Annotated in this window: 70 protein-coding genes, 2 pseudogenes and 1 other annotated feature (1 of these 73 cut by a window edge); of the genes and pseudogenes, 12 read left to right on the top strand and 60 right to left on the bottom strand. The window is 42.6% G+C overall.

Annotated elements, in window-relative coordinates; all coding sequences use genetic code 11:
• The 4 genes from HZY94_RS05245 to HZY94_RS10355 all read left to right on the top strand — a co-directional run.
• Nucleotides 1–695 (top strand): IS256 family transposase (locus HZY94_RS05245; RefSeq protein ID WP_179925306.1); only part of this gene is annotated, 695 nt, incomplete at its 5' end.
• 273 nt (nucleotides 696–968) lie between these two features.
• Nucleotides 969–1406, top strand: coding sequence for a MarR family winged helix-turn-helix transcriptional regulator (locus HZY94_RS05250; RefSeq protein WP_179923304.1), 438 nt, complete (start codon nucleotides 969–971; stop codon nucleotides 1404–1406).
• 62 nt (nucleotides 1407–1468) lie between these two features.
• Nucleotides 1469–2014 (top strand): NADPH-dependent FMN reductase, encoded by a 546-nt coding sequence (locus HZY94_RS05255; RefSeq protein WP_179925307.1) that lies wholly within the window; start codon nucleotides 1469–1471, stop codon nucleotides 2012–2014.
• A gap of 642 nt (nucleotides 2015–2656) precedes the next feature.
• A complete protein-coding gene (locus HZY94_RS10355) occupies nucleotides 2657–2815 on the top strand; it encodes a transposase (RefSeq protein WP_373683181.1) in 159 nt (52 codons plus the stop codon).
• A 372-nt stretch (nucleotides 2816–3187) separates the two neighbouring features.
• On the opposite strand, the gene HZY94_RS05265 is transcribed toward HZY94_RS10355, so the two are convergent.
• The 3 genes from HZY94_RS05265 to HZY94_RS05275 are packed head-to-tail and all read right to left on the bottom strand — an operon-like array spanning nucleotide 3188 to nucleotide 5963.
• Complete coding sequence (locus HZY94_RS05265; protein WP_179925308.1) at nucleotides 3188–3940, bottom strand: NADPH-dependent oxidoreductase; 753 nt, start codon at nucleotides 3938–3940, stop codon at nucleotides 3188–3190.
• A gap of 8 nt (nucleotides 3941–3948) precedes the next feature.
• Nucleotides 3949–5343, bottom strand: a complete 1395-nt coding sequence (yaaA, locus tag HZY94_RS05270) for a peroxide stress protein YaaA (RefSeq protein WP_179925309.1) — start codon at nucleotides 5341–5343, stop codon at nucleotides 3949–3951.
• A complete protein-coding gene (locus HZY94_RS05275) occupies nucleotides 5343–5963 on the bottom strand; it encodes a copper homeostasis protein CutC (RefSeq protein WP_179925310.1) in 621 nt (206 codons plus the stop codon). The genes yaaA and HZY94_RS05275 overlap by 1 nt, the downstream gene beginning before the upstream one ends.
• Nucleotides 5964–6129: 166 nt before the next feature.
• Between HZY94_RS05275 and HZY94_RS05280 the strand changes: the two genes are divergently transcribed.
• Nucleotides 6130–6981: an excalibur calcium-binding domain-containing protein gene (locus HZY94_RS05280; protein WP_179925311.1), complete on the top strand. Its 852-nt coding sequence runs from the start codon at nucleotides 6130–6132 to the stop codon at nucleotides 6979–6981.
• Between the two features lie 44 nt (nucleotides 6982–7025).
• Here HZY94_RS05280 and HZY94_RS05285 read toward each other — a convergent pair whose 3' ends face one another.
• The 52 genes and pseudogenes from HZY94_RS05285 to HZY94_RS05540 all read right to left on the bottom strand — a co-directional run bounded on the left by HZY94_RS05285 (nucleotide 7026) and on the right by HZY94_RS05540 (nucleotide 45268).
• A complete protein-coding gene (locus HZY94_RS05285) occupies nucleotides 7026–8477 on the bottom strand; it encodes an alanine/glycine:cation symporter family protein (protein ID WP_179925312.1) in 1452 nt (483 codons plus the stop codon).
• Nucleotides 8478–8480: 3 nt separating this feature from the next.
• Complete coding sequence (locus HZY94_RS05290; protein ID WP_179925313.1) at nucleotides 8481–9374, bottom strand: RluA family pseudouridine synthase; 894 nt, start codon at nucleotides 9372–9374, stop codon at nucleotides 8481–8483.
• The gene (lspA, locus tag HZY94_RS05295; protein WP_179925314.1) at nucleotides 9364–9825 is read right to left on the bottom strand and encodes a signal peptidase II; all 462 of its coding nucleotides are present in this window, start codon (nucleotides 9823–9825) and stop codon (nucleotides 9364–9366) included. Before lspA ends, HZY94_RS05290 begins: the two co-directional genes overlap by 11 nt.
• Nucleotides 9818–10723 carry a LysR family transcriptional regulator gene (locus HZY94_RS05300; protein ID WP_179925315.1) on the bottom strand — a complete coding sequence of 302 codons (906 nt, stop codon included), beginning with the start codon at nucleotides 10721–10723 and terminating at the stop codon, nucleotides 9818–9820. The genes lspA and HZY94_RS05300 overlap by 8 nt, the downstream gene beginning before the upstream one ends.
• Before the next feature lie 568 nt (nucleotides 10724–11291).
• Nucleotides 11292–11618, bottom strand: coding sequence for a MazG-like protein (locus HZY94_RS05305; protein ID WP_179924359.1), 327 nt, complete (start codon nucleotides 11616–11618; stop codon nucleotides 11292–11294).
• A 345-nt stretch (nucleotides 11619–11963) separates the two neighbouring features.
• Nucleotides 11964–13223, bottom strand: a complete 1260-nt coding sequence (locus HZY94_RS10520) for an N-acetylmuramoyl-L-alanine amidase (protein ID WP_228064560.1) — start codon at nucleotides 13221–13223, stop codon at nucleotides 11964–11966.
• Nucleotides 13198–13428: a phage holin gene (locus tag HZY94_RS05320; protein ID WP_179925316.1), complete on the bottom strand. Its 231-nt coding sequence runs from the start codon at nucleotides 13426–13428 to the stop codon at nucleotides 13198–13200. Before HZY94_RS05320 ends, HZY94_RS10520 begins: the two co-directional genes overlap by 26 nt.
• Nucleotides 13415–13798 (bottom strand): hypothetical protein, encoded by a 384-nt coding sequence (locus tag HZY94_RS05325; protein ID WP_179925317.1) that lies wholly within the window; start codon nucleotides 13796–13798, stop codon nucleotides 13415–13417. The genes HZY94_RS05320 and HZY94_RS05325 overlap by 14 nt, the downstream gene beginning before the upstream one ends.
• A gap of 12 nt (nucleotides 13799–13810) precedes the next feature.
• Nucleotides 13811–16345 carry a hypothetical protein gene (locus HZY94_RS05330; protein ID WP_179925318.1) on the bottom strand — a complete coding sequence of 845 codons (2535 nt, stop codon included), beginning with the start codon at nucleotides 16343–16345 and terminating at the stop codon, nucleotides 13811–13813.
• The gene (locus tag HZY94_RS05335; RefSeq protein ID WP_179925319.1) at nucleotides 16335–17825 is read right to left on the bottom strand and encodes a phage tail protein; all 1491 of its coding nucleotides are present in this window, start codon (nucleotides 17823–17825) and stop codon (nucleotides 16335–16337) included. The genes HZY94_RS05330 and HZY94_RS05335 overlap by 11 nt, the downstream gene beginning before the upstream one ends.
• Nucleotides 17822–18544: a hypothetical protein gene (locus HZY94_RS05340; protein WP_179925320.1), complete on the bottom strand. Its 723-nt coding sequence runs from the start codon at nucleotides 18542–18544 to the stop codon at nucleotides 17822–17824. Before HZY94_RS05340 ends, HZY94_RS05335 begins: the two co-directional genes overlap by 4 nt.
• A complete protein-coding gene (locus tag HZY94_RS05345) occupies nucleotides 18532–22248 on the bottom strand; it encodes a hypothetical protein (RefSeq protein ID WP_179925321.1) in 3717 nt (1238 codons plus the stop codon). The genes HZY94_RS05340 and HZY94_RS05345 overlap by 13 nt, the downstream gene beginning before the upstream one ends.
• Nucleotides 22229–22453: a hypothetical protein gene (locus HZY94_RS05350; protein WP_179925322.1), complete on the bottom strand. Its 225-nt coding sequence runs from the start codon at nucleotides 22451–22453 to the stop codon at nucleotides 22229–22231. The genes HZY94_RS05345 and HZY94_RS05350 overlap by 20 nt, the downstream gene beginning before the upstream one ends.
• Before the next feature lie 107 nt (nucleotides 22454–22560).
• Nucleotides 22561–23007 carry a tail assembly chaperone gene (locus tag HZY94_RS05355; protein WP_179925323.1) on the bottom strand — a complete coding sequence of 149 codons (447 nt, stop codon included), beginning with the start codon at nucleotides 23005–23007 and terminating at the stop codon, nucleotides 22561–22563.
• A 48-nt stretch (nucleotides 23008–23055) separates the two neighbouring features.
• The gene (locus tag HZY94_RS05360; RefSeq protein ID WP_179925324.1) at nucleotides 23056–23601 is read right to left on the bottom strand and encodes a phage major tail protein, TP901-1 family; all 546 of its coding nucleotides are present in this window, start codon (nucleotides 23599–23601) and stop codon (nucleotides 23056–23058) included.
• A 382-nt stretch (nucleotides 23602–23983) separates the two neighbouring features.
• Nucleotides 23984–24346 carry an HK97-gp10 family putative phage morphogenesis protein gene (locus HZY94_RS05365; protein WP_228064561.1) on the bottom strand — a complete coding sequence of 121 codons (363 nt, stop codon included), beginning with the start codon at nucleotides 24344–24346 and terminating at the stop codon, nucleotides 23984–23986.
• Between the two features lies 1 nt (nucleotide 24347).
• The gene (locus tag HZY94_RS05370) at nucleotides 24348–24653 is read right to left on the bottom strand and encodes a hypothetical protein (RefSeq protein ID WP_179925325.1); all 306 of its coding nucleotides are present in this window, start codon (nucleotides 24651–24653) and stop codon (nucleotides 24348–24350) included.
• Nucleotides 24650–25000 carry a phage head-tail connector protein gene (locus HZY94_RS05375; RefSeq protein WP_179925326.1) on the bottom strand — a complete coding sequence of 117 codons (351 nt, stop codon included), beginning with the start codon at nucleotides 24998–25000 and terminating at the stop codon, nucleotides 24650–24652. The genes HZY94_RS05370 and HZY94_RS05375 overlap by 4 nt, the downstream gene beginning before the upstream one ends.
• Nucleotides 25001–25002: 2 nt before the next feature.
• A complete protein-coding gene (locus HZY94_RS05380; protein ID WP_179925327.1) occupies nucleotides 25003–25314 on the bottom strand; it encodes a HeH/LEM domain-containing protein in 312 nt (103 codons plus the stop codon).
• 11 nt (nucleotides 25315–25325) lie between these two features.
• Nucleotides 25326–26255, bottom strand: coding sequence for a phage major capsid protein (locus HZY94_RS05385; protein WP_179925328.1), 930 nt, complete (start codon nucleotides 26253–26255; stop codon nucleotides 25326–25328).
• 19 nt (nucleotides 26256–26274) lie between these two features.
• Entirely contained in the window at nucleotides 26275–26844 is a 570-nt protein-coding gene (locus HZY94_RS05390) for a capsid assembly scaffolding protein Gp46 family protein (RefSeq protein ID WP_179925329.1), read from the bottom strand.
• A gap of 106 nt (nucleotides 26845–26950) precedes the next feature.
• Nucleotides 26951–27262: a hypothetical protein gene (locus HZY94_RS05395; protein ID WP_179925330.1), complete on the bottom strand. Its 312-nt coding sequence runs from the start codon at nucleotides 27260–27262 to the stop codon at nucleotides 26951–26953.
• Nucleotides 27263–27297: 35 nt separating this feature from the next.
• Nucleotides 27298–28263, bottom strand: coding sequence for a minor capsid protein (locus HZY94_RS05400; protein WP_179925331.1), 966 nt, complete (start codon nucleotides 28261–28263; stop codon nucleotides 27298–27300).
• Nucleotides 28238–29752: a phage portal protein gene (locus HZY94_RS05405; RefSeq protein WP_179925332.1), complete on the bottom strand. Its 1515-nt coding sequence runs from the start codon at nucleotides 29750–29752 to the stop codon at nucleotides 28238–28240. The genes HZY94_RS05400 and HZY94_RS05405 overlap by 26 nt, the downstream gene beginning before the upstream one ends.
• A 1-nt stretch (nucleotide 29753) precedes the next feature.
• Nucleotides 29754–31040 carry a PBSX family phage terminase large subunit gene (locus tag HZY94_RS05410; RefSeq protein ID WP_179925333.1) on the bottom strand — a complete coding sequence of 429 codons (1287 nt, stop codon included), beginning with the start codon at nucleotides 31038–31040 and terminating at the stop codon, nucleotides 29754–29756.
• Nucleotides 31024–31470, bottom strand: a complete 447-nt coding sequence (locus tag HZY94_RS05415) for a terminase small subunit (protein WP_228064562.1) — start codon at nucleotides 31468–31470, stop codon at nucleotides 31024–31026. Before HZY94_RS05415 ends, HZY94_RS05410 begins: the two co-directional genes overlap by 17 nt.
• 91 nt (nucleotides 31471–31561) lie before the next feature.
• Nucleotides 31562–31978, bottom strand: coding sequence for a DUF1492 domain-containing protein (locus HZY94_RS05420; protein ID WP_179925334.1), 417 nt, complete (start codon nucleotides 31976–31978; stop codon nucleotides 31562–31564).
• A gap of 109 nt (nucleotides 31979–32087) precedes the next feature.
• The gene (locus tag HZY94_RS05425) at nucleotides 32088–32390 is read right to left on the bottom strand and encodes a hypothetical protein (protein WP_179925335.1); all 303 of its coding nucleotides are present in this window, start codon (nucleotides 32388–32390) and stop codon (nucleotides 32088–32090) included.
• Between the two features lie 180 nt (nucleotides 32391–32570).
• Nucleotides 32571–32915, bottom strand: a complete 345-nt coding sequence (locus HZY94_RS05430) for a hypothetical protein (protein ID WP_179925336.1) — start codon at nucleotides 32913–32915, stop codon at nucleotides 32571–32573.
• A complete protein-coding gene (locus HZY94_RS05435) occupies nucleotides 32915–33277 on the bottom strand; it encodes a YopX family protein (protein ID WP_228064563.1) in 363 nt (120 codons plus the stop codon). The genes HZY94_RS05430 and HZY94_RS05435 overlap by 1 nt, the downstream gene beginning before the upstream one ends.
• Nucleotides 33274–33450 carry a hypothetical protein gene (locus HZY94_RS05440; RefSeq protein WP_179925337.1) on the bottom strand — a complete coding sequence of 59 codons (177 nt, stop codon included), beginning with the start codon at nucleotides 33448–33450 and terminating at the stop codon, nucleotides 33274–33276. The genes HZY94_RS05435 and HZY94_RS05440 overlap by 4 nt, the downstream gene beginning before the upstream one ends.
• A gap of 77 nt (nucleotides 33451–33527) precedes the next feature.
• A complete protein-coding gene (locus HZY94_RS05445; protein WP_179925338.1) occupies nucleotides 33528–33779 on the bottom strand; it encodes a hypothetical protein in 252 nt (83 codons plus the stop codon).
• A 3-nt stretch (nucleotides 33780–33782) separates the two neighbouring features.
• Entirely contained in the window at nucleotides 33783–33953 is a 171-nt protein-coding gene (locus HZY94_RS05450) for a hypothetical protein (protein WP_179925339.1), read from the bottom strand.
• Between the two features lies 1 nt (nucleotide 33954).
• The gene (locus HZY94_RS05455; protein WP_179925340.1) at nucleotides 33955–34302 is read right to left on the bottom strand and encodes a DUF1372 family protein; all 348 of its coding nucleotides are present in this window, start codon (nucleotides 34300–34302) and stop codon (nucleotides 33955–33957) included.
• Between the two features lie 12 nt (nucleotides 34303–34314).
• Entirely contained in the window at nucleotides 34315–34698 is a 384-nt protein-coding gene (locus HZY94_RS05460; protein WP_179925341.1) for a beta-sandwich lipoprotein, read from the bottom strand.
• Between the two features lie 149 nt (nucleotides 34699–34847).
• Complete coding sequence (locus HZY94_RS05465; protein WP_179925342.1) at nucleotides 34848–35000, bottom strand: hypothetical protein; 153 nt, start codon at nucleotides 34998–35000, stop codon at nucleotides 34848–34850.
• Complete coding sequence (locus HZY94_RS05470; RefSeq protein WP_179925343.1) at nucleotides 34990–35172, bottom strand: hypothetical protein; 183 nt, start codon at nucleotides 35170–35172, stop codon at nucleotides 34990–34992. Before HZY94_RS05470 ends, HZY94_RS05465 begins: the two co-directional genes overlap by 11 nt.
• A gap of 152 nt (nucleotides 35173–35324) precedes the next feature.
• Nucleotides 35325–35522: pseudogene (locus HZY94_RS10525) on the bottom strand (helix-turn-helix transcriptional regulator); the annotation flags it as partial.
• A 145-nt stretch (nucleotides 35523–35667) separates the two neighbouring features.
• A complete protein-coding gene (locus tag HZY94_RS10530) occupies nucleotides 35668–35802 on the bottom strand; it encodes a hypothetical protein (RefSeq protein ID WP_257151901.1) in 135 nt (44 codons plus the stop codon).
• 10 nt (nucleotides 35803–35812) lie between these two features.
• Nucleotides 35813–36031 carry a hypothetical protein gene (locus tag HZY94_RS05480; protein WP_179925345.1) on the bottom strand — a complete coding sequence of 73 codons (219 nt, stop codon included), beginning with the start codon at nucleotides 36029–36031 and terminating at the stop codon, nucleotides 35813–35815.
• Nucleotides 36028–36429: a RusA family crossover junction endodeoxyribonuclease gene (locus HZY94_RS05485; protein ID WP_179925346.1), complete on the bottom strand. Its 402-nt coding sequence runs from the start codon at nucleotides 36427–36429 to the stop codon at nucleotides 36028–36030. Before HZY94_RS05485 ends, HZY94_RS05480 begins: the two co-directional genes overlap by 4 nt.
• A 19-nt stretch (nucleotides 36430–36448) precedes the next feature.
• A complete protein-coding gene (locus HZY94_RS05490; protein WP_179925347.1) occupies nucleotides 36449–36634 on the bottom strand; it encodes a hypothetical protein in 186 nt (61 codons plus the stop codon).
• 146 nt (nucleotides 36635–36780) lie between these two features.
• The gene (locus HZY94_RS05495; protein ID WP_179925348.1) at nucleotides 36781–39045 is read right to left on the bottom strand and encodes an AAA family ATPase; all 2265 of its coding nucleotides are present in this window, start codon (nucleotides 39043–39045) and stop codon (nucleotides 36781–36783) included.
• 12 nt (nucleotides 39046–39057) lie between these two features.
• Nucleotides 39058–40641: a DEAD/DEAH box helicase gene (locus tag HZY94_RS05500; protein WP_179925349.1), complete on the bottom strand. Its 1584-nt coding sequence runs from the start codon at nucleotides 40639–40641 to the stop codon at nucleotides 39058–39060.
• Complete coding sequence (locus HZY94_RS05505; RefSeq protein WP_228064564.1) at nucleotides 40641–41315, bottom strand: hypothetical protein; 675 nt, start codon at nucleotides 41313–41315, stop codon at nucleotides 40641–40643. The genes HZY94_RS05500 and HZY94_RS05505 overlap by 1 nt, the downstream gene beginning before the upstream one ends.
• 1 nt (nucleotide 41316) lies before the next feature.
• A complete protein-coding gene (locus HZY94_RS05510) occupies nucleotides 41317–42438 on the bottom strand; it encodes an ATP-binding protein (protein ID WP_179925350.1) in 1122 nt (373 codons plus the stop codon).
• Nucleotides 42439–42450: 12 nt separating this feature from the next.
• Nucleotides 42451–43752, bottom strand: coding sequence for an AAA family ATPase (locus tag HZY94_RS05515; RefSeq protein ID WP_179925351.1), 1302 nt, complete (start codon nucleotides 43750–43752; stop codon nucleotides 42451–42453).
• Nucleotides 43752–43973 (bottom strand): hypothetical protein, encoded by a 222-nt coding sequence (locus tag HZY94_RS05520; protein WP_179925352.1) that lies wholly within the window; start codon nucleotides 43971–43973, stop codon nucleotides 43752–43754. The genes HZY94_RS05515 and HZY94_RS05520 overlap by 1 nt, the downstream gene beginning before the upstream one ends.
• Before the next feature lie 11 nt (nucleotides 43974–43984).
• On the bottom strand, nucleotides 43985–44173 hold the full coding sequence (locus tag HZY94_RS05525) for a hypothetical protein (protein WP_179925353.1): 189 nt from the start codon (nucleotides 44171–44173) through the stop codon (nucleotides 43985–43987).
• 13 nt (nucleotides 44174–44186) lie between these two features.
• Nucleotides 44187–44498, bottom strand: coding sequence for an excisionase (locus HZY94_RS05530; protein ID WP_179925354.1), 312 nt, complete (start codon nucleotides 44496–44498; stop codon nucleotides 44187–44189).
• Nucleotides 44499–44887: 389 nt separating this feature from the next.
• A complete protein-coding gene (locus tag HZY94_RS05535) occupies nucleotides 44888–45064 on the bottom strand; it encodes a hypothetical protein (RefSeq protein WP_179925355.1) in 177 nt (58 codons plus the stop codon).
• Nucleotides 45065–45076: 12 nt separating this feature from the next.
• Nucleotides 45077–45268 (bottom strand): DNA-binding protein, encoded by a 192-nt coding sequence (locus tag HZY94_RS05540; RefSeq protein ID WP_179925356.1) that lies wholly within the window; start codon nucleotides 45266–45268, stop codon nucleotides 45077–45079.
• A 299-nt stretch (nucleotides 45269–45567) separates the two neighbouring features.
• On the opposite strand from HZY94_RS05540, the gene HZY94_RS05545 reads away from it, so the two are divergent.
• The 4 genes from HZY94_RS05545 (at nucleotide 45568) to HZY94_RS05560 (ending at nucleotide 48510) form a co-directional block, all read left to right on the top strand.
• Nucleotides 45568–45930, top strand: a complete 363-nt coding sequence (locus HZY94_RS05545; protein ID WP_179925357.1) for a helix-turn-helix domain-containing protein — start codon at nucleotides 45568–45570, stop codon at nucleotides 45928–45930.
• A gap of 23 nt (nucleotides 45931–45953) precedes the next feature.
• Nucleotides 45954–46334: an ImmA/IrrE family metallo-endopeptidase gene (locus tag HZY94_RS05550; protein ID WP_228064565.1), complete on the top strand. Its 381-nt coding sequence runs from the start codon at nucleotides 45954–45956 to the stop codon at nucleotides 46332–46334.
• Nucleotides 46335–46491: 157 nt separating this feature from the next.
• A complete protein-coding gene (locus HZY94_RS05555; protein ID WP_228064566.1) occupies nucleotides 46492–47280 on the top strand; it encodes a TM2 domain-containing protein in 789 nt (262 codons plus the stop codon).
• Nucleotides 47281–47319: 39 nt separating this feature from the next.
• Entirely contained in the window at nucleotides 47320–48510 is a 1191-nt protein-coding gene (locus HZY94_RS05560) for a tyrosine-type recombinase/integrase (RefSeq protein WP_322783467.1), read from the top strand.
• Between the two features lie 84 nt (nucleotides 48511–48594).
• Here the strand turns inward: HZY94_RS05560 and rpmA are convergent, their stop codons facing one another.
• The 5 genes from rpmA to HZY94_RS05585 all read right to left on the bottom strand — a co-directional run bounded on the left by rpmA (nucleotide 48595) and on the right by HZY94_RS05585 (nucleotide 52117).
• Complete coding sequence (gene rpmA, locus HZY94_RS05565) at nucleotides 48595–48888, bottom strand: 50S ribosomal protein L27 (RefSeq protein WP_003032879.1); 294 nt, start codon at nucleotides 48886–48888, stop codon at nucleotides 48595–48597.
• Nucleotides 48889–48905: 17 nt separating this feature from the next.
• The gene (locus tag HZY94_RS05570; protein ID WP_135037916.1) at nucleotides 48906–49250 is read right to left on the bottom strand and encodes a ribosomal-processing cysteine protease Prp; all 345 of its coding nucleotides are present in this window, start codon (nucleotides 49248–49250) and stop codon (nucleotides 48906–48908) included.
• A gap of 14 nt (nucleotides 49251–49264) precedes the next feature.
• Complete coding sequence (gene rplU, locus HZY94_RS05575) at nucleotides 49265–49579, bottom strand: 50S ribosomal protein L21 (RefSeq protein WP_135037918.1); 315 nt, start codon at nucleotides 49577–49579, stop codon at nucleotides 49265–49267.
• Nucleotides 49580–49610: 31 nt separating this feature from the next.
• Nucleotides 49611–49682: a sequence feature (ribosomal protein L21 leader region), on the bottom strand.
• A gap of 75 nt (nucleotides 49683–49757) precedes the next feature.
• On the bottom strand, nucleotides 49758–50972 hold the full coding sequence (gene thiI, locus HZY94_RS05580) for a tRNA uracil 4-sulfurtransferase ThiI (protein WP_179924256.1): 1215 nt from the start codon (nucleotides 50970–50972) through the stop codon (nucleotides 49758–49760).
• Between the two features lie 2 nt (nucleotides 50973–50974).
• On the bottom strand, nucleotides 50975–52117 hold the full coding sequence (locus HZY94_RS05585; protein ID WP_179925358.1) for a cysteine desulfurase family protein: 1143 nt from the start codon (nucleotides 52115–52117) through the stop codon (nucleotides 50975–50977).
• Between the two features lie 922 nt (nucleotides 52118–53039).
• Here HZY94_RS05585 and HZY94_RS05590 point away from each other — a divergent pair.
• The 3 genes and pseudogenes from HZY94_RS05590 to mnmE all read left to right on the top strand — a co-directional run.
• On the top strand, nucleotides 53040–53465 hold the full coding sequence (locus tag HZY94_RS05590; protein WP_179925305.1) for a DUF6556 family protein: 426 nt from the start codon (nucleotides 53040–53042) through the stop codon (nucleotides 53463–53465).
• Nucleotides 53466–53567: 102 nt separating this feature from the next.
• Nucleotides 53568–53705, top strand: a pseudogene (locus tag HZY94_RS10665) (DUF3644 domain-containing protein); the annotation flags it as partial.
• A 637-nt stretch (nucleotides 53706–54342) separates the two neighbouring features.
• Nucleotides 54343–55120: the 5' portion of a tRNA uridine-5-carboxymethylaminomethyl(34) synthesis GTPase MnmE gene (gene mnmE, locus HZY94_RS05600; protein WP_179925359.1), read on the top strand. It continues 596 nt past the right edge of the window; only the first 778 of its 1374 coding nucleotides appear in the window; it begins with the start codon at nucleotides 54343–54345; its stop codon lies off the right edge, out of view.

Genomic DNA, 55120 nt, shown 5'->3' on the forward strand with positions numbered 1-55120 from the left:
ATTTGGATGGCACTTATCTCCCATTACGTCGGACTTCTGTAAGTAAAGAGTGTATTCATATTGCCCTTGGAATTACACATCAAGGTTATAAAGAAATCCTTGGATATGAAATATCACCAAATGAAAACAATACAGCCTGGTCTGATTTGCTTGAAAAAATAAAGGCTAACGGTGTTAAACAGGTATCCTTATTTGTGACAGATGGTTTCAAAGGCTTAGATCAAATTATTTATCAAAATTTCCCACTGGCTAAGCAACAGCGCTGTTTAGTGCATATCTCCAGAAACATCGTAAACCGAGTAAAACTAGTCGATCGAAAAGATATCTTAGATGATTTTAAGATGCTTCATAAGTGCGAGAATCGTTCTCATGCACAAGAAATTCTGACAATCTTCATGGAAAAATGGGGTAAACAGTATCCGAAACTGATTCAGAAAATAGCTGATATAGACAATCTTTTAACCTCTTATGATTTTCCTCCTAGCATTCGATCCAGTATCTATTCCACGAATTTGATTGAATCCATGAATAAGCAGATTAAGAGACAAACCAAGAAGCGAGTTGTTTTTCCAAATGAAGAATCTTTAGAACGTTGTCTAGTCGCCTATTTTGAAGAGTACAATTTGAAAAATGAAGACCGCTCACACAGAGGTTTCAGTGCCTGTTGTGACACCTTAGAATCGTTTTATGAATAGTTACTAAGAGCAGTTTCCTTTTTGAGCCTCATTTAGTTTAAGAGAAATTTGGATATGGCGTAAAGGCACGCTTCGCTTAAAGCCTTGACACCAATCCCTATTTCTCTTGTTATCCAACTAGGCTCAAAAAGGAAATCCTTACAATTCCTTGCCCGATTAATACACACTTTCAAACTCTGCTTTGGAGTTTACACAAAATTCTTGACACACCCCTATAGATTCGCCAATGGCTTTTAATTGTACTAATTAGTTATTTTTTGCTACAATGAATTCATGAAAGAATTATTTGAAAAAGAAGCTTTAGATTTAAAAACCATGATTGTGTTTCGAAAGGCTGATCGCTCCATCCGTTGTTTGGAGCAAAAAGCTGCGCGGGACCACAATCTCACTCCTAGCCAGTTCTCGGTCCTTGATACCCTCTATGCCAAGGGGAAAATGCGGATCCAAGATTTAACCGATCGCATGTTAGCGACCTCGGGGAATATGACAGTGATTATTCGGAATATGGAACGAGATGGCCTCATTACCCGCGTTTGCGATCCTTCGGATCGCCGGGCCTTCCTGATTGAATTGACTGCTCTAGGCAGGGAAACGATTGAAGCCATTTATCCAGAGCATGTCGCCTATGTCAAGGAAGCTCTTTCGGTTTTGGACCAACAGGATAAAGAGGATTTAATCCGGATTTTGAAAAAATTTAAAAATTTGAGCTAAATTGTTGCTAATTAGTAATAAATGTTCTATACTAGCACTTGTAAAGAAAAGGAGAACAAGAAATGAAAAATATTCTATTTATCGTCGGATCTCTACGCGAAGGATCGTTTAACAAACAAATGGCTACCGCTGCTGAGCAAGCATTGGCTGGTAAAGCAACTGTTAACTACCTGGACTGGAAAGATGTTCCGGTCTTCTCACAAGATTTAGAAGTTCCAACACCTGCTCCTGTTGCGGCTGTCCGTGAAGCTATCCAAGCTGCAGATGCGATCTGGATCTTCTCACCAGTCTACAACTTCTCAATTCCAGGTTCTGTTAAAAACCTGTTAGACTGGGCTAGCCGTGCCTTGGATCTATCTGATACAACTGGAGCTTCTGCCTTGCAAGACAAGGTTTCAACAGTCTCCCTCGTTGCCAATGGTGGACACGAGCAAGCTGCTGAAGTCTACCGCAACTTGATGCCATTTATCCGTACAAAATTTGTGGACCAAATCACAACTTCACGCGTCAACGACTCAGCTTGGGTCGACGGTGCCTTCGTCCCATCTGAAGAAGTCTTGGCTGACTTGAACAAACAAGCTGAAGCCCTCTTGGAAGCTTTAAACTAAGCGATTACCAATAGCCAAAAAACCTTTGCAGATAATTGCAAAGGTTTTTTGGCTCTATAATAAGTTGTGTGGAAAGTTTGTACTCCACGCAACTTTTTTGTAATTTAGAATGCAAAAAAAGCAATTCCTAGTAAACGGATAAGTGGAAAAACATCAGAATAGGAATTGCTTCCTATGGGCTATAATACTCAAAAGTTGCTCGGAATTCAGGACCTAGGTATCACTTTTAGGGAAGATTGGCTTACTTTATAGTAAAGATAAACGAAATCGCCTTGCCAAAATTATTGGAGGTTCTTTAGATAAACGACCAAGCTATTGCCCCTCTTGTGGACTTACTTGGGAATCCACTAAGGATGTTTATGCCCACGGTACTATTCCTAAAAAGCGGCAGATTCAGCTAACAGAGGTTGATAATCAGCCAGTAGTTATCCGTCGTTTCAAGTGCCGTCCTTGCTTTGTTGTATCTTTTAACTCCATCTCAAAATTTTGGTGGGGTTAAAAGATACGACCAGTATGAGAAAGATTGCTTCAATCTGTAAAACAGGCTATCAAATTGTGTAGGGAGCGTCATTAGAATTAACGAAATATGTAAACAATCTGGCACCGAGGACTCTCCCTCGAGTATTAGCGAAGGAAGAGAGTATAGGCTTGGCCTTATCCGTACCTTATCATAATGGTCTCATTGAGGGGACTAACAATAAAATTAAGCTTCTGAAACGCTCTGCTTTTGGCTATCGGAAACATGAACATCTCTTTGCCAGAACTTACTGGATGCAGACTGCAGCTGTCCACTCTATCTAAAGAGCCCTCCCCTCTAAGGAGGAAAGGGACAGAAGGTTTGAACTAGCTATCAGTGTTTTAGATTTTCACAGTGGAGCTGTTAATGTGACCCTGGCTTCTAGAAATGAAAGAGATGCAAGACCCAGTGGTGTAAAGAATCCAAGCCAGCTGGCTTGGATTCGGGGGGAGTCGGAAAACTTCGGTTTCCGACTAAGGCACGGAACTCGTTAGAGGTCGCTGCCGTCCCCCACCAGAGGTCAAACTACTTCATTACAGTTATTAAAAACTAAAAATTATCAAAATCTATGATTATCAGTTTTCAGGGATTCCACACAAGAGTAAAAGAACCGGTTTTTTGAGTTGTTCTGGGCTCAGGTTCCAAGATCCACTATCCTATCTCGATTCTTTAAAGAAGCCTTGTTCCTGCAGAGCAGCCAGGGTTTCAGCGCGTTTGGCAGGGGAGGTTGCCATTTCCCGACTGACTTTTGTGGTAAAGGCTTCAAGGCGGTTGTTAGAGGAGCGTAGGTCATAGTATTGCTCAATGGCCTGATCATACTCTTTTAGAGCTGCCACCGGATGTTCCAGTTCCTGATAAACATTTTCCATATGGACAATTTCCTTGGGCAGGCGTGGTTTCTTTTCTGGATCTTGGTCTGGCCAGCCTAGGGCCAAGCCGACTGCCGGATAGACATAATCCGGTAGGGCCAGTAACTGGCAGAGGCGTTTGGGGTCATTCAGAATACTGCCTAGATAGACCGTTCCTAAGCCCATACTTTCGGCTGCTACAACCATGTTTTGGGCTGCAATCAGAGCATCTGAAAAGGCGGCTAAAAAGCGTTCTGGACTTCCTTGGACCAGAGTTGGAGCTCCCTGTTCTTGTGCCAGCTTGGTGTTCCGAGCCTGGTCAACCAAGAATACAAAAAGGTGCGGAGCACTCTCAAGGTAGTCCTGCTGGCCAATCTCAGCCAGCTCCTGTTTTAATTGTGGAGCTGTAATCCTCAAAATCGAGTAGGATTGCCGAAAATTACTGGTCGGTGCCTGTTGCGCAACTTCCACTAAAAGATCGACTTCCTCTTTGGTCAGCTCCTGCTTTTTAAATTTGCGAATACTGCGATGGTTTAATTGGGTTTGAATTGTCTCGTTCATAAATCCTCCTAGCTTTCTCGAACAAAAATCCACTCTTTAGTAGCCGATAGCTCAGCCTGATAGGCAAAACCGGCAATCGTCCGCGTCTTCAATTCCTCCAAATCATGAACAGGTTTTTCCGCTAAACTTTGGATAAGCAATCCCCGGCCCTTTTTGGAGATGGTGGAGTGTGTTTTGAGGACGCCACCCTTGTTTTCTTTAAATTGAATACGGATAAAATTCTCTCTGACTTCCTTGGAGAATACCTGCTCAAATTCTGACGAGAGCAGTGAAAGAACGGGATCGCTGCCAATCGCAGCATCAAAATGGGGGCGCCAGAATTGAGTCAGGCTTTGTCCCTCCACTTGAAGAGGGACTTGAAAATCCAGGCGGTGAGGAGCCATGGGGGTTAAAATGGGCACGCAACCATACAAGCTGGAGGTAATCCAAACTTGATTCCAAAAAGGATTGTCGACCTGAGTTCGGTCGATTTGCCGATACATCAGACCATTAAAAAGTTGGAGGGCCGGTTTAGTCTGAGCTTGACCGACTCTCAAAGCTTGAAAATGCTCCTCTTCTTCCCTAGCTTTATCTTCCTTCAATTTGAAAAAAGTCGACCAATTTTCAACTTCTTCCAGGGCCTGGAGCACTGTCTGACCAGCAGGCGACAGAGGTTCTCCTGAAACAAAGGTCCCCTTTAAGTCCAGCTCCTTGGCGGTAGGCAGTAAAATTTTCATCATCTTCCTTTCCAAAGTCAAATCTCCTCCGATGAGTTGGTAGGATTTGACTAGATGCTTCAAGATTTCCTCTAAGGAATGACTCCCATCCAGAGGAAAACTAATCCAATACTTCTTATTCATATGGTAACCCGGGTAGGCAGAACCAGCATCAACCAGGGCCGCAACCTGCTCAGATTTAAGACTTAGAAGCGTCACCGGTCCCTGTTTACGGGCATCGATTTTCTGCCAGTCAACTTCCTGCAACACCCCAAACCAGGTTTGTTTGCTGCCATAGCGAAAAACCGCAGCCTTGGGGAGCTTTTTCCAAAGAAAGGCCAGCTCCCAGCCCCAACGAGCTTTAACTAAATCTAATAAAGACTCAGCCTGAGCCGAAAATAAGCGCTGGGGCTGACTAATTTGACCCTCTATCTGGCTTAGTTTTTCCCAGAGGAGCTTCCGAACCTGGCCCACATAGGCCCCTTTGGCTGAAGGAAGAAAGGCCAGCTGGTAGTCGGCTTCAGCGACCGGATCCCACAAGCGAATACCCATCTCTTGCTGCTCAGAATTCCATTGGAGCTGAAGTTCGAGGTCTAGTTCATCTAAACCTTCTTGATACTGGTAGACCTTTCCTTGCTGGATAAAGCCCGCAGCCTCGAGTCGCTCTGTAACTATCGGATTTTGAAAAAAGTTTCTCCGCCAATCCATTAGCCAACAATCCTCGTTCCATGAAGTTGTGTCACACCAAAACGGTGGGCGATTTGGTCACGGTTATCCAGGGTTATCCCACCCCCTAGAATGATGTCAATTTTACCCGCTGCGCGTGCGATGATTTGGTCCAGGTACTCCGCATAGGCATATAGCTCCTGCTCCAGCGGACCACCGTGGGTCAGGATTCGCTGAAAACCAGCTTGGGCTAACCAATCCAGAGCTTCCAAACGCTGCTCCCAAGGAATCTGGTCAAAGGCCATATGAAAAACAGCCTCCCCATCCCCAACTGCTGCCAGCAGTCTTTGCAGACTGTCTTGGTCCAAACTCCCATCTTTCAGTAAGGCTCCAAAAACAAAGGAAGAAACACCCATTTCCTTGGCTTCTTGAATCTGGGCCACCATCAGCTCCACCTCCGCCACACTATAAACAAAGTTTCCAGCTCTGGGACGAATCATTAGAACCACCGGTAGTCCCGAGGTCACAACCTCTTGAATTACGGTCAGACTTGGTGTCAGACCACCAACAGACAGGTCACGACAAAGTTCCACACGTTCCGCACCAGCTGCTAGAGCCAGAGGTAGAGCCTCTAGATTTTCTGTACAAAATTCGTATAACATCCCTTCCTCCCCAGATTTTCTTCTCGTCTTATTATACAAGTTCTCCAATCACTTGTGTAGTCTCTTTCTCGGATTGACGGCGACTGGTTCTTTTCCTAAAAAATCATTGACTTTCAAGCTCTCAGGATTTATAATGTAAGCGGATACAAATTGAAAGGGAATTCTTATGAATCAAAAATCGAAAAAATGGATCGCTATTCTTCTTATTTTTGCAGCCAGTGCTGCCCTCCCTGATATACGAACCTTCTTAATCCTCGCCGGATTAATAGGCGGACTTTATTTTGCTTTTTGGAAAAAAACACCCCAACTTCGCAATCGCGCACTCGGACTTGCAAGCATCGGTATCCTGGCTGGATTGGTGGCTCCAAGCGAACAGACCTCTCAAACCAACCAGGTCCAGCAGGAACTAACCGCAACTCAGACACAACTAAACGAAACCAAACAAGAACTCCAAAAGGCTAAGGCTGAAGCTGACAAGGCCAAGGCTGAGCTCAAAAAAGAAACGGACAAAAATCAGAAAAAGGAACAGGCTGAGAAAAAGAAAAGCGAACAGGAAAAAGCTGAACAAGAAAAGGCCAAAAAAGAACAAGCTGAAAAACAGAAGGCTGAAGAAGAACAAAAACGAAAAGCCGAGGAAGAACAAAGAGCCCAGGAAGCTGAACAAGTTCGGAGCCAAGCCGATCAAGCTGTCCAAGTCCTAGAACAAAATCAGGTTCCCGAAAACATTGGTCAAGCCCAAGCTGCCGTCGATGCTGTTGGCGATCCCCAGCAAAAGGCCGATTTCCAACATCGGATCGAACTAGTCCGAGGAGCCATCCAGGCCCGTCAGGAAGAAGCCAACCGACTCGCCCAAGAACAACAGCAGGCTCAGCAACAAGCCCAAGCCGCCCAAACAGCACAATACTTCCCTAACTGTAGTGCCGCCAGAGCAGCTGGTGCCGCTCCAGTTTACCGTGGAAACCCAGGTTACGGTTCACACCTGGACCGTGATGGTGACGGAATCGGTTGTGAGCGCTAAGCGCAAACTAAGAAACCCAGATCATTAGACCTGGGTTTCTGTGCTTATTTTTCTTTGTTTCGGATACGATTTTCCCAATAAGGGACCTCTTCAATCCCCAATTCAAATGGATTGAAGTCAGGATTTTTCCCTTCCTTCTTTTGTTGTTCGTAATCTTTCAAGAGTTTAAAGGCTAACGGAGAGAGGAAGAGGATGGCTGTTACATTGAGCCACACTGTGATTCCACTCGCAATTTCCCCCATGGTCCAAGCCATTTGGCTAGAAGCCACACCGGAGTAAATCAGCATACCAACCATCAAGACTTGCATCACTCGTAAAGCCAGGGTCAATTTATCTCCCTTCAACAAGTAACGTAAATTGGTTTCAGCAATGTAGTAGTAACTCATCAGCGTTGTAAAGGCAAAGAAGACCAAGGCAAAGGCCACGAAGATTGGACCAAAAGAACCTAGAACAGTCGACAGTGCAGTCTGTGTATACAAGGCACCCGCACTATCCGCATTCGTATTGGCCAAATGGGCTACAACCGGAGTTTGATTGGCATCAAAAACATTGTAAGAATTGGTTAGTAAGATAACCAAGGCAGTCCCTGTACAGACAAAAAGAGTATCAATGTAAACCGAGAAGGCCTGAACCAAACCTTGTTTCACTGGATGTGAGATTTGGGCAGAGGCGGCAGCCGCTACTTGGGAACCTTGCCCAGCTTCATTCGAATAGACTCCCCGTTTGACACCATAAGAAATGGCTGCACCGACAAGACCACCAAAAACTGCTTCCATCCCAAAGGCTGATTTAAAAATCAATTGGAAAACAGGGATTACCTGGTTCCAATTGGCAATCACGATGACAAACACCATCAGCAGGTAAACTCCCGCCATAAAAGGAACAATAATCTCGGCAATTTTGGCAATCCGTTGAATCCCTCCTAAGACAATCAATAAGAGCGCTCCAACTACGAGCAGGGTTGACACAAGAGGCGGTACACTCAAGGCATTGTGCATGGCGACACTAATTCCATTCACCTGAATCCCAGACATCAAGAATGCAAATGAAAAGGCTAAAATGAGAGCCATTCCCAGTGCCAGTTTTTTCAACTTGAGTCCTTTTTCAATATAATAGGCTGGCCCCCCATAAAACTGACCATTCACTTCTTCTTTATAGACCTGACCAAGAGTCGTCTCTACAAAGGCCGAGCCAGCTCCAACAAAGGCAATCACCCACATCCAGAACACGGCTCCTGGACCACCAAAGGCAATAGCTGAGGCAACCCCTGTAATATTTCCGGTTCCGACACGGCCAGAAAGGGCTACCGACAAGGCTTGGAAGGACGAAATTCCTTGGCTCTCCTCAGGTTTCTCAAACATCACTCGCAACATTTCTGGTATCATACGAATCTGAACAAACTTTGTTCGAATCGTAAAATATAAGCCTGCTCCGATTAAGAAGGCCAAGAGGACCGGACTCCAAATCCAATCCGAGAGGGTTTTAACAATATACATCTATCAATAATCCTTTCTAAGCTGCTCCAAGGTCTCCTCAAAAATTTCCGGAAGCGGAGCTTTAAATACCATGGTCTCATCTGTGCTGGGGTGGGTAAAACCAAGTTGAGCCGCATGGAGAAATTGACCCCGACCCTTCAAGGTCTTTTTGGGACCATAAAGTGGGTCCCCTGCCAGCGGATGGCCGATGTAGGCCATATGAACGCGAATCTGATGCGTCCGACCAGTTTCTAGCTGCAATTCCACCAGACTATAATCCCCAAAACGCTCCAAGACGGTAAAACGGGTGAGGGCAGGCTTTCCATTTGCCTGAACAGCCTGTTTCTTGCGATCCTTGTCACTCCGACCGATTGGTGCTTCAATCACCCCTTTATCACTTGGTAAATTGCCATGCACTAAAGCCAGGTATTTCCGCAATGATTTTTTTTCTTTTAACTCTTGAGCTAATTTTTCATGGGCCTGATCATTTTTGGCAATCATCAATAAACCGGAGGTATCCTTATCAATCCGATGGACAATCCCCGGACGCAGAACACCGTTGATCCCCGACAAATCCTTGACATGAAACAATAGAGCATTGACTAGAGTTCCACTCGGATGACCAGGGCTAGGATGGACTACCATCCCCTGGGCCTTATTGACTACGGCCACATCTTGGTCTTGGTAGACCAGCTCCAGCGGCAAATCCTCAGCCTGAATATCCAAAACTTCCGGTTCCGGAAGCTGGTAGGAAATGATATCCCCTTCCACGACCGTATACCGCGGCTTTTTAGCCAGACCATTGACTCGAACGAGGCCCGCCTTGATTTGCTCATTGGCTAGGCTTCTAGAAAGTTCCGTGTTGTCAGCCAACACCTTGTCCAAGCGCTCTCCGCCTGTTTTTACCTTAAACTCCATCCTCATCCTCCCTTAAGAGATCCAAAATTAAAATAACAACTCCAACTGTTAAATAAGAATCGGCCAAGTTAAAAACGGCGAAGTCAATAAAGGTGAGCTGGAACATGTCCACCACAAAGCCCTGACTGGCACGGTCAATGAAGTTTCCAATGCCCCCAGCCATAATCAAGGCCAGGCCGACCTGACGTTCCCATTGACTGGACTTGGCCTTAATAAAGTAATAACCAGCTACTACCATGGCTAGGAAGGTTGTTAGAAAGAAAAACCAAACCTGTCCCTGGAGGATTGAGAAGGCAGCCCCCCTGTTTTGGAGATAGGTCAAATCCATAATGCCCGGCCAAAAGGTCAGCTGCTCGCCTAGCGCAATGTGGTCCACCACCCAAGACTTAAGAAGTTGATCTCCCAAAATCAAGGCTAAACCAAGTACCAACAGTATCATTTTTCTAGACATAACCAATCTCCTCTGCTGCTTCGACAAGCAATTCCAAAAAATCTTGGGCAATCGCTGAAAGCTCACTACCAGCTCGAAAGGCACAAACCATCGTATTCTTACGCCCCTCCTTGACCGGTAAGGCTACAATCCCTGGACTAACCTCCTGATCTAAAAAGCCCGATCCCGTCGCATAGCCATGCGTCCGCTTTAAAAGACCATTCAAGGTTGCCCGATCCGTCACCTCATACAGAACAGGACTAATCGAGGTATCGAAAAAGTTCTCCGAATAATAGAGGTACTCATCCTTCTCCTGGGTAAAACGAACGGTCGGGTAAATCTCCAAGTCGGACATGGAAATTTCTCCCTTCTCCACCAAGGGATGAGTCTCTGCTAGATAAATGTGGGTTGGAAATGAAAATAAGGTTTGTATTTCCAAATCCATTTGCTGCAACTTTTGCTGAATCCCCTTTTCATTCTGACTATTTAAATAAAACAGGCCAATCTCACTGTGCCCCTTATAGACCTCATCCAAAATCTGCAAGGTCGTTGATTCAAACAGCCGAAAATCCTTGTGCTCTGGCCACAGCTTAGCCAACTTGGTTAAAATATCTGGCAAAAAATCATAGTGCTGACCAGCAACAGAAAATTCACTAGACTCCTCCGTCGACTGGTACTGATTTTCTAAAACATCAAACTCCTGAACCAGACTCTTAGCCTTCTCATAAAAAGGCATTCCCCTCTGGGTTACGAAGGTTCCTGAATTGGTCCGGTTGAAAATCTTAAAGCCCAGCTCCTGCTCCAAATCCCTGATCGACATGGACAAACTCGGCTGACTGATGTAGAGCTTCTCCGCCGCCTCTCGAAAAGTACCACTATTGGCTAAAGCCACTACATTCCGCAATTGTTGAATATTCATCTATCTACCCATTTCAAAAAACTTCATTCTATTGTATCCTAATTAGACTGAAATTTCTAGCTCTACTGACGAAAAGGAGAATGGAATTCCTCGTTAAAACCAAAATGCTCACACCATTTCAGCAGGAATTCTATCTCTAAATGAATATTGCCTCCAAAAACCTCCCTTAAAGGCTTACAAGAGCACTTCTAAAAACAGATTAAATTTTGTATCTTCAAAAAATAAAGGGAAGATTCGGCAAATTTTCAGACAATCTTTCTCTCATTAAGCGACTTATTTGAGATTTTCTCCCTTTTACCAGAAAAAATCTGATTTTGATTTTCTTTGAGTAGAAATTCGAACACTTGAGCTTTATTTGTCCAAAAAGATAATTTTTCTCATAAAAAGAAGAAAAGCATTGGATGATTGGAATCCCCTTTCCTCTAGTTTGTTAAGAGCAAAAATCAAATACTCTTTCTATTTTGAATTCACAGGTTATTAGTTTGGCCTTGCCTAAGCTTTTCTTATACCTGCGTCTCACTATCTGATTTGTATTCAAAATTGTTTTACTATCAGATTGGACGTAATGTCATTGGTCTTCTCTTTTGATAGATAACAATTCTTCTTTACTGGTTAAAAACGCTTCTAGCTCTTTTTGAAGGTCTACATCTAGCCGTAGAGAGAGCTCTAACAACCACCATACATTCTCAGCCAATTTTGCTTCCAGTTGATAAGGCGTTTCATCGTAATAACGTCCTATCCGTGTCATAATCAGACGATTCAAATTCCCTATATCGTTGGATAATGCTAGCAGATCTTCCTCAACTGACCATTCAGAGCCATGATGTTCTCTTTCCAATACATGATAGGCTTGCCGAATAGCATGGCTACGCTGTATAATTTCTTCTAATGACATTTAAATCTCCTATTCCTATACATTGTTCTTTATGGGTAGTTAAACAAATAAGGCTCTCCGAAAACCTCGGAAAGCCTTATTTTCTGGGTGTTTAGAATACCTCTTTGTTAGGTCACAAAGAGGTGATAAAAAGGTTCCCCGAACCTTTTTATTTAGCGATTGGGTAAACAGAAACTTGTTTTAAATAACTATAGAAATCTATTCTGAAATAGCACTTATCTTCCTATTAAATAGGCAATCTGAGATACAAAAATATCAATAAAATCTCAATAGTTGATAAATATGGGTACCAAAGTGGGTACCAAAAAAGGCCCCCGGATCACTCCGAGGGCTACTTTCATATCACTATTTCTTAAGACCAGCGATGAGCTTATTCACTGTCTCATCGTCTAACTTATCCACATTTGACTTAGTTTGGAAATTATCAAAGGTTTTCTGTGACACCTGGATATGCGGAACACCTTGGTTCCAGAAATTCTCCGGATCCTTAGCATCTAGTAGGGCATAGAAGACTCCCCCTGTCATCAAAGCGATTCCTCGTTCTTTAGCTGAAATTGTAAACATAGCTGCTCCTCCATTCTTTTCTACTTTTGTTTCTCGAGTCTTCCCACTGGCTACTTCTTGAGCCATGCGAATTAGCTTATCAATATCAATTCCACCTGGACAAGCCGTTGCAACGACTTCCCTATGCATGATGATATGCAGTCGATCAATTGGAATACTATAACGGCGACAAATATCTGCAATCAATTTCGCTGAATTCTTGTAGGTCTCCTCTGCAATCTGCCAGCCCGGTGCTCCAGTTGAATTAAGGTGCTCGATGCCGATTGAACGAGCATTCATCTCCGCATTCCCTGCATGCCAGGCTGGGAAATTCTCACCTACACATCCCCAAATTTTGTCAGGAGTAACTTGATAATGAGCTGATGTTTCATTCCCGCTAGAGACATACCAAGTGCGACGTGCATTCTCATCGCTGGTTCCTGCATTGTGATGAATCACAATCCTGTCAATCTTGGCCCGAGTGCCTCCAGCGTACATGAGATTCGGGTCAATATCGGTAATGAGACCGCTGAATAAGTCCTCGCCTACTTTTTTCGGTTCCACAATAGCTTTTCCTTCCTTTTGTTTTTGGTTGGAATACGGTAATCTGAACCAGCCTGTAACGTTACTATAATCACGGTAGTTCTTGCGGGTATAGCCACCGCCACCAATTTCTAGCTGGTCATTAATCCCGTTTCCGTTATCATCTCGGTAGCCGTCGATATTCTGCTCAATTGTATGCATGCCATTCACATCGGCAGATACAACCACTCCGATATGCCCCCACGGGTGAGGATCATTCATGACAAAGAAATCTCCCGGCTCAGGCAAAAGATATGGATCGTTTGGATTGTTGTAAATTACAATCAAGCCCATTTCTTTAGCTTTTCGCAAGCCGTCAACGGCATTGACATAGGCGAGATTCTTTTTACCGTCGGTAAAATACTGCACAATACTATCAATCAAGGCCACACATTGACCACCGTAGGGATTGGTAGGGACTGTAACCTTCTTCCCTACCAAACTGTTGGTATAATTAACCACGTCCATTGCTGTTACCATTTTGCCCCTCCTTTCGATAATAGTCTAAAGTTGATACACCAACGACCGTCCCCAAAAATGCGGAAACGGCCGTCAGAATGTTGTTCAACGTTGATAAATCATAACCCAGCTCCCCACCGATGACGAAAATCAAGGTGTTTAGAGCTGGGAGAAAAATAAGCACCAGCCATTTGATGGCCTGGTACCAATCGTCATTTAGTTTCATGATCCTCCTCTTTCAAAGGTAATTCCGAAAATTCATGATAGAGCGATTCAATCTCACCATTACCACCCAAGTTCTTGTAAGATTCAAACAACTTAGCCATAGCTAGCTTACGGTCTAAGGTCGTATAACCTCGCATAATATCCGCTTTCATGTCATGAGCCAAGCGATAACTATGCAAGGTCTTCAGGCCACTCGAGTTTTTCAGAGCAGACTCCTGTATCTCTGAAACTCCCGACTTAACCTCTGCCAAATCTTCCATGATTTGGTTATTTTTATGACTATTAGCCCGAAGCTCTGAAATGATTTTGTGACCAACACCTAAAAGGGCTCCGACTACCGTCAAGAGCCCTGTAACTTCTCCCCAATTCAATGCTGATCCTCCTCACTTTCTAAGTAAAACGTTATTACTATCAGTCGCATAGCCGATGAAGTCACCATCCGTCACAACTGCCAACCTGCCACCTACAAGTCCGATTTTCTGACCTGCAGATAGAGCGGAGAGACCTGTATCTTCCTTAGCAATGTAACCTCGGTACTTGATAACTCCGGTCGCTCCTGGTGCAATCGTATCAAGTGCTACACCATAGAAAAGCCAAGGCTCGCTTGGCCCTAAAGGTTGCACTGTATTTCCAGAAAGCTTGACTGGTGTTCCAATGATGATTTCGGATTGGCCAGAATTCCGAAGCACACGCACCTCATCTCCAAACTCGACCCTTTCCTTTCGTCCGGCCGAATTCACATTGATATAAGGAACGATGGTATTTCCGCCTCCGCTCACTTTGAAGTGGTTTCCTACACGAGAACCAGCTCGCTCTTCAAGTAGGTGTATCGCTTTGTCAATGTTACAGTTTTCAATTGTGACCTTTGATTGTTTGGTATTAGATCCATGAGAGCCGAAACGGATCGCCACATCACTGCCAGAAATAAATTGACAGGTTTTTATTTTGATGGTATTTCCATCTTGGTTTTCATTGTCATGCATAGAAAACGGAATAGTCGCTGATTTGAAAGTGCAGTTTTCAAACAGGTAATTACCATTGGAACCAGTCCCTGCAGCGTAGGCTTGCGTAGACTGCCAAACTCCAGCTTTATTCCCTTTATGTTCCAAATAACAATCAATATATCTCACGTCATTGCCATGATAAGAATTATTGGTCTCATCATGGATGGCGTAGCGTGTATTTCTAACATACATTTTGAGATTTCTAATTGTATTATGCTTCCACACATTCAGTAAGCTAATTCGCTTAGCTGAGTTTACCGTTGTTTTATCGTCAGGTACTTCCAGGTACAGCCTCACATCACCGACACCGATGATATTTACATAATCTGGTACTACGATTCCGAGACGCTCCGAGTTTGTCCGCTCTACGGTTTGTAGCCATTGATCCCCTCCAAGCTCTTCTAAGATATTGTACTCTCCAGAATGGATGTAAATGTTGAAAGGCTTATTCGGAGTCCCTTCTCCTAAAGAATTAATTGCTGCAACTAAACTAACAAAATCTCCGCTACCATCTTTTTTAACAGTAAAATCAGTTTTATTTTCTTTGGGAACAAAAGGAACATCTGTCTCGAGAGCTAAAGCCCCATAGTCAAGACTAGGCAACATAGTCGCTTTAGATAGGCCGCCAGAGATTAGTTTTGAGGATTCGTCCGCAAGACGTCTGGTGACCAACAAATATCCATCTTGAGAAGGGGTGAAATCTTCTGAAACTAGCCTATCAGAAGTCGCAAATTTTTTAACCAACTGATCATCTGTCGACATGAAATAGGTGAAGAATCCCCGGACTTTATGGAGTCCATAAGTTTCTCCAGACTTGAGAAAAACTGGAGGATAGACACCCCATGACGCGCTTGTTGCAGTTCCCTGCTTATTTCCTGTGTAATAGACATCTCTAGTGATTGCCGACTCATCTAGCAGTTGCTTAATAATTCGGATAAAACTCAAATCTTCGGCGTCTACTTCCAACTCCAATTTAGGAATTTTAATAGAAATATAGCCTCTGTGGATTTTATTCAAATCAACTCCAGAAGACCGCAGTTGATACAAGCTTTCACTAAATACTTGAGGAGTTTTGCCCGCTGGAGCTGTAATATACAGCAAGCCATCTTCCGAAGGAGTGAAATCCGTTGTAACAACTCCTTCTTTTTCCGAAAACTTTCGAATCATGCGTTTCCCATCTAGGGACACATAGTAAGAAAATACCCCTCGAATATCTTTTAAATAGTAAGTCTTATTAGCTAACAATCGCAGAGCTGGATAAGATTTTGTACTAGTATCAGGATAGTCACTCATCTTAGTACCAGCCCATGAATGAACCTTACCTTGAAATGCAGAATCTAAATCAAGCATTTGTTTGATACCGGATGTAAAGTCGACATTATCAGCGCTCACCTCATCCTTATCAAGCCCCTGTGCTTTGTAGAGACCTCCATCTTGCCACTGACGAGCAGAGTTAGACCAAAAATACCAATGACCGTTACCCTTAGCTACAACAATTCCCTGATCTCCGTTCGGATAAGCAGCTTGGATTGCTGGTAAATCTTGTAAAACTGCAATAGGACCTCCTCCTGTCATATTTTCAAGTTGTTCTTTAACCCACTCAATCGGAGCTTTATCCCTAAGATTAGCTGCCATTGAATCAAGACGATCAGGGAGAAGGTCAAAATCCCCTCGAGACTTAGCGACCTCTAAGTTCGCATTTCCTTCTTTCATAGCCTCAAGCCAAGTTCGCTCAAACAACTGAGCAATAATTTCCCTGACGTCTGAACCTTTGCCCTTTGTCCGTATCCATTCGGTTAAGTCTCTGATTTGGTGTAGGACCGTAGGATCTACATCTTCAAAATCTATATAGAATTTGTTACGATTGCTGGCTTCATCAGCCTGCCTCGTCAGACTCTTAAAATCATAGCCCATTTTCACTTCCTCCTTGCGTTGCTTTTAGTGTTTCGATAGCCTGGACAATTTCCGCAATCTTCATATCAAAGCTCTGTTTCTTACTTTCCGCAATCTGCTTCTGGGCGGTCAGACTCGTAATCAAGTCTGCATGTTCTTTTAAATTTAGTTGAGCAATTTGAGCGGTTAAAGATTGAATTTCTTGTGCAAAGCTATCAGAGTTCACTTGGTATTGAGATAATTCTGATTGTAAAACAAGCATCTGGCTATCGTACTTTGCTTGAGCTTCTAACTTAGCATTCGCAGCAGCCTGATCTGCCATGACCTTCTCCATTGATTTTGTCGCCTCTTGCTGTTGTAGTTGAAATCTCGATAGGGTCATACTGTCTGCCCCTACTGTCAAATCAACTGATTCTGGCTGAGTAACATCAATCACTTTTTTGATAATTTGTAGCCGCTCCATTCCCGAAAGAGGGGCATTATCTATAGGATGGCTGTTGCCAACCTTGAATTTCTCAAAGGTATGGTCAATCAAGTAGAGTTCAACCACCGAGACTGACCAAGCAGAGATGGCTATCTTCTGACTAGCCATATACTGCTGACCACGTTGTAACAGGATTCTGGCATCATTAATTTCCGTCCAATCAACAGGCTTCTGGATAATCCCAAACTGTCTGACTAGCTCAAGATCCTCAATATAGGCCCTTCCACCATTAACATCATTGATAGTGACACGTTCACGAACAACATACTGACCAGTCTCCTCATCTCGGTCCTCAGTTTCTAAATCGGCTCCCAAAGGAACAAGGCGGGTAATTAGATTACTCAGGTCAAGCTCTCTGCGTGCTGTCTCTATGTTGGTCCCAAGTTGAATAGGACTGGACATATCCTGCCCCACCTCTTGAAGATAGTCCAAATACATTCCATCTTCTTCCAATCGCAATTGGATATAACCTCCCATACGACCGACCAGGTAAGTTTTGATAGTCTCAAAAGTAGTGTCGTAACCGATGTAGCGGTGAGGTACATCCGACTGATTCGGAACAGTCACTAGGCCTACTTTAAAACGTTTATGAGATTCTACTTGACGATTATGAACCTCGATAATCCTTCTGAAATAATCCTCTACACCCTGATTAGGCACACGTTGAAACATTTGAGTAGAGTCTTGCAAATAGCCCAGCACCGACTCACAAACAAAAGTCTTAGCAAAGAGACCTGAGGAGTCCATGCCTGCATCTGGTTTCAGAACTCGGCCAAAAAATTCCACTTCTTTGTCGTACTTATTGATAATTTTAACCAGCCCTGTTATTGGTTCGATACTGTTGTAAAGCGGATGGTTATACGTTAGTTCAAATTCAAAAGTAGCAATATCTGACAGTGACTGTTCCAATCGACCGGCAGAAACTTTGTCACCGTCTAACTGAGTCTCGTGAAGCAGCATACCTTGTTTATCCTCATAGCTTTTATAGTAAAGAACCCTATATCCAAGCTCGGTCATCCCATAACCTCCTTCTGATAATGAAATTGAATAGTCCCAGTCCCTTCTACATATACTTCATTGACTCCTGGGCGGAGTGATAAGTAATAATCTTGCTTACTGCCTTTTTCGAAGATTTTTGGGGATTCATCGTTGACCTTAACAGAAAACTGACTATCCACAATAACCTTCGGTCTTACAGAGACTGATCCAGCATTGTAGAGTGGGAAAGTCAAAAATCCTTTGACCTTGTACTTGGTATAGTTAGCTACGTCTTCATCAAATTCGAAATCATCCCACAAATCATCAAAATAGTTAGTGTGGCTAATCATGTAAGGGTAACAATCAAAAACAATAGTTACAGTTAGCTGATTAAACCGCTCACCGTTTTCTACATCAACAGACTTGCACTTACCTAACCAGTAATAGTTAGAATCGTGGGTATCATAAAGTTTGTTCCGAGGATGAACCATCAGCTTTTGTTTGATAGTACGTTCTACAATTTTTCTCTGATTGTAAGGAGTATTAAAGAGTTTAAAAACGTACTCAATTTCACGGTTTTCAAAAACCCGTGACCCCAATAAAGCAGAAAAATCAAGAACCCCCTGCCTAAACGGGAGGTTCTTGAGAATTTCTTTTTCATCCGGTGTCGGGGCATTGCGTTCAATCAGATAAAGCTTTTCATTTTTAGAGTTGAAACCCATAAATTGGATATACTCCTTGATTTCTAGCTCATCCATGATGTTCTACTCCTTAACTGTGTATTTTCTCCAAGGTTTCTGTCAACCTTACGGCTAATAAGCTTACCGTCCAGATAAGTATTACCGTTTCTTCTTACTTCATCAATCAATTCATCAAATTTCTTAATCAATCGCTGCTGACTCGCTACATTGTCAATACTGTGCTGAACACTCTGAGGATTATGCGACACTGTCACACTGTTCATCAAATTTGCTGCCATATCTGGAACAGCAAATGAGCTATCTAATCCATCTTCCACCAATTGTGATAATTGTCTTGCCATGCCTGAAACGTTGTCCTTCACTTCTTGCCATCCCGAGCTGATACCTCGATTGAGACCGTACATAATAGCCAAACCATTATCAATCAAGAGGCGCTTATCGTAAGAAACAGGCCCTTTATGGTCCTTAATCCACTGAGCCATACTTGAGACACTAGCAGTGATTTGTGCCCAACCTGCATCAATCCCTCGTTTCAAACCTGCCATCAAGCTTACACCATTGGAATACAAGTCAACACCAGAACCAATATTTCTCAGTGAGCTGTTAGCACTAGTAACAAAACTCTGAGTGGTTGAAACCAACTGCTGCCCTGCCGATCTCCATGCTGCCACCATTTGAGTACCACCATTTCGAACAGATGAAACAATGGAAGTCATACCATTCTGAATAATGGATTTCATTTGACTCATTGTAGATTGAGTTATCGTTACCATCTGAGTCCCTGCAATTCTAATTGCAGTTGTCATTTGAGTACCACCATTTCGGACTGCTTGGGCACTTGCTATCATTCCATTTAATACGGCTAGTTTTATCTGGTTCATACTCAATTGCATGGCAACCAGCATTTGCGTACCTGCCATTTGTACAGCTACTACCATTTGCGTACCTGAACTTCTAATCGCAGCTGTTGCTCCTGACATAGATGACGTGATACCAGCGCCCAAAGTTGATACTTGAGCCAGTGCTTGGCTGGATGCTGAACCCAGCCTTTGTAAAGCATTCCCTGCGGAACTAGCCTGGGAGTTGAAAGCTGATAAACCTGCTCCTGCCACCATTGCAGCTGGAGCGATCGTCATGAGAATAGTAGCAAACTGTGTAATAGATGAGCTAACCGACATCAGCCCTGTTGCTGAATTTCGAACGCTAGTGGCAAAGACCGTCATAGCTGTCCCAGCCATAGTCAGTTGAGAAGGCAAGGTACCAAGACTTGTTGTCAATAGATTCAGGGCTGTCGGCAACATTTGGATAGCTAGACTAGCAGCTTGAGCTGAAGTTGCCATTAGTTGCATACCGATTCCTGCTGCTTGAAGACCTGGACCAGCCGAACCAATGCCTGAAGCTACAATAGCTGCTAAACCACCAGCTACTGCTGCAAGTGAAGCCCCCATATCAATAATATTAAGACTCGTAATCTTACTAATTCCGTTAGCTAATTGATCAAAGCCTTTACCAGCATTTAAAGCCGCATTCCCGATGGAATCAAACACCCCTGCTATTGAATCTAAAATTCCAGATACCGCTGAACCAAACGATTCAATCACACCTTGGGCACCTGAAAATACGGTCTCCAAAACTCCTCCAAAAGCCTCTAGTGCCCTGGATATACTATCAATAGTTGGCGGAATAACCGATGCAAGATTGGTAAATGCATCGATAATACTTGGTAGTTGAGATACTACCGCCGTCACCATTTCAGTTATAGACGGAATAAATGGAGCAATAGCTTGTATAATTTGAACTATGGCATTAGCTACTACAGTCACAATTGATGTGAACATCTCTGTGATGTTCGGGATAAATGGAGCCAAAGCTTGAACCATCTGGACAATGGCACCAGCGATCACCGTTACAAGCTGAAGAAAAGTTGAACTGATAATGGCAACGATTGGCGTAAGAGCCACTATAATTTGAGTCAATCTACCAGCCAAAGCTGTTATAATCTGAGCGATTGCTCCTCCGACTGCAGTTGCCACCATTGCAAAGGCCGCCCCAAAAGCAACGACCAGTGGAGATAGTAAAGCCAAAGCTCTAGCGATTGTCGTCATAACAGGGGCGAGGGCAATAAGAGATGAAACAAAAGCCTGGAGCACTCCACCAACCAATTTGACGAATATATCAGCCAATCCTTGCAGGAATGGAAGAATTGACCCTTGGAGAGCACTCAAAGCCGCTAGGGCAGCTGTTACTGCAGCAAGCCCCAGAGCAAACGAAGCAACACCAGCTGGATTCAACATGGAAACAGCTCTTGCAATACCTTGAAAGACAGTTGAAACAGCCGTCCCGATACCTCTAAAAATTGAAGAAATTCCTTTTCCAATTCCAGAAAAAGCTGATTTAATGGCTGTCCCTGCAGACTGGGCCATCTTTGCTAAACCAGTGAAAGGATTTGGGATTTTAGGAAAAGTCGGTTTGAATTTGCTGAATGGATTCGGGATTTTGACCCCTTTCAGCTTCATAAGAGCTGCAATAGTAAGCCCGACACCTGCAATTAAAGGTAGGAAAGCACCGATATTGAGCTTAGACAAGGCATTTTTAAAACTATCCAGTGCTGGTTGCACTTTCGTTTTCAACTCATTGAATTTTGCCACTACTGTGCTAACGACACTGTTGACAATATTGCGGAATTTTTCAGAATGCTTGTAGGCATATATCAAACCTGCCACTAAAGCAGCAATAGCCACGATAGCAAGGCCCCAGGGATTGGTCAGAACTGCTCCTATACCTTGAAAAATAGACTTGAGGGTACTAATCCCTTTCATAATCCCAGATATAGCCAAGAGAACTGGACCTGCGCCCACCGCAATTAGCCCAACCCATTTCTGCCAGGGTGCTAAGGGAAGATTGTCCCAAATAGTTTTTATGACTCCTTTGACATTCTTTGAGAAATTTACAATCGTTGTCTTCAAATTCTCCATCAACTGAGCTACATCTGCATCAGGATTCCCCAGACCTGCAACAAAGTTTGAGAATGCCCCTTTCATAGCGTCTAATGAACCAGAGACTGTTTTTTCTGATTCTTTTAGAAAGTTACCGTCGAACTGTTGCGTCCGATCCATGAACATTTGCATGGCCAGTTCAGCTTTTTCCGCATTGCTTGCGGTGCTCCACTTGAAATTGATACCTTTTTCCAAAGCATAAGCTTCAAGTGTTGTCGCATTCATGGCAACACCTAGGTTATCCATCATGGTGAAGTTTCCTTTAGCTGCACCCGCAATGGACTCCATGGCCATACCAAGGTCAAGTCCCATAACAGAGGCTACGTCTGAAGCCCGCTGCATAGCTTTCGAGGTCAAATCTAGAGCTCTCTGTTGCTCAACACCAGAACCTTGAAAGAGAGAACCCATCTTATTGGCTGTCGCCATATAATCAGAAGCTGATAAACCCATGTTTCTATAAGCTGTCTGAGCATCATTCTGGACACTTTTAGCAAACTGACCGAATACTGCTTCTGTTCCACCTAAATTCTGTTCAAGACTAGCATAACCTTTGACAACTGCTCCAATACCTGCAAGGGTTGGAGCAGTTAATCCAGCAGAAAGGGCTAGACCCGCAGTTTGGAATCCGTTTGCGACATTCTCAAAGGTACGATTTGATTTGCTTTGAAAGCTTTCAAAAACAGACTGAGCTTCTTTAATACCACTAGTAAAGTTAGAAACATTTGCCTTCAAAACTGCCGTCACATCAAATGCCATGACTGTCATCCTCCTTTTCTAGGTATTCATTCATCAAGCGATTCAGCTCAGACATACGATCAATACGACTTCTTTTCTCAGTCGGCCTAAAAAGATTTTGGATTTCAGCGTCATAATCAAAGAAATCCTCAAATGTCTCATATGCAGAACGGATATTTTTACCTTTCCCTTTAGTAGCTTTTGCTGCCTGGGTGTAAAAAGCATTTTTTGCCATTAGATACAACTTATCCACTGTTCTGATTTCAAAAGCCTTGCAATAGATGTAAAATTGCTCAAGCGTTGTATTATAGGCTTCTTGATAGTTAAGACCGGCTCTTGCAATTAGTAAGGCGATACAGTCGGTGTAGGTGTATTCGTATCTGTCTGAATCTCTGGCGCTTGTCCGACTACTGTCATCTGTTGATTCGCTGCCACTTGCGGAGCCTGGCCTCCTTGAATTTTCATAGCGTATGCCAGGATTGGTGATTTTTTTACTTCTTCCAAGATATTTGCAAAAACTTGATCAAGACGCCCTTCCACAACTAACTGAGTTAAATAATCTTCAAGCTCTTTATTGCTTGGCTTTTGCGGAGATGCAGCAGTTGCTGCCCGAATCAAGTCATAGAGGGCAAGGGGGTCTCCAAGAGCCTGTCCGACATTAAAAAGTGCCATGGCACCATAGCCGGTTTTCATACCTTCAAACTCAGCTGGTTTATGTTTATTCATCGCAGCTAGAAAACCAAGACCGAAAGTCAATTCATAGTTTTTATTGTTAATTGTTAAAATCATATTTCTCTCCTTACAAAAACAGGGCGGATAAACCGCCCACTACATGTGCTAAATTGATGTCACCTTAGCTAAGGTTTGATAAGCAAATTGAGCAGCCTTCACTGCAGCCTCCTGAGCTTCTGTCAAAGTGTCTTTATGATCAAAGATTCCATTGCCATTAATGGTATATGAGTAGGTCAACTCAACCTTACCGTCTGCAGCTGCAGATAGCTCAAAACTAGTGAATTTACCTTGGAAATAATCAACCAGATACTCTGTTTTTTGAGTCTCTTCATTTAATTTCCCTGACTTAATGTCAACATTCCAAACCTCTACAGTTTCACCATCCAGATACCACTGCCGCATCTGTTTCCACATTGCGATAGTATTTGGATCTGTATCACGATAAGCAAGAGCGGTAAACTCAAGCGTGTTTTCACCATCAGCAATACTCGTCACAATACCATCAACAGTAGTTTCTGAATCTGTTTCTTTTTCCATGCTGAGAGACATCTCCGTCATAAAACGAATGCGGTCAGCATCCTGTTGGGTGCTCTCTTTCAACAAACGGAAAAAAGCAAGATAGTCTTTCCCGTTAATTACTTCAATACTCATTGAATATCTCCTTTGTTATACGAAAATGAAATGTCCAACACCCTGTGAATGAGTGGTAGAACATCCGTGTTATCTGGTGCATCTTGTTGCTTGTAAGACAGAAAACTAATAGCGTACTCATGAGCCCTACCTGACAGTCTCAAAAGGTTTAAAAGCGAACTCGTCAATTCGTCAAGCTCCGCCCTTTGTGTTCGCTCAGCGTAAATGTGAACAGTCTGAGTAGAATCGCCCAAGAGATCAAAATTCATGTCATCCATGCTATTACTCTCGCCAATGTAGATGAATGGATACTGCGTTCCCACATCAGGTAAATAATCAAAAGTTCTGCCAGACACTTTTAGACTTTCAGAAAACACATGTCGAAAAATAGCGTGATTGGGCGTCAATCTTCAAATACTCCTTTCATGACATCGGTCATCTCTCTCTTGAATTCTGGCTCTATCTCGCGCAGAGCAGGTCGAATATGGGGCTTGCCGGGCTGAAATCTCGTTCCGTATTCCTGGTAGCCCTCATAGGCGGCTTCACCTTTGACATGACCTTCCAGCTGATCCGGATAAGAACTTTTGATGTGGTCTTTCAAGAATTCTGTGTCTTTCGGAGCCAGCTCTTGAGCTTTTTTCTTTAATTTCTCAGTCTTATTTTTTATGACCTTCCCAGACTGATCTCGGACTTTTGAACCGGCACCTTTGATAGTCATAGTCAACTGCTCAACTCCATGCCAGTCGATTTTCATTCCACCTGCCATATCAGCCTCCTACTTTCTTAAGGCGTACCGCTCCTTTGATAGGGGCATCAATCTGATCCAAAGGCTCATAACGATTCCCTTGATAAATTGCTGCCTGAAAAGGTTCCTGTGTCTGCTGAAAACGGCAAATCATAACCTTTTCATTGCGATTACCATACTCTTCGAAAATCTTAGCTTGAGAGATGAAATTGACTAAACAAGGGACAGTAGACTCCTGACCTACCAATCCCTCATAGATGTCTAGCTCAGGGTTATATTTTTGAGAAGCCTCTCCACGAACAAGTGTGATTCGATGGGGTGTTTTCATAGAAATCTCACCTTCCCTTTCTGCCTCAAAGATCCATCAATGCCAAAATCCTTGTCTAGAATCTTCATGTAGGGCTTGAAGAGGTTATCCCATTCTTGGTAAGTAACAGTATACCCATCTACCGTCTCTGACGTGACTCCTTCAGAACCTTTGCGACCATAAAGTTTGTAGACGACATTTTCAATCATGAACTGATATTTACTATCAATCTCTGAGACACCGACCAGGAGTTTAAAGTAGCTCTCAGCATCCGCAATCAAATCAGTAAGTAGGGTATCTTCCTCTGTATCAGTAGAAGCGATACCCAACCGTCGCTTAATTTTAGCTAATTGGGCATTTTCCTCCACATCTAAGCTCCTTTCAGTAAAGCAACTAGATCAGCCTTACTTGCACGAGATCCGTATTTGATACCTAGATTATCAAGAGCTGCCTTAAGTTCAGGAATTGTTTGGTCATAATCCTGCTCTTCTAAGTCTCTGTTATCTTCTTGAGTTGCCACGGATGGAGTATCATCAACTACGACAATCACTCCTTTTCCCAATAATTCCTCAAGGCGCTCGTCAGAGACTTTTAAGCCCTGGCGTGGATAGATAGCTCCTTCGTAATAGCAAAAATCATTATCCTGCGTATCACGGATGGCTTTTGTAGTTTTATAGATCATAGCCTACCTCCTTAAACTCCAACTGGCTGAATAGCAGCAAAAGCTTCATCATTCGGAATGGCAACAGCGATTTCAAAGATAGCACGAAGTGCTTGCATGTCCTGCTCGAACAAGTGAACATCTCCCGAATCAAGAGTTCCATCGTTTTGAACCTTGGACAAAGTGGCTTGATCTGCAATTTTCAAGCGAAGATTTGTACCATTTGGGATACCATAAACCAAGCCATTGAAATTACCTGTGATGAGAGTCCCAGCAGGATAGGTTTGACCGTCTTGCAGTTGTAATTGAGCATAAGGTAGTCCATCAAGTTCTCCATTGGCATTAGGGTTAGCTGGTTTTTCGAAGATATGCTGTCCGCCATTTACTTTATCAACGATCGAGCGAAGAGTACGATTGACCGTACGGTGTCCAACAAAGGCATTCGGGTCTTTGTCTGACTTATCCTCAACATCATAAATGCTATCGAGTGTAATATCACCAGAAACTACATTGCCTGCCTTCTTAGCAGAAGCAAGGACATTGGCACCAAACGGATTCCCATGCAGGCCAAGGAAAGCAGCACCGTCAATTTTCTTGTTAAAGAGGTCAACAATCTTGTCTTTAATACTTTCAAAGTAGTCTGTCCATGTGTAATTAAGCACCTCTTCAGTTACTGGGAGAATGACGGCAAGTTTTCGAGATTCCAATACATAAGATTTAGTTTGAACCTTTGCAGTTCCAATTTTTTGCCCTTCCCCCACAAAATAGGCATCTGTGAGTTGACCTACTTCAACACCTTTTCGGACCATCTTACCGTCCATTTCGACTTTTTGACCTAATTGGACCACCTTAGAAGTTTGTACAAGTGAGTCTGTAAACAATTCAGTGATATATTCCGATGTAATCTCTTTACCGAGTGAATCAGAAAGTAAGACTGTGTCTGGATTAAATGCTTGAGGCATAGTGCTCTCCTTCCTTTATCTAAAAACTAGTAATTTTCGCATTAGCGAATTTATCTTTCCCGCGTTTTGCTCCTCCGTCATCTCCGCCACTTGTTTTGGGTGGATCAGACTTAGCTTCCTCTCGTTTTTGAATGTTTAAGATATTTGCCATATTGGTAACAGCCAATTTGGTTGCTTCTTCATCATCCTTAACGACAAAAGCGAGCGTTGACTCATTAACAGGAACACCTTGAGCTTCGAGCTCCTTAATAGCAATGTCCTGCATTTGTCGCTGGGCAATTTGAGCTTTAAGGTCTGCGTTTTCCTCTTGGATAGCTTGAATAGCTTCCTGTTTTTCTTTTTCTTTCAGTGCTTGCAGTTCTTCATCGCTCATTTTCGCCTGGGCGACTGCATCGTCGATTTGTTTTTGAACATCTGCTTTAAGATTGGCAAGTTCAACCTGGTGCTTATCTTCTGCCAGTTTCAAACGACGCTGCATCTCAGCAACTGATACTGTTTTTTCCGTCTCAGAATTCGGATTACTATCCTGCTCCTTAACTTGGGAGTCTGTTTCTGGGTCAACTGCTGGGTTCTCTTTTTCTTCTGCCATATTAGGCTCCTTTCTTTACGCTTTAACGTCCAACCTCGACGAACTCATGCAGCTTTTAGTGTCCTCGGCACGGTTTGGACAAAACAAAAAGCCGTATCACTACGACTTATAAATCTCTTAGCCAACTGAAATCATTGTCAGTTAGAACCTGATACAAAATCTTACCGATTCGGTCAGCTTGCTCTTCATTGTGACCTGTATAGCCAGCTTCAACCAGAATCCCGTGAGTAATTTCATGAATCAATGTCTGATTCTCTAACTGTTTCGACAAGGAATCGTCTAACTCAATCTCTTGAGTTTTATATAAGATATGCCCCCAGTCTCCAGTTTTCCCTTGTAGATCCAGTTTCTTGTTGACTGTATAGGTAAGTCCACCAATTTTGACACTTTCTATACCTTGTTTATTGTCTGTATCCATGTCTCCTCCTTTTTTATGTGAATAGCAGCTAAATCTCACGCCCAGATCCCTTTGAGACCCTCGTTATCAAGCGTACTATCGCCTGTCTTATGCTTCATTTCAATGTGACCGTAGGATGAACAACGGCAGTTGGGGTGCATGGGATACATGTTCAATCCCTTCTCCACTTTATCAATCGGAATAGCCACCTTATCCAAGGGGCCGCATATATCGCAAGCCCCAGGCTCAGCTACGAAAATCATATGGGTGAAGTTATTCTCTTTCAACATAGCATACTGCGTATCTGCATTAATTCGAGCTATCTCGGTCTTAATCAATCGCTTTGCATTCATTTCATTAGCGCCATATCGTTTAGCCAGTCGTCTCATTTCCTGCTTGTAGCCCATCATATCAGTAAAAATCCGATTGAGTGAGCCAAATAAGTCTCTTTGAAGATTGGCTCGCAGACCTCTCGGACCCCAAACTCTCTCAGAAAAAGTTTGTCCATAAAAATCAGCAGCTAAAATGCTTTCCATGCGTTTCTTTGATCCGCTGGATGAGATACCTAAAATCCCTGCTTGACGCTTGTACTCATTCAAATACTCATCCTGACGTGCCTCATCAAAGACCTCATTGACTTCTGCGGTTAGATTTTGGATTTCAAGTGCTAATTCAGCCTTCAACAACTCCAGTCTGCTGACTTTCATCTTGAGGTTATAGACCTTCAGCCACTCATTCGTTTCATGAGTGAAATCTTTCTCTCTAACTGCTTTCGCTGCCTTATCCGCAAACTTAGTCACATCCATTTCAGATGCCCTTTTTCTAGCTTCAGCTTTTGTCAGACCTTCTCTACCGGCATATCGCATGTAAAAGCCGTCAATTTCCTTCTGCATGCGGTTAAATGACTCTTGGTAGATTTGAGCCAGTAGCTTATCTCGATCCAGGTCACGTTTCATCAACTCAGCCTGAGCTTGTCGCTCAGCGTTGTATCGCTGGTTACTCGCTAGCCTCTTGTCCGACATCTGAATCACCTACAATCTGCCTAATTTCACCATCACTAGCTCCCTGTTCTCTCATGATTCGACTCTTTTCAGTCCTTGTGTCTGTAAAACTTGCAGACTCCAAAAGAGTTTCCTGTGAAATCTCCATACCCGAGTTGATGGCAGATTGAATTTCTGCCCATACATCTGTCGGAAGGTTCTCATGAAAGGTAAAAGTCAGTAAGTTAGCATCAACAGCTTCAATCCCTTTCAGATTCTCAGCAAGTGTCTGCAGTAGCTTGTATCGACGTTTCAAAGCTTTAATGAAAAAGCCACGTTTTACCGATGTGACCTGTTGTAAATCTACTAACTTGTATCGAATAGCAATACCTGAAGTTGCTGAAAAAGTAGCATCATCTTGTAGATTCGGAAGACCAACAATCCGGAAAAAATCTTTAATCAATCGTGACTTGTAAGCTTCAACACCGCTGACATCGTATTGTTTATAGATATAGCCAGCTTCCAAATTAGTCTGTTGTCCGTTTGAAGATACTCCCGACTCCAGAATCAGCATATTCGCTTGTTTCATTTTCATGAGGTCTGAGGCATTCATACCGGTGCTTTGTACATCCCCCTTGATAACCAGCGTGGCATCGTTTAAATCAGACATGTAATTAGCTGTATCGCTTTCTGCCGCATCGTATGCATCAATGATGGGGATACCTTTTTCCCAATCCCCAAGGCGCTCTCGATTGTTCTGCCATTCGACGACCGGAACCATTTTGAAAGGATTCGTCTTGCGGTCTATTTCTTTCCAGTCGTTATCATAGCTGACGATTTCCTGATCCGTGTATACCGTAACAAACATTTCGCCGTTATAAATAGGGCAGTGAACAGCTGCAATAATCTCTTTTCGAACATCTGCACTTCTAACAGTAAACATCTCCTTGGCATCAATCAAAGAGACGGATGGTTGTTCAAATTCATCAAAATAGTGCAATTCAAATGCTCTACCAAAACGAGACGCATCGTAAACCAATTCACGATTGAGTGCTTCGATGTCATTATAACTATTAAAATCATCAATACTCGTCAACTCTAACTCTGTATCGATACACCCAATTGAAATAGGCTGACCAACTGTATAGCCAGTGAAAAAACGACTTGCTTGACCACCTAAATCATGTCTAATCCGATAATCTGCCTTTTCAGGCTCTAATCGCTTCCTGCCATTCAGGATAGTGTAATTATTACCGTTCGAATAGCTCTCCAGAATTTTCAAACGCTCCATCTGATTGTCGAAAAAGTTAGAGACCATTCTTTTCAATTCAGCCGGATCTCTGTCCTCTCGAACCAACTTATCTGCAGAGTGAAACATAAAATGGGCGTTCGCCTTATCTGAAAATCTCAGAAAATCTTCCCGTTTTTCAAGTGTTGAAGGCTCCATATCCCTCTCAAACTGATAAGACCGTGGGATATATTGCCCTTCCTGAAGCTTATCGTCTGTTGCATGCTGTGTTGTTTCAACCATCTTATCTCCTCATCCATTTTTTAACCGTTCTGATTTTGCTGTCTACATCTTGCCTACCCTTCACAAAGATGAGATTTTGCAATGCGTAACGAACTGCATCCAAGCAGTGATTGTAGCTATCACACGGCTCATTGACGTATTCGTTGGTCCGCCTGTCCTTTTTCCAGGTATAATTTTCCAACTCCTCAATCGTTTTGACACAGCGTTCATCGACAATAATGTCAAACTGCTGCATGAACTGAATACCTTGCAGCACTGAACCCTTCCCTTTATCGACAGGAATTGCTCTGCGTAATCCCAAGGTTTGAAGCTCAGCGATAGACTTTTGTTCTGCCGAATCTGCCGTAATAACCTCTTTCGAATAACCAAGGTTTGTGATAGCCTCAGCAATTTGATTATTCAACAGACCTTTTCGAACATACTCTTCCAAGATGTAAATTTTCTTGTTTTCCCGATCAACTTTGACATGCATAAAAGCTGACGGATCGTTTATAAAACCAAAGTCCAGACCAAAATAAGACGGTAAATGTGCCAGGGCATCTTTATTGAGTAGTCTTTTCTCATACTTAGGAAAAACCAGCTTGTCCAGGGTCGCAAATTCACCCAAAGCATAGATTTTGTAATAAGCTTCATTCCTGTTGGCCAACTCCTCAATATTTTCTCGAGTCACATCATCCAGAAATCGATTATCCTTGTAGGTAGTTTGATAAACAACGGTATTCTTTGGTTTCTTAACAAAAAAAGCATTAAAAACCCAATTCACTTTAGAAACTGGGTTAAACATGAGATATATCTGCTTTACTTTATGTTTTATATCCCTCAGACGCAAAGTCAACTGGGTGTAATCGTCTAAGGTGAACTCAGAAGCCTCTTCCATGACAATGTCTGAAATACCTTTGATGGACTTTATCTTTTCCGGATTATCCAACCCTTTGAAAATAAACTGGCCCCCGTTTGGCAACTCAATCCGGTAAGCTGAATTATTGACCTTACACTTATCTAGTAATTTCCAGGACTCTAGACATTGCTTGACATCCTCAAAAATTGAGTCGTAGACTGTCGAACCGACTTTTCGCAAAAAGAGAATCTTACGAGGGTATTTCCAATCCTGGCAAGCCTTGTATACTACCTTTTGGATAACTCCATGACTTTTACCGGATGATGCCCCACCATAGTGTATCTCAGTAAAAGTATTATAGTCTTCCAGCTTGTCATAGATGTGTTTGTTAAAGACTCGACTGGGGTACTTAATTGCAATATTGATTTTCGGGCTAGTCTTCATCGGCATCCCACTCACCTACCTTAATTTCAATTGTTCGTTGAGTGATTTCCTGCTTATCAACAAAAAGCCCATAGTGCTTACCTAGGTCAACTGCGGCGTTACGTCTAGTTGCCACACTCGGCTGAACCATTGATACTCTCTGAGTCCCTTCACCGTCCAAAACCAGCACTGGCTCAGTGACCTCTCCTCTCATGACAGCTGTTAAAAATTCAAAGACTTCTTGTTGATCCGCTACCCGTTCAGACTTCAGCTTTTCTAATCGCTCGTCTATATAGGCCTTAACGTTAGCATTTGTTAGCAGTCTACTACCATTTGCCCGTGCAACAGCATCCTTCTTAACATTCGGGTAAGCCTTTTTGTAGGCTTGGGTCGCATTTAAACTGATGATGTACTCATCGGCAAAAATCTTCTGTTTCTCAGTCATCCCATTTTCCATCACCTCCTTGAATAAACAGAAAAAAGCAAGGCAGTCATCTGCCTCACCTCCAATAATTGATACTACTAGTTTAGCACTTTAAAAGTACCATTTAGTACCGTTTGTACCATTTTTTCTCCAAATTCACTAAACCTGATTCTCTTACCCGTTGGATAGTTCCTCGGCCCCAGTGCAGCTCTTTTCGAACTTGATCCCAAGAATATCCATTGATATAAAACAGCCTCAAAACTATATTTTCCGCCGGATTCTCTAGCGACTCAATAGCTTTGACAAGTTCGTCTCGTTCTTTGAATATCTTTTCGATTTCATCATACAACTCTTTAGTTCTATCAATGATCGCAATATTCAAATCCTCTGACTTATTGCTCAAACTGCCACCTTTCGGCTCGTCTGAATACTGCTGCGATTTAAAAATACTCGATTTCAGACTCACGATCTCCTGCTGCAGCGATTTAATCTTGCTATCGATATACTTCAGCGAAGCTAAACGTTTTCGAATATCTGTCATAAACTCAACTTACCTCCACATCTTCGGCATTTGGCATACCAAGCACCCTCATGATTCCGTTCTAACTTCAAGACGTGCCCCTTTAACTTACAAATTAAGTACTTGAACATCAGCCACCTCCAATCAAGCCTAAGTCTAATAACTTACTGGCAATATCTCTGGCATAGTCTGAACCCGTCTTATCAGCTAGATGACTATAATGTCTGTAGATTTTTTCAAACACTTTCACAGCATTCTGATAATCTTTCAATTCATCCAGGCTCACTGTAATGTACTTAAATTTTGTACAAGGTCTAGATAATTTCAGAATAATTTCTTTCTGCTTCACAAAGACCTTGTCATACCACAGCGTTATGGTTGTTTTGATGATTCCCCCATGCGGGAGATTAGTACTCTTTTTGATTCTAGCCATCTAACCACCCCTTGTCCTCTTCGCCGTAGAATACTGAAAACTCTCCGTCCGGTGTAACTTTAACATACAGAGATTTAGATTCTAGCCGATTATCCATCAATTGTTTGTAAATGATTCTGATAATATCACTAACGCCTGACAATAGAGAAGCATATTTAAGATTATCACTTGTATCCCTCATCACTCCACCGCTACACTTTCTGAACGTCCATATAATAAATAGACCGCTACTTCCATCTGTGCTAAAGAATGAAGACAATTAACCCATTCTTTAAAACCTTCTGTCATAGGTAGCCATGGTTTACTAGCCCCAAAATCATAATCTTCCGTCTTTTCCTCTGAAAATATATAATCAAGAATTCCTAGAAAAGTCAGCCCATCATCTGCCAAATCTGCAAAATAATCAACTCGTTCTTTAACTTCAATAGGAAAATCATGAATTGGTGGGACTGCCTCATGTCCATTAGTAGTCCAACCGTAAATACCATTAAACTTTGGTTCAAAAATTTTTATAAGTTCCTCCATCACTCTACCTCCTCTAATAGCTCTGGATTTTCGTAGATGTTGCCGATAACTTCTCCAACTGCCCAAAAATCATATGGTAAATAATCGAAAGCTGTTTCCAATACAAATGCGAGAGATTCTTTCTGCCAAACAACAATCCCATACTTCTCACCTTCTGGGTTTTCTGGATAATAGAGAACATCTCCTTCAAATACTTCGACACCTTGTGAGTTAATCAGTCCCGTTGATTGCATGAGGATTGTATCTTCAAATGTTCTTCCATCTTCGAAGTCTCGCCAATCAAGATAGTCTTCACCATCATAGATTAAAAGCTCCGTATACATTTTATTGTTATGCCAAACTCTGAATTTTGGAATCATCATTCCAACCCTCCATTAATAATTGCGGCTACTTCGTCAAGTGCTAAATCTACTGTGGTTGTGTAATTATCCGGCATGCACACTCTAGTCTTAAGTTTTTCATCAACCACAATTTGGTCAATCCACATAACTTTTTGAGGTGCCACCCAATCATTTCCAATCTTTACTAATTTCATACTATCCTCCAACTCCATTCTTCACTTCTACACGATCCATCCATAAATTCCATCTATGCATTGTTTCGGTATATCTTTCATTTCAGTAACTCATTTCCATTCGCAAATTCTTGCGACAGTTTCTGCAACTCTTCATCCGAGATATACGTCACGCCTTTTTTCTTAATGTCAGACCAAGTGCGATTATACATTTCATCAGGAATATTCAACCATCCCCAATCGTTTCTGAAAAACACACATAGAACTCCGTCTCGGACTGAAAAGATTGTCAAATCTTTCTTTGATTTGTAATTGATACGAAACGGTCTGCGTTCATCTAAATATCTCATGTGTTATCCTCGAATCCGTTTCATGACTACAGAATAAAGCGGTCTGTATGAGTAGGCTTCTTGTTGTGCATACATATACTCCTCCGCTTCCTTTTTATCCGAAAACAGCTTTCGACCAACAATTTCCATGTGGTCAAAATACGTAAGTACTTCGTATTCTTTTGCTTTGTCCATACTATCCTCCTACTCCCCTCCTAACTTCCACACGCTTCCTAATTTCTTTCGGCATTTCGTCACCAATCTGCACGTTCTCGTAAGTCTTCTCGCTTACCAAGAAATTCCCATAGCCCGACACGGTCAGCGTGTACTTGCCGTCTTTTTCTTGCTTATCAACCACTTTTCCGACAGTCAGACCTGTGTATGCCTGTCTAAGCTGTGTCTGACTCATCTCTAAGCGGTCCACCTTCTGCTCCAGCTCGTGCAGCTGGATTCCAAAATGGATTTGAATTGCAAATATAAATACCGTCAAAAGCCACACGCCGAACAAAGCTGATTCCAAGATTCCTTTTTCTCGATTAGTCACTAGTTTCCCTCCTTATTTCGACAACTTCGTATCAATCGGAATCACCATGTCAGGATTGAAAATCAAAGTGTACTTAGTATCGCTGACATCTTTTCCAGTAATATCTTCAACGATGTAGGTCACATTATCAGATAAGCCGATAAAATGCTTTTTGTAGCCACCCTTATTATCTTCTGCAATAATCTCCAGTTGGTTATCGTCTGTGTCAGCGGTGATAGACATCTTTCCTGTCACTTGATATAGCACTTCACCTTTGATGGCATTGATAACTGTAATTTTCCGGACAATGTTAATATCGTCTGCTTCTCTCGACACGTTATAAGAAATACGAGCTGCTTTACTACAAGCTCCTAAAAGCAAAGTCGTTCCTAAAATACAAACTAATAATTTTTTCATTGATTTTTCTCCTCAATCATCATCTTCGTCGTCTTCAAACATCACGGTAGAACATTCATGACAAAGTCCCACGAATCTCCCTCCTGATCCGCAAGCTACCCCTCTAGCTGCAATTTCTTTTTCTTGTTTACAAAAATGACATGGCCCAATCATAAATATTTCGCCCTTTCTAGCACAAACTGCGGGACTATATCCCCAACTCGGTAACAGTGAAAATCATAAGGACTTACAGAAATCCACTTGCCATCTACTAAAAACATATACTGCCCAAACACATTGACTTGCTTATCATCAATTTTCATGATCTAGCTCCTCGTATTCTAGAATGCCGACAAATAGAGGTAATGTTTCTAAAGCAGGCGGAATTAAGGTATATCTCAAAACTTCAATCTTGTTTTCTCTAATGAAATCATTCACCTCTTCATCAAGGTACTCAACTAAATTCTCAAAATGCTTAACCCTGTAATTACTCATTTTCTAACTCCTACTTTCTCCACCGTCACTTTGTATTCGTGGCCATTTACAAACAGCGTCTGCTTCTGTCCACAAAGCCAGACGCTCTTCTCGATATATTCAATCGTATCTACCAACATTTTCCCAAGAACTAACTGGGCTTCTACAGGTGGATCACCTAGGTTTTCATATCCCAGTAAGTAGGCGATGGATACCTCAAAATAATCGGCTAGAGCTTGGGCTTTATCAGAGTTCATGGAATGCTTTCCATTTTCCCAATTTGATACGGTCAGTTTAGTTGTCCCAATAATATCAGCTAACTCTTTTTGGGTTAGCTTTTTTTCTGTTCGTAATTCTTTCAACCTGTTCATCTTCCAACCTCCTGAATCTCAGAAATCCAATGCTTACAAGAGTCACTCTTTCTCTTGGCATATTCTTCAGCAGTCTTCAGCGACTTAAAGAAACTAGTGCCAAGCACGAAATCCTTGTATCTCGTTGTCACTTGGTATTTCATTCTCACACCTCCACCATCTTGAAATCATAGACAGACGACTTATTCTCATCCATCCACTCCATTGCTGCCTCTCTGGTATCAAAACGTTTTGAATCACGATATTCACCTAGAAACCAATACTCAACTATAAATTTCATAATCCCTCCCTTACTCCACTTCCTTTGCTTTGCCTTCAAGCCACTCAAATATGAGTGAACATTGACCTCTGACTAACTCATCGTCACCATATTTTTTGCAGAGAGCTCCCATGGAATGAACTACCCAGCGCCAATAATCATCAGTCGCAAAACCAACATTAGCCATGACTTGATTACTCTGTCTCATCCAGTTTGGGACTTCTACTTCAAAGAACTCAATATAATTCATTCAAGCTCCTCCACTAATACATAAATCCCAACAACATCCGACCAAAACTTTTCCGCAATCTCACTAGCGACTTGCGCATCATCCTTCCAATACCCAAGGTCCGTCATGCAATCTTTCAACAGCTTCTGAAGATTATCTGTATCGGGCTTAGTCACTTTGTACTGACCGTTTCTTTTTCCTTTCACTACTGGAAACAACCACTTGACCGTTAAGCGAATAGGTCCATTCAGTTTATGATCTGGTACATGCTGACCAAGAGCAGACGTTAACTTACTTCTAGCCTCCTGTAAATCAGGCGGTTCATAGAAGTAGGGCTTGCCATTTCTAACACCAACTTTTTTCTGCTGGTGAGTTGTCGTTGGAATTTTCTTCATCGGTAAGAAAAATTCAATCTTCATAATCTACTCCTTATTTATTTTAGTTTCGATTTCCAAAGACAAAAACTTCTAAGTCCAGAGTGAAGGACAGGGTTACAGGGTTACAAGGGGCGGATGCATAGCCCCCTTGTACCTGTACCTGTTCTTCTGGACCTCTAGGGACACATTCCCAAATCTCTCTCTGAATAAGAGAGAGATTCTGTCCCTGGTTTTGTCCCTCGGACATTTCGATAAATTATTCGATATGACCCTCATTTTTACCCCTTTAGAGACACAAGGTCATATCGAATAAATGTCTCTGTGTCTCTAGGGTCACATCGATAAATGTCCCTCGATATGTCTTTCGATGTGTCTTTCGATATGTCCCTGTCCCTATCCTTCATTTTTTGAGTTTTTAGGAACAATTTCCTTGTTAACAATATCGAATTTTCCGTTATTTTTGATCCATCTACGAATTGTTTTTTCACTTACTGATTTCTCCTCGTTCGAGAAATAATCAATCAAACTATCCAATGTCACAGGATCAGTACCATCATCAAGTACTGCAATTGCAGTTTCGACTTTCTTAGCCTTGTCTTCCTTGGTTTCTTTCTTCTCGAAATTCTTCTTCCAAGGAGAATTCTTTCCGTTTGTAGAATCCTCCAATTGAATGTCCGCAAGTACCCCGGACTGGTCCACACTGTGAACAGGATAGCTAAACCACATATTGACAGGCGGGAATTTCGCAAACTCTCGAAGGGTACCTTCAACTCGCCAACCTGTGCTGGTCTCCGTTGCCTTCTTAACTGCTTGAACCTTATCCAGGTAGGGCTTTTTGACCATGATGTCTGTAATGGCCTTCTCAAAGTGTTTCTGCATCTCAGCTCGACTCTCCAAGTCATCCAGCGAGACATGTTGCTGGTAGTAATCTAGTGCCTTTTCCTGTAGAGCCTCTTGATAAACCTTAGCGGTAGCCTTATTGGTTCTCATCTTGATCAGTTCGTCTGTCAATTCCAATTCCACTAAGTCAATAAGGGCATCTGGATCCCTGGCAAAGACTCCGGAACCACTGGCCCGGTCCATGGACTTCTTGCCGCCCTGAGAACCTTTTGAGTGGTGGTGGCAGTAAATGACACTACAGCCCAACTCAGTCGCCACCTTATCAAATTGATTGGTGAAGTGAGCCATTTGGTCTGCGGAGTTTTCATCACCCGTTAAAACCTTGTAGATGGGGTCAATAATAACTGCTTGATAATTCTTCTTCAAAGACCGCCGAATCAGCTTAGGCGCTAACTTGTCCATGGGGACGGTTTTCCCACGGAGGTTCCAAATATCAATGTTTTTGATATTGTTTGGGGCAATCCCCATGGCATTGTAAACATCTTTGAATCGGTGGAGGGCTGACGGTCGGTCCAACTCCAGATTGACATAGAGAACTCGCCCTTGCTCACACTCCCAGTCAATCCACTTCCGACCTTCGGCAATGGCGATAGAGAGTTCAATCAAAGCAAAAGATTTTCCTGCTTTAGACGGACCTGCAATGAGCATTTTGTGACCTTGGCGCAACACTCCTTTTATGAGTTCTGGCGCTAATTCGGGCAAGTTATCCCACTCTTCGGCTAAAGTCTCCGGATCAGGCAGGTCATCGTTCAAGTCCTCAATCCATTGGTACCATTCTTCGTAATTGGCTTTACCAATATTGGTATCAATTAAGAATTGTTTTCGGCCAGCCCGAGTGACACCAGGCATGCGAGACAGACGACTAGGATTCCTGTTTTGAGTATCAATATCGAGACCGTTCTTCTTACAGATGTTATAGATATAATCGACCCGTTTTCGGTACTCTTGATAGTCTCTGGCATCTACTTTGACAATGGCATGTAGTGACTTCTTGCCAGAATGGACCAGGGTCGCAATCGGTAATTCTAATTCTTTAAAGAGGGCGTACTGCTTACCAAGCTCCATGCTGTCGGACTCAACCAAAGCATACCGGAACTCCGTAACGTTACTATTTTTGACTCCCTTACTATCCACTGGATTGAAGCGAATCCAAGCGCCAGCTTCTTCTTTTGGATCACCAAAGACCGCTCCGATATCGTTTCCTGCATTTTGAAGAGCCTGAATCAATTCCCCTGCAGTCCGGTCATAGGCCCCTGCAGTCGGTTTGTAGATAATGCCCTTATCCGTTTCGATAGGATATGTCTCTGTCACGTAGCCAACGTAGTCCGTTGACTCAAAGAGAGTCTCCAAGTAGCGAAGCAACTCCCGCCCTGGTTCCCAATAGAAGGGTTCTCGGATTTCCTGGGACTCAACCCAGTTTTTATCTACAATCTTGTAATCTCCAATTGTGGAATCCCAGTCCAGTTCATGAGAGGGGCCATTGGAATTCCCTTTGGGAGTCCAACCTCGCTCTTTGGCCATCTGGGTGATGGTAGCTCCTGTTATGCTACCAAGACCTTCTCGTTGGAAACTCTCCCACTTTTTGAAGCACTCACCTTCTTTATAGCGACTGTCAGACTGAGACCATGAATCCCAGTCAGCTGCACTATAGCCTTCGTGCTTCAGGGCCATTCCAACATCGACCCATTCCTGGTAAGTCACAGAGGACGGCTCAATATAATCTAACAAAGGCAGTAAATCAAAATCTCTGTCTGCCATACCTCCTCCTTACTAACTAGGCTGATACTCTCTAGGTACCACACCTTTTGGCAATCGCCAGCCACTGGCTGCAATACGATCAATCATAGACCGGCAATTCTCAAAACTCCAGAGACCAACATTTCGGAATCCGTAACGCTCCAATAAGCGAATTTGCTTAGGTGTAGATAAGCCGTTATCTCGACGCTTATTCAGGCGATCCAGTAACTTACTTGCCTTCCCAGCATTTCCAATCTCTTCTGTATAAATACCGTATTTCTCAAGAGCATTGAGTTGTTCTTGTGACGGTGGTGCCATCTCCCAACCAAAGCTCGGAACATAGTCCTGAAGATCCTCAGCTTGGATAGACATCTCGAATTGTAACGGGTCCACCAGCTTACGTTTTTTCTTGCGTTGTTCCGCTAAGAGATTGGCCAAAGCTTCCTCTCGTTGAGCGACTACATCTTGGGTAGCTTGCACCTCTACTTCTTCAATGTCAAAGATAGTGCCTGCTTCTTCTTCCATGTTCTCGGTCATCTTAGCTGCCACTTCACTATTTTCTGCAATCAAGTGAGCTGGCCGACAAAGCTCATGACGTTCTGTGTGCCACAAGAAATCCAGTAAGAGTAGATTCTCTTTGCCTGGTGCTAGTCGAGTACCACGACCCACCATCTGACTATAGAGAGAGCGAACTTTTGTCGGCCTTAGGACTACCACGCAGTCAACTGTTGGGCAGTCCCAGCCTTCCGTCAAAAGCATTGAATTGCATAAGACGTTATACCTATCCTTGTCAAAATCTTCGAGAATCTCCGCTCGATCATCCGAATTTCCATTGACTTCAGCTGCCTTAAATCCCTTTTGGTTCAAAATATCTCTAAACTTCTGACTTGTTTTAACAAGCGGTAAAAAGACGACTGTTTTTCGGTCTGCACATTGTTTGACCATCTCGTCTGCAATTTGCTCCAAGTATGGATCGAGTGCCGTTCCAATCTCACTAGCTTTAAAGTCACCGGCCTGTTGACTGACGGATGATAAATCCAAGGTAAGGGGAATCGTGACTGCTGTAATCTTCGAAAGATAGCCAGACTTGATAGCATCTACAATGGAATACTCATAAGCGAGACTATCAAAGTAAGAGCCTAGATTTTTCATATCTCCACGGTCTGGGGTTGCTGTAACCCCTAGAACATTAGCTTCATCAAAGTGACCTAAAACTCGTTGATAGCCATCCGAGATTGCATGATGAGCTTCATCAATAACAATCGTGTCAAAGTGATCCTTGGGAAACTGACTAAGGCGCTTTTCCCGCTGCATAGTTTGAACAGACCCTACAACCACCCGATACCAGGAACCAATAGAGGTTGACCCTGCTTTCTCGAGTGCTGTTCCAATTCCTGTAGCATTCAATAACTTATCGCTTGCTTGGTCTAGTAATTCAGAACGATGAGCTAAAATAAGCACTCGCTCTCCTTGTTTCACACGGTCTTCAATAATCTTAGAAAAGACAATGGTTTTTCCACAGCCTGTAGGTAAGACCAGAAGAGTTCTCTTCCGGCCTTGTTCCCATTCGGCTTGTACTGCTGACCGTGCTTCTTCTTGATACGGTCTAAGCTGCATTAGAATCCTCCAAATCCACCGCTAGTTGGCGCTCCAGTTGGGGCCTGAGGTTGCTGGGGTGGAATATTCGTTGTGTTCCCTTGAAAGAATGAACCTTGTTGCGGTTGTTGGGCTTGGGGCTGAGCTGGTGGCACTTGTTGGTAAGGTTGTTGAAATTGTTGTCCTTGTTGTGGCTGAGTTGGTGCTTGTGGTGTGCTTGGTTGTACATTGGTATTCAAAACCTTAGTCCAGTCAACTTCATCGGCATAAATCATAGACTTGATGTCATCGAATTTTTGATCCGCATAATTGCCTGTTCCCTGTCGTTTTCCAATGCGAGCTACTCCTTTAGCACCAAGGATATTCCAATTCATACGAAGAGGCTCCCCATGCTTCTTCTGACCAATGGCGCCGAAGAAAGCAGATAGCATCCCTTCTGTAGAACTATGAAGGAAAAGATTGTGCTTCATACTCTTACTTCCTTCTTCTGTCTCAATTGAAATCGTTACAATTGCCTTATTACAGGCTGGTAGTTTTCCAGGATTTTGTGGGTTGGGTGTGTGTCGTGCCCGTTCTAAATTCGTTACAGTGAATTGATAATCTCCTGGTTCTAGTTCAATGAAACCACTACCATCAACGGTAATTTCATCTTCCCATTCTAGTGCTCGGTCAAAATTTTGGTTAAAATCTGTCATTTTATTCTCCTTCTTTCATTTCAAATGGTAGTTGTTCATCAACACGGACATTCTCCTCAATTGCTTTGTAGACCTTCGGCCACTCAGTAATGAGATAGTTCCAATAATCAGGCGCAATCGATTCAGGCGGCGTAGCAGTTGGATAAACGTTAGTCATATAGATAGCTGTCATGAGCTCATATTGAGTTACCCCACTGTTGATCATGAGGTCTTTCAATCCTTGCGGAATGACTGGACTAATTTCCCCTACATCTGTAGCTGGTGTTGGTACTGGTGCTGGTTGTGCCGGTGCTGTCGGTTGCTCAACAGGATTAGGTCCCATCATGCCCGGTTGCGAACCTTGGACGGGTTCTTGTGGTACTGGTTGTTGAACAGGTTCTTGGCTAACGGGAGCTGCTTGCGGTGCTTGGAATAGATGCGCAATTGCGGAGTAGTCCAAGGGAATCTGTTCCGGCAACCCATGGCGATTCTTGGCATCCCAGGCTGGATGGTGTTGGGTGTAGATGACCCGTTCTCCCCCCTGGGCCTTTTTCTTTTTACTGTCAGTCGTTACAACAGTGGTCTTATAGTTGGCAAACAGCACCATGTCAGCCCATTCTTTGACGATGGGAGCGGTTTGTGAACTGGTCTTTTTCCCCAACTTCAACTCCCAACGATCATAAGCACCAAGTTCGTCTGGCTGTTCGAATTTCCGCATTTGAGCGTGAGCAGTAAGCACAATATTGATACCTAACTCAACCAGCTCCTGGAGTAAGTCCAAGAATCGTTTCATTTCTTCCGCTGCATAAGTGTAGCCATTACCGTATCCAAAATCTTCGATTCCTCGTTTGCCATGTTGGTTACAAATATCCTGAACAAGCAAGGTTTCAGCCCAGTCAATCGTATCAATGACCAAGGTTTGACAAGCTGTTGGATTGGCTTTAAGAAAAGCAATCTGATTCTTTAACATGGTGTAGCTAGTCGGTTTATCCATCCGGGCCACATCCATATTGTCCGTAGATCCTTCTGTGTCGATAAAGACTGGATTGGGGAAGTTGGCTGCAATACTAGATTTACCAATTCCTTCCGGGCCATAAATGACCACACGTTGAGCTCTCGCACGTCTTCCTTTTGTGATTTGCATAAGGTTTCCTTTCTAGAATAATGTTCCTTCCCATGTCTTGGGAGCTTGTGGTACAACAGGTTGATAGGACTCATTCTCAACCGAGTAACCATCTTCAATGATGATCGAGCACTCATCCCCCCTTGATACCCGAGTCGCAATCGCTTGTAAGCCCTCCGACTCCAACCAAGCCCCGAACAGTTGAAGTGATTTCTGGTCCATTTGTTCCAACTTGTCAATCAGAACAAACCCACACTCTGGCTTCAACTTGCGGACAATGGCAGTTGATACCATGAGTTGCTCGGAACCAGACATGTTATCCCAGCGCTGGCCATTGTAGACCAACTCTCCCTCTACCACCGATAGACCAGGCAAAGGGAGGTCCGCAGTCGTAAGCAACTCCTGCTTCTCCTTGCGAACTGCTTCCAGCTTTTCAGTTAGATCTTTGTACTCTCGACGTTGAGCCTTGGCATCTTCTTCCGCTTTTTCCTTGCTCAAGTTGGCTCGGACCTTGAGATTGATTTGTTCGATGTTGGCAATATTCTGCTCAATTTCTGCAGTCGATTCATCTTGTAAATTAACTACAGAATTCTGAGCAATTGCTAGATCAGACGACAATTGTTGGAGCTGCTGTTCAGCTTCTGCCAAACGAGCCCGCAGTTGATTCACCTCATCATTCTTGAGATTGTAAGATTGTTGGATACCCGCAAGGTTTTGTCGTTTTCGCTCATTCTCACCATTTCGAGCCAAGACTTCCTGTTGTTGTAGAATTAGCTCGGATAGACTGATTAACTCTTTGGGAGCATCTTCATAGAAGGGCTGTTCCTTGGCATACTTTTCCTTCTGGTCAGCGATAACTCCAACAGCATGCCGGTTGTTGTAAATAGTCTTTTCTTGGGTCTCTAATTGGAATAACTGGTCTCCAACCCCAATAATCTGAAGGAGAATATCAGCCTTTTCTTTTGGGCTACTATCCATGAATTTGGGTAAGTTGATGGCCAGTTCTTCCACAAAGCTATCCAGTAACTGTTGTCCAGCCTTTTGACCATTTGGATCAATAACCTTGAGGGCTGAATTTTTCCCTTTGCGCTCCACTACTAGTCCATTTGATAGGGTCAATTTAAGCGCTGGAGAAGCCATGGCACCGTCTCTCTGTGCTTGGCTAGGTTTATACCGATTTCCTCCTAGCGCCCAAGCAATGGCATCTAGGACGCTAGTTTTGCCCTGTCCGTTATCACCACCGATGATGGTCAGACCAGAACTCGACGGCTCAACCTTAACTGCCTTTATTCGCTTGACGTTCTCAATTTCTAAACTGTTAATTGTAATAACCATCAGCTCTCCTCCCCAATAATCAATCGGCTCTCTTCGACAACTTTCTGCTTAGTTTCAACACGGCTATGAGCTAGAGCATACTCTAAAAGCGAACTGATCACAGCGTTTAAAGTCAAATCACATTCGTCGGCAATCTCCGCGATTCGGTTGTAGACCTCTTCTGTACACCGAATCCGTGGATAAAATTTAGACTCTTTCTTTTTCTCTTTTTCTACAATCATTCATTTTCCTCCTAACTCACAAACTCTTCTTTTCTAGTTGCCTGGTTGATCTCCACGCGCCGCCCAGTCTTGAAATCAATGAATCCAGCGGGACGCTCACGAACTTCTGCAATATTAATCTGAGTATTTTTCTTTCGCAGATTTAGCGCAAGAAATGCAATAGCTGCAATATTAACCACTAGTGAAATTGTTGTAATCATGTTTGGCTCCTCCTTACTTTCTCAATCGCTTTTCCAATTTGATATTTTCCAGCATTTCCGCTAAAGTTTCTTTTTTAGTCCTGTATCGATTCCGGCTTTTCCATTGGACAAACAGTCCAAATCCCTCATAATCTATGAATACAATCCTATAGGTTGGGTTAAAAACATATTCCTTAAAATCTGGATGCTCTCTCATCTCTGCAGCCCACTGTTTTGCTGTTTGTTTAGTTAATCCTTGCCACCTCTGCATAAGGTGGGCATAATCACCGTGCGTCGCATCTTCACCCTGATTCACAGGTCTATAAACTATCTCAGCTTTAGGCATAGCCATACCTCCTTTCTGTGGTATACTTAAAGTGATTTATTTTAGTTAGCCCCTCACCGGATTACCGTCCGTTGGGGCTTTTTTTTCATTAGCGGGTAACATTACCCATACTCCCCTAGCGTGATATAATGATTTTGAGTAGAAAGCGTTCATTATTTTTACTCAAAATCTATGGAAAGGAGAGGAAAGTATGTTTATTCGTGTTACAAATCTAAAAACTGGTTCACATCGAACATTTAACGGTGTCGACAAAGTAATATTCCATTCTAGGCAAAATACCACTGAGTACACCCGAGTGAACTGTATCAACCACTCAGAACCGGCCACTGGATTTAGCATCATCACTTCCCACAGTGAAGCTTCGTTCCTAACAGATACTTGGACGATTACTAAAGCAAGTCAATAGGATCATGCTTAACACGTACCACCCATCGAAAACCAGATTGTCTGATTATAGGTTCTCTTTTATCAAGTAAAATTTCTTTACTAAAATGCACTTCGCAATTAGGGTGTTCATCAATGTAGGCTTGGATTTCTTTTTCCAAGTCTTTTGTTTTTTCTTCCACACTACCCTCCTACTACTCAATGTTGTAATCAGCAATCACTCGCAAAATGAATTGGTTAGCCTTGGGTCCTTTCGTCGAACCGCTTAAAATATTAGTAACTTCTTGGCGACTGCAACCGTAGGCCACAGCCAAATCGCTTTTTTTAATATTGTTATCTTTTAGAAAAACGATAACCTTGTTGCGCCCTACTGAAATATCAGGCATAGACATCTCCTCCTTTTTTAATAAAGTGTAAACAAGAAACAACTAAAAAATTAACTTTTTAGCAGATGATAGCTTGACATTTCACACCCAAAAGGTTAGAATTAAAGCATACTAAACAGCTCTAACAAATCAACTTAAACCTGTTCGCCAAAACTGTTTTTATAGTTGTTTGATTAGTTGTTTTCTTATTCATTTCTTGCTTACAAAAACATGATACACCCATTTGGTTGAATTGTCAACACTCTTCACCCAAAAAGTTGAAATGTTTTTTGTCATACCCTAGAAAGGTTGATAAATCAATGTTTCCAACGTTTGAAAAAATTAAGGAATTGTCAAAACAGTGTGGGATTACACTCACTCAACTAGAGGAAACTCTAGGCTATAGCCGAAACACACTCTATAAGTTGAAAACTCAAAAGCCCAACGCTGAAAGAATTGCTGAAATTGCAGACTACTTTAATGTATCTACTGATTATCTACTAGGTAGGACAGACAATCCAAATATTGCATCAGATACCTATACTACTCCATCTGGAAAAGAGATGGATCTCGCACAACTGGCTAACGGTGTTATGCTTTTTGATGGAAAACCATTAACCGAAGAAGAGAAAATCACAATTCAAGGAATCATTAAAGGATATCTCGATAGCAAGAAACAATAATTTTATTTAAAGGACTGATATATTTGACTGATAAAGAATTACTGGAACAGTTTCAAGTTGAACTTTGTATCTTTCACGGTGATTTACTTGAGCGTGATGGCTTCTATGAGCCTGAGTTCAGGGTTGTTTATATCAATAGCCTACTAAACAACGAAGAACGTCATAGAGTTCTACTGCATGAATTAGGGCATATCACGCACAATCCAGTAAATTACCAAAGACTGCTCGTTAAATACGAAAATGAAGCAGATCGTTTCATGGTTAGAACACTTCTCGAAGAAGAACTGGCTCAATATGATGTTGCTGATTTCAACTGGTTGCAATTTGCCAAACGCCATAAAATTTCTACAACTTGGGGAGAAAAAATGATACAAGAAGAATTTAAAAATATTGTAGGGATATGAATACCAAAAGCTCCCACATACCCATCATCACTTTAGCGAACAACTTACGCATGATTTCAAAAATACGAAAGGCGGCAGAATAATGAAGATTGGATTGCGAACCCCTAACCTCAAAAAGAGTTTGAAAGCAAAGACTACCAGAAAACTCAATAGACAGATGAAAAAAAATGTAAATCCACTTTACGGCAAAAAAGGTATGGGACTGATAAATAATCCTAAGAAAGCTGTTTATAACAAAGTTTACAACAAAACCACTATTGATCCTTTGAAAGGAGTTAAAAATCCTAAAAGTAATAAGAAAAAAGCAAATCCTGTTAAAACCCCGCCAATTAATAGTATCCAACCTTCAAAAATTGTTTCTTATACTTACAATAAATGGATTTATTTCATGCTAGCTCTTTTCCTAGGTACTTTTGGAGCTCAATATTTCTATTCGGGCGAAAAAAATAAAGGTATCAAATCCTTATTGTTCTGCTGGACTGGTATCCCTACTCTAATAGGCTTGTGCGGAGCTGTCGCAATATTGTTTAAAAATGCAGATTCGAATGGCAACATCACAAAAACTATTGAAAAAAGAGCAAGTGTCTCCGAGGTCATTTCCCATGGGAATGATGTTCAATCTCTTCTTCAAGAGATTGAAGAAATGGAATCAACTCTTAAGACAACTCTTGCTCCAAGTGAATATATTGCTACTGTCAAGAAAATTTCTGATCATTTAAATGAGATTACAAATTTTTCTCGCACTTATTCCAACAATACTAATTTTAATTCAAAATCTATGGCTAGTGCACTGCAAACAATGGTCAATGGACTTGCAGAGGAAGAAACCAACTTCATCAATCGTTATTTTGAAGCCTTCCAACTTGAGGGGCAAAATGAAATCTTAAAATACAAAGAGTATTTTAGTCCCGAAGGTCTCCAAATGATTGAACGCTTATACAAATAAAAAAAACTCTTTCACACTCGCCATCGCCAAACTTTGAGTGTGAAAGAGTTGCTTAAAATAAAAAGTACGCATTCAAAAGCGCTTTTTATAATACTCATTTTACCACAGAAGAAAGATAGGTACAATATGATCGGACAATATAAAAAAGGCGGTACGACCGCCTACTACTTCAAAGCTTATCATGGAATCGACCCACTATCGGGTAAAAAAATTATTACTAAACGGAGAGGATTTAAAACAGAGCGAGAAGCACGTCTCGCCGAAGCCAAATGTCTTTCGGATTATGAAAAGAAAACCTTTAGGGCTAAAAATACTACTACTACTTTTGCACAGGTTTACGAAATTTGGAAAAGTCATTATAAAAACACTGTCAAAGAATCCACTTTTGTGAGCCAAACAGACATCGCTGAACGCCACATTTTACCGGTATTTGGGCACAAACCCATTAATAAGATTACCCTAACCATGTGCCAAACACAACTCAATGAGTGGGCCACAAAATATAAAAGATTCTTTGGAATTGCTAGCATAGCTAATCAAGTTTTTGACTACGCAATCTCCATGGAACTGATCGAGAATAACCCGATGAGAAAAACTCTCAAGCCAAAACGTCAGAAAAAAGAAACGGGTGAATTAGACCAGTTTTACAATAAAGATGAATTACAAGAATTTTTCTCTCTTGTAGTAACAATGGATGACCCAGAAATGCTAACCTTCCTCCGGCTACTGGCCTTTACAGGTATGCGGAAAAATGAAGTGGCTGCACTAATGTGGAAGGACATCGATTTAAAAGATGGATTTTTAAAAGTCAACCGAACACTAGCCAAAGGAGAAGGAAACAAAATAATTTTCCAAACACCGAAAACAAAGAAAAGTGCTCGCACAATTGTTTTAGACCCTCAAACTGTTCAAGTTCTAAAAGATTGGAAAGTTTATAGCACCAAAGGCTTACTTTTCAAAAATGAGAACGGAGACCCTAAAAGCATTGTCCATGTAAATAATATGCTCAATCGTATTTGGAGAAGATACCCCGGCTTCAAACGGATTACCCCTCACGGTTTTAGACACACTCACTGCTCTCTTCTCTTTGAAGCTGGGGCAAGTGTTAAAGAAGTTCAGGAACGGCTTGGTCACGAGAATATTCAAACAACCATGGATATTTACGCCCACGTTACACAAAACGCAAAGAATGAAGTGGCCAATAAATTCGCATCCTATATTGGTTTTTAAAATATGGGTACCAAAGTGGGTACCAAAACAAAAATAAGACTCTCCGAAACTCTCGGAAAGCCTTATTTCATCGTCTTTTAGGACTTATTTAGCGATTGGGTAAACAGAAACTTGTTTTTTATCGCGTCCTTTACGTTCAAAGCGAACAACACCTTCAACTTTAGCGAAAAGTGTATCGTCACCTCCGCGACCTACGTTCACACCTGGGTAGATGTGAGTACCGCGTTGACGGTAAAGAATAGATCCACCAGTTACAGTTTGTCCGTCAGCAGCTTTTGCTCCAAGACGTTTCGCTTGTGAATCGCGTCCGTTAGATGTAGAACCTCCACCTTTTTTGTGGGCGAATAATTGCAAGTTAGCAAGATTCATTTTCAACATAATTGTTTTCCTCCATATTAGCTTTCAGTGATCACTTTTGTTTGTACAAACTCCGACGAGTCTTCCGCCAAATTTGCCATTCCGAGAAAGAAGGACTCAAAAAAGAGTTGAACCATCTCTCTCTGGTGAGGGGGGATACTTTGTGGAATTTCCACGCGTAGAAAACCACCCTCGGTTTCGTTTAATTCTAGATGTGGTTCGAAGCCTGCAAATTTCTCAATTGAATTTACAAAATTAATAGCAAGCGTAGAAACCGACGCACACACGACATCAAAGCCGTACTCGCCACTGGCAGCATGTCCAGTAATTTCTGCACTCCTCAGCTCGCCATCTTCGGCTTTTTCAAAGACTGCTTGTATCATGTGTTCACCTCTAATTAAGCGTTGATTGCATTAATGACAACTTTTGTGTAAGGTTGACGGTGACCTTGTTTACGATGGCTACCTTTTTTAGGTTTGTATTTAAAAGTTACAACTTTCTTTTGTTTTCCTTGTTTTTCAACAGTTCCAACTACAGAAGCGCCAGCGATTACAGGAGTTCCAAGGACAGTTTTTTCACCACCTACAAGAACAACTTCGTCAAAAGTAACTTCTTGACCTGCTTCAACATCTAACTTCTCAACGTAGATTGCTTGACCGACTTCAACCTTAACTTGTTTTCCGCCAGTTTTGATAATTGCGTATGTGCTCATTATGCACCTCCTATAAATTTTTTGGGTTTCCCCTTTTGTGAAGACTCGCCTAGCATCGTGGGGCGAACCACTTAAAACGATGATCGTGCGGTTGCACAGGATGTGCATAGTCAACTCTTACAGTTTACTCCATTCAAACTAAAAAAGCAAGAAAGAAGCATAATTTTTTAATATTTTTTTACAACAAATCTTCAATCAAGTCATCAACCTGATCTTGCTGGACTTGCGGTGTAATTTCTGTCACCTTGATTCCAGCAACAGCTCTTTCGACCAATCCGTCAATATCCAAACGTTGTTCATACTGCTCAACATTTTTGATTTTGGGATTGGTTTTTGGCCGATCCGGGGCAAAGATTGTACAACAGTCTTCAAAAGGTTGTATCGAGATGTCAAAGGTATCGATAGCCTGGGCAATGTCAATGATCTCCAATTTATCCATGGTCACTACTGGACGAATAATCGGTGTAGAGCTGACCGCATTGATAGCCTGCATACTCTCAACCGTCTGACTGGCCACCTGGCCTAGACTTTCACCATTGACAATGATTTGTCCGCCACGGACCTCACGAATGCGATCGGTAATCCGCAGCATAAACCGACGGGTCAGGGTCATCAAGTAAGCCTCGGGTGCCTTTTCCTTAATTTCCTCTTGAATTTCAGTAAAAGGAACTTCGATAAACTGGATATTACCGCCAAATTTAGTTAATTTCCGCGTCAAATCATGGGCTTTTTGCAAGGCACCAGGGCTGGTGTAAGGAGGACTGGCAAAATGAACAGCTTCAATCTCCACACCACGCTTGAGGGCTAGGTAACCAGCCACAGGAGAATCAATCCCCCCTGATAGCATCAACATCCCTTTACCAGAGGTGCCAACCGGCAAACCACCTGCAGCTCGAATCCGCTCATGCGTTAGATAGGCTGCCTCTTCCCGAATTTCTACTTGCAGATTAATATCCGGCCCCTTCATGGCAACCTTGGCATAGGGGAAGTTCCGAAAGACCACATCGCCCAAGGTCACATTCAACTCCCGAGAATCTTGTTCAAAGCTGTGGTCACTGCGCTTACTTGAAATCTTGAAAGTCATTCCTTCCTTATAAATAGACGTCATGATTTCCAAAACCGCCGCTTCCAGCGCCGGAATCGACTTATCCACCTTGTAGACCGGTGAGAAATTCTGGATCCCAAAAACCTCTTTTAAATTCTCAGCAACCGCCTCATAGTCGGTCCCATTCAAATAAACATGCGCCCGATCTCGATCAGCTGTAATTTCGATTCCTGGAAAAGGAGAAAGAACATCCTTGATATTGCGACGTAGTTGTTTAATAAAACGCATACGGTTTTTACCCTTGGTCGATAATTCCCCGTAACGCACCATAATTTCTGAATATTGCATCCTTAACGTACTTTCCTTGTCTGTTGGTAAATCAATTTAAAGGTGGTTAAAAACTGTTCCACCTGCGCCATCGTATTTTCCCGCGAGAAACTTAAGCGAACCGCAGAACTAGCCCTGTTCCCAGGAATTCCCATTGCAATCAGGGTTCCAGCCGGCTTCCCTGCCTTGGCCGAGCAGGCACTGGTTGTAGAAACAAAAATATCGTAGGCTTCTAAGGCATGTAACAGAACCTCGCCACGAACTCCCTTGATGCCGAAGGTTAGAATATTGGCACTGTGACCATCCAAGTCCGAAAAAAGCTCCACATCTTCATACTTGGCTAATTCTTGCAGCAGGCTAGACTTAATCGCTGCCAAACGCTCTTGAACAAACTCTCGCTCTTCCATGCTCAAACGCAAGGCCTTGGCCATAGCACCGATACCGGCAAGATTCTCAGTAGTCGACCGGCGCTCTCCCTCTTGCCCACCACCTGTCAGCAAGGGAGACAGCCGTTTTCCTTTTTTAAGATAAGCAAATCCGACACCCCGTAGCCCATGAAATTTGTGAGCCGAAAAACTGGCGAAATCAACGCGCTCCGGCAAGAACAAAGAGACATCTAGCTTACCAAGGGCTTGCACGGCATCGACATGGAGGGAAACCTTGGGCCAAGCCTCCAAAATCCGAGCCATCTCTGGAATTGGTTGAATACGTCCAATCTCATTATTCACAGCCATCACTGAAACCAAAATGGTATCCGGACGAATCTGCGCCGCAAAGCGCTCTAAATCGACCTGCCCCGTCTTATCAACCGGAATTTGCTCGACCTCAAACCCCTGTCCTACCAGCCATTGAGCGGATTCTGCCACCGCTGGATGCTCCACAACTGAGATCAAGATATGCCGTCCGAAATCCTGCTTTTCAAAGGCAACACCCTTGATAATCCAGTTATCAGCCTCAGTCCCGCCAGAGGTAAACACAATCTCTTGCGAATCCTTACCAAGCAAATCTGCAACCTGTTTGCGTGAAGCCTCCAAAAACCGATGAGCCTGATTACCTAGACGGTGCAAACTGGAAGGATTTCCCCAGATTTTCGAAGCAATTTCCGTATAAGTGGCCAAAACCTCCGGATAGGGTCTGGTAGTGGCCGCATTATCAAAATAAATCATTTACGACTCCTTGTATTCAATGTCTCCTATTTTATCATGAACCATTAAAAATAAGAACAGATAAGCCACAAATCCCAGACAACAAGGCTTCCTATTCTCTCCAAAAAGCGCTAACAATTTCGGCATTATCCCTTTTTGCCCTGGGAAAATCAAAAACCGCCCAACTTCAGGGCGATTTTTGATTCATGAACTTCAATCAATTTTTCAAGTGAGCCTTCACTCTGCTTCACCCGTACGCAACTCATTAATCGATAGTCAACTAAAGTCTGAGCCAGGAGGAGCGACCTCAAGACTTCTTTAGCATTACAAGGACTAGGTAGGACTGGTTACCTCCAACTTTCACCTGACATTCAGAATTTCAAAGAGATGTGTTCCTTTCTTTCTGCACATTTAGGCTACTTGTACACAACTTTAGCGTAAGCAACGAGCTTTTCACTCGTCAAAGTGCATCATAGCTTGGTTTTGCATTCCCGTTTCACCGCTTGTTGCAAAGCAAGGGATTCACGGGTTATTCCCCACTGGGGCGTCTATTATCACTACCGCCGTCTGTTGTTGATCTAGTTACGCATGGACTCCACGCTGTACGCACTCTTGCTACTCTCTCACATCGCAACATCCAATTGTCACCAATCAGATAATTTCTTATCCTGACGCAGTATCCCACATCCAGCGAAACGAGATTTACGCATACAACCTTGGCAAGGTGTCAACCAATCTTCACCAAGTTACTTGAAAAATTGATTGAAATCCACGTAACATTATTTTACCACTCTAGAAATCAAAGTCAAATAAAAACTGTGCACCGGTACAAGCTGCTCGATCTCTATAGTTCTCGAACGGAAGGAAAACGCAGGTCCAGTTCAACCTTGAATTTTCTCCTCCCCCTAGCTATAATAAGAAGAGAAAGGAGACATGTAAACGTATGACAGAATTATCAAGACGCAACAAACAAAAACCCAAGAAACCCGTAATTGACAAGGAAAAAACCAAACAAAAACTCAACAGCGGCCTCAACGCCTTCCAGCGCACACTAGCGATTCTCGGAGGAATTCTCGGTCTCATTACAGCCTCCATCACGATCTATACCTTTATGAACCGAAACAATCCCACCAATGAAGGCAACTCTAACCCTGTTCAAACTATTATCCGGCAATTCCAAGGTAACCCCGAAACCCCGAGCTCTAGCAGCCAGGAAAAAACAGAAACCCTGGAATCCTCTACCCCTTCAAATGAAATTCCCACTACCAGTGAAAGTTCCAGCCAAATCCTAGAACCAGAAACGACAACACCTAGCACATCCCTTGAGACCCCAACCATCCCAAGCGAACAACCTGCTACAACTGAATAGGAAGAGAAGATTGGAAAGCGAATTTCCAGTCTTTTCTAAAAGCAAAATGCCTAAATCTCCTCCTCATTCAGAAAAATGGTAATATAAGAATAGAAACTCTAAGATGAAAAAGACTCTTATCGCCATAAAATCGGAAATTCTGAACACGATACCTATTCGCAGCAGTTTATCGACTTTATTATTACGGAGATAGAAAAAGACCCTCAAAACTTTGTTGAGAGTCTTAGGAAATCTAAATAAAAAGATAACCCCAGGCACATAGGAATGCTTAGCCAATGGCCTCCCCCCCTCTGGGACCCAGCGTTTATCCTTCACGAGTTACCATTGTTAAATAAATTATGACACATCAAAAATGTGTTGTAATTTATTTAGCAAAACATCCCACTCCTGCAAGGTTGATTAGGTCATGTTCGCTATCAAAGGAATCAAGAATTGACTCACTGGGCTCCTAAATGGAAGAACCTGGAATATTCTTCATATAGCACACAATATTTGGTCTAACAATATACAATGCTGTTAGACCAAATCAACTACTGCGTCAAAGGTATTTTGCTAATCAAAATACAAGAGTTAAGACTGTTGTCTCACTCCCTAACCACCTAGACTTGCTAAAAATTTTAGCTTGACTACTAATCTTGAGTAGGCGATTAATTTTATTTGCTAATGGGCTTGGAACTATTAGCAAAGTGATTTAAGAAGACTAAAGTCAGCTCCGTTTTAGCATAGACTACAATTTCAAGGAAATCTAATATTACATGAACTATTTTCCAAAGGGACAAAAAACATCTTTGTTATTCGAAACTTCCACCAAGATTTTTTGAATTTAAAGCTAGAGACTTCAACACACTATTCCATAAAAGATTTTAGAAAGATAATTATGATTACCAAAGAATTCGATACCATTACTGCTATTTCAACTCCCTTAGGGGAAGGGGCTATCGGAATTGTCCGACTTTCAGGGTCCGATAGTTTAACCATTTTGAAAAAAGTATTTAAGGGGAAAAATCTGGACCAGGTAGAAAGCCACACTCTTAATTACGGCCATATCATCGATCCCGATAAGGATGAGATTTTGGACGAGGTTATGGTGGGCATTATGCTGGCTCCTAAGACCTTTACCCGTGAGAATGTGGTTGAAATTAACACACATGGAGGGGTGGCTGTCACCAACGAGATTCTCCAGCTCCTCATCCGGCAGGGGGCACGTTTGGCTGAACCGGGTGAATTCACCAAACGCGCTTTTTTAAATGGCAGGGTCGACCTGACACAAGCCGAAGCGATTATGGATTTAATCCGTGCCAAAACCGATAAGGCCATGAATATCGCGGTTAAACAATTGGATGGCTCCCTCTCGCAATTGATCAATGACACGCGCCAGGAAATTCTCAATACGCTAGCCCAGGTTGAGGTGAACATTGATTATCCTGAATACGATGATGTCGAGGAAATGACAACCCAGCTCTTGCGGGAAAAAACAGCTGACTTTGAACAGTTGTTATCTTCACTGCTTCAGACGGCACGCCGGGGTAAAATTCTACGAGAAGGAATTACCACTGCCATTATCGGTCGGCCCAACGTTGGGAAATCCAGTCTGCTTAACAGTCTTCTAAGAGAAGATAAGGCCATCGTTACGGACATTGCCGGGACCACTCGGG

The organism is Streptococcus danieliae (assembly GCF_013415245.1).
Classification (GTDB): Bacteria; Bacillota; Bacilli; order Lactobacillales; family Streptococcaceae; genus Streptococcus; species Streptococcus danieliae_A.

Excerpts from the sequence above, each read along its gene's own strand:
- HZY94_RS05250 (WP_179923304.1), top strand. The coding sequence starts at position 969 with ATGAAAGAATTATTTGAAAAAGAAGCTTTAGATTTAAAAACCATGATT.
- HZY94_RS05255 (WP_179925307.1), top strand. The coding sequence starts at position 1,469 with ATGAAAAATATTCTATTTATCGTCGGATCTCTACGCGAAGGATCGTTT.
- HZY94_RS05265 (WP_179925308.1), bottom strand. The coding sequence starts at position 3,940 with ATGAACGAGACAATTCAAACCCAATTAAACCATCGCAGTATTCGCAAA.
- yaaA (WP_179925309.1), bottom strand. The coding sequence starts at position 5,343 with ATGGATTGGCGGAGAAACTTTTTTCAAAATCCGATAGTTACAGAGCGA.
- HZY94_RS05275 (WP_179925310.1), bottom strand. The coding sequence starts at position 5,963 with ATGTTATACGAATTTTGTACAGAAAATCTAGAGGCTCTACCTCTGGCT.
- HZY94_RS05280 (WP_179925311.1), top strand. The coding sequence starts at position 6,130 with ATGAATCAAAAATCGAAAAAATGGATCGCTATTCTTCTTATTTTTGCA.
- HZY94_RS05285 (WP_179925312.1), bottom strand. The coding sequence starts at position 8,477 with ATGTATATTGTTAAAACCCTCTCGGATTGGATTTGGAGTCCGGTCCTC.
- HZY94_RS05290 (WP_179925313.1), bottom strand. The coding sequence starts at position 9,374 with ATGGAGTTTAAGGTAAAAACAGGCGGAGAGCGCTTGGACAAGGTGTTG.
- lspA (WP_179925314.1), bottom strand. The coding sequence starts at position 9,825 with ATGTCTAGAAAAATGATACTGTTGGTACTTGGTTTAGCCTTGATTTTG.
- HZY94_RS05300 (WP_179925315.1), bottom strand. The coding sequence starts at position 10,723 with ATGAATATTCAACAATTGCGGAATGTAGTGGCTTTAGCCAATAGTGGT.
- HZY94_RS05305 (WP_179924359.1), bottom strand. The coding sequence starts at position 11,618 with ATGTCATTAGAAGAAATTATACAGCGTAGCCATGCTATTCGGCAAGCC.
- HZY94_RS10520 (WP_228064560.1), bottom strand. The coding sequence starts at position 13,223 with ATGGTAACAGCAATGGACGTGGTTAATTATACCAACAGTTTGGTAGGG.
- HZY94_RS05320 (WP_179925316.1), bottom strand. The coding sequence starts at position 13,428 with ATGAAACTAAATGACGATTGGTACCAGGCCATCAAATGGCTGGTGCTT.
- HZY94_RS05330 (WP_179925318.1), bottom strand. The coding sequence starts at position 16,345 with ATGGGCTATGATTTTAAGAGTCTGACGAGGCAGGCTGATGAAGCCAGC.
- HZY94_RS05335 (WP_179925319.1), bottom strand. The coding sequence starts at position 17,825 with ATGACCGAGCTTGGATATAGGGTTCTTTACTATAAAAGCTATGAGGAT.
- HZY94_RS05340 (WP_179925320.1), bottom strand. The coding sequence starts at position 18,544 with ATGGATGAGCTAGAAATCAAGGAGTATATCCAATTTATGGGTTTCAAC.
- HZY94_RS05345 (WP_179925321.1), bottom strand. The coding sequence starts at position 22,248 with ATGACAGTCATGGCATTTGATGTGACGGCAGTTTTGAAGGCAAATGTT.
- HZY94_RS05350 (WP_179925322.1), bottom strand. The coding sequence starts at position 22,453 with ATGGCAAAAAATGCTTTTTACACCCAGGCAGCAAAAGCTACTAAAGGG.
- HZY94_RS05355 (WP_179925323.1), bottom strand. The coding sequence starts at position 23,007 with ATGATTTTAACAATTAACAATAAAAACTATGAATTGACTTTCGGTCTT.
- HZY94_RS05360 (WP_179925324.1), bottom strand. The coding sequence starts at position 23,601 with ATGAGTATTGAAGTAATTAACGGGAAAGACTATCTTGCTTTTTTCCGT.
- HZY94_RS05365 (WP_228064561.1), bottom strand. The coding sequence starts at position 24,346 with ATGGCAGGTGGAATGAAAATCGACTGGCATGGAGTTGAGCAGTTGACT.
- HZY94_RS05370 (WP_179925325.1), bottom strand. The coding sequence starts at position 24,653 with ATGAAAACACCCCATCGAATCACACTTGTTCGTGGAGAGGCTTCTCAA.
- HZY94_RS05380 (WP_179925327.1), bottom strand. The coding sequence starts at position 25,314 with ATGATCTATAAAACTACAAAAGCCATCCGTGATACGCAGGATAATGAT.
- HZY94_RS05385 (WP_179925328.1), bottom strand. The coding sequence starts at position 26,255 with ATGCCTCAAGCATTTAATCCAGACACAGTCTTACTTTCTGATTCACTC.
- HZY94_RS05390 (WP_179925329.1), bottom strand. The coding sequence starts at position 26,844 with ATGGCAGAAGAAAAAGAGAACCCAGCAGTTGACCCAGAAACAGACTCC.
- HZY94_RS05395 (WP_179925330.1), bottom strand. The coding sequence starts at position 27,262 with ATGGATACAGACAATAAACAAGGTATAGAAAGTGTCAAAATTGGTGGA.
- HZY94_RS05400 (WP_179925331.1), bottom strand. The coding sequence starts at position 28,263 with ATGTCGGACAAGAGGCTAGCGAGTAACCAGCGATACAACGCTGAGCGA.
- HZY94_RS05405 (WP_179925332.1), bottom strand. The coding sequence starts at position 29,752 with ATGGTTGAAACAACACAGCATGCAACAGACGATAAGCTTCAGGAAGGG.
- HZY94_RS05410 (WP_179925333.1), bottom strand. The coding sequence starts at position 31,040 with ATGCCGATGAAGACTAGCCCGAAAATCAATATTGCAATTAAGTACCCC.
- HZY94_RS05415 (WP_228064562.1), bottom strand. The coding sequence starts at position 31,470 with ATGGAAAATGGGATGACTGAGAAACAGAAGATTTTTGCCGATGAGTAC.
- HZY94_RS05420 (WP_179925334.1), bottom strand. The coding sequence starts at position 31,978 with ATGACAGATATTCGAAAACGTTTAGCTTCGCTGAAGTATATCGATAGC.
- HZY94_RS05425 (WP_179925335.1), bottom strand. The coding sequence starts at position 32,390 with ATGGCTAGAATCAAAAAGAGTACTAATCTCCCGCATGGGGGAATCATC.
- HZY94_RS05430 (WP_179925336.1), bottom strand. The coding sequence starts at position 32,915 with ATGGAGGAACTTATAAAAATTTTTGAACCAAAGTTTAATGGTATTTAC.
- HZY94_RS05435 (WP_228064563.1), bottom strand. The coding sequence starts at position 33,277 with ATGATGATTCCAAAATTCAGAGTTTGGCATAACAATAAAATGTATACG.
- HZY94_RS05440 (WP_179925337.1), bottom strand. The coding sequence starts at position 33,450 with ATGAAATTAGTAAAGATTGGAAATGATTGGGTGGCACCTCAAAAAGTT.
- HZY94_RS05445 (WP_179925338.1), bottom strand. The coding sequence starts at position 33,779 with ATGAGATATTTAGATGAACGCAGACCGTTTCGTATCAATTACAAATCA.
- HZY94_RS05450 (WP_179925339.1), bottom strand. The coding sequence starts at position 33,953 with ATGGACAAAGCAAAAGAATACGAAGTACTTACGTATTTTGACCACATG.
- HZY94_RS05460 (WP_179925341.1), bottom strand. The coding sequence starts at position 34,698 with ATGAAAAAATTATTAGTTTGTATTTTAGGAACGACTTTGCTTTTAGGA.
- HZY94_RS05465 (WP_179925342.1), bottom strand. The coding sequence starts at position 35,000 with ATGAAAATTGATGATAAGCAAGTCAATGTGTTTGGGCAGTATATGTTT.
- HZY94_RS05470 (WP_179925343.1), bottom strand. The coding sequence starts at position 35,172 with ATGAGTAATTACAGGGTTAAGCATTTTGAGAATTTAGTTGAGTACCTT.
- HZY94_RS10530 (WP_257151901.1), bottom strand. The coding sequence starts at position 35,802 with ATGAAATTTATAGTTGAGTATTGGTTTCTAGGTGAATATCGTGATTCA.
- HZY94_RS05480 (WP_179925345.1), bottom strand. The coding sequence starts at position 36,031 with ATGAATTATATTGAGTTCTTTGAAGTAGAAGTCCCAAACTGGATGAGA.
- HZY94_RS05485 (WP_179925346.1), bottom strand. The coding sequence starts at position 36,429 with ATGAAGATTGAATTTTTCTTACCGATGAAGAAAATTCCAACGACAACT.
- HZY94_RS05490 (WP_179925347.1), bottom strand. The coding sequence starts at position 36,634 with ATGTCCGAGGGACAAAACCAGGGACAGAATCTCTCTCTTATTCAGAGA.
- HZY94_RS05495 (WP_179925348.1), bottom strand. The coding sequence starts at position 39,045 with ATGGCAGACAGAGATTTTGATTTACTGCCTTTGTTAGATTATATTGAG.
- HZY94_RS05500 (WP_179925349.1), bottom strand. The coding sequence starts at position 40,641 with ATGCAGCTTAGACCGTATCAAGAAGAAGCACGGTCAGCAGTACAAGCC.
- HZY94_RS05505 (WP_228064564.1), bottom strand. The coding sequence starts at position 41,315 with ATGACAGATTTTAACCAAAATTTTGACCGAGCACTAGAATGGGAAGAT.
- HZY94_RS05510 (WP_179925350.1), bottom strand. The coding sequence starts at position 42,438 with ATGCAAATCACAAAAGGAAGACGTGCGAGAGCTCAACGTGTGGTCATT.
- HZY94_RS05515 (WP_179925351.1), bottom strand. The coding sequence starts at position 43,752 with ATGGTTATTACAATTAACAGTTTAGAAATTGAGAACGTCAAGCGAATA.
- HZY94_RS05520 (WP_179925352.1), bottom strand. The coding sequence starts at position 43,973 with ATGATTGTAGAAAAAGAGAAAAAGAAAGAGTCTAAATTTTATCCACGG.
- HZY94_RS05525 (WP_179925353.1), bottom strand. The coding sequence starts at position 44,173 with ATGATTACAACAATTTCACTAGTGGTTAATATTGCAGCTATTGCATTT.
- HZY94_RS05530 (WP_179925354.1), bottom strand. The coding sequence starts at position 44,498 with ATGCCTAAAGCTGAGATAGTTTATAGACCTGTGAATCAGGGTGAAGAT.
- HZY94_RS05540 (WP_179925356.1), bottom strand. The coding sequence starts at position 45,268 with ATGCCTGATATTTCAGTAGGGCGCAACAAGGTTATCGTTTTTCTAAAA.
- HZY94_RS05545 (WP_179925357.1), top strand. The coding sequence starts at position 45,568 with ATGTTTCCAACGTTTGAAAAAATTAAGGAATTGTCAAAACAGTGTGGG.
- HZY94_RS05555 (WP_228064566.1), top strand. The coding sequence starts at position 46,492 with ATGAAAAAAAATGTAAATCCACTTTACGGCAAAAAAGGTATGGGACTG.
- rpmA (WP_003032879.1), bottom strand. The coding sequence starts at position 48,888 with ATGTTGAAAATGAATCTTGCTAACTTGCAATTATTCGCCCACAAAAAA.
- HZY94_RS05570 (WP_135037916.1), bottom strand. The coding sequence starts at position 49,250 with ATGATACAAGCAGTCTTTGAAAAAGCCGAAGATGGCGAGCTGAGGAGT.
- rplU (WP_135037918.1), bottom strand. The coding sequence starts at position 49,579 with ATGAGCACATACGCAATTATCAAAACTGGCGGAAAACAAGTTAAGGTT.
- thiI (WP_179924256.1), bottom strand. The coding sequence starts at position 50,972 with ATGCAATATTCAGAAATTATGGTGCGTTACGGGGAATTATCGACCAAG.
- HZY94_RS05585 (WP_179925358.1), bottom strand. The coding sequence starts at position 52,117 with ATGATTTATTTTGATAATGCGGCCACTACCAGACCCTATCCGGAGGTT.
- HZY94_RS05590 (WP_179925305.1), top strand. The coding sequence starts at position 53,040 with ATGACAGAATTATCAAGACGCAACAAACAAAAACCCAAGAAACCCGTA.